The organism is Vibrio sp. OPT41 (assembly GCF_015163595.1).
GTDB classification, from domain to species: domain Bacteria; phylum Pseudomonadota; class Gammaproteobacteria; order Enterobacterales; family Vibrionaceae; genus Vibrio; species Vibrio alginolyticus.
The window spans coordinates 75,264-132,934 of record NZ_JADDYH010000009.1; the positions used below are offsets into that span (position 1 = coordinate 75,264).

General features: G+C 43.7%; 48 protein-coding genes and 1 pseudogene (1 of these 49 only partly in view). 26 read left to right on the top strand and 23 right to left on the bottom strand.

The annotated features are described in order from the left end of the window. Nucleotides 1-115 precede the first annotated feature (115 nt). Nucleotides 116-493, bottom strand: coding sequence for a carboxymuconolactone decarboxylase family protein (locus IQP38_RS01015; RefSeq protein WP_005375385.1), 378 nt, complete (start codon nt 491-493; stop codon nt 116-118). 58 nt (nt 494-551) lie between these two features. Then, nucleotides 552-908 carry a MerR family transcriptional regulator gene (locus IQP38_RS01020; protein ID WP_005375386.1) on the bottom strand — a complete coding sequence of 119 codons (357 nt, stop codon included), beginning with the start codon at nt 906-908 and terminating at the stop codon, nt 552-554. 520 nt (nt 909-1,428) lie between these two features. Here IQP38_RS01020 and IQP38_RS01025 point away from each other — a divergent pair. Continuing rightward, nucleotides 1,429-2,778 (top strand): alpha-amylase family protein, encoded by a 1,350-nt coding sequence (locus IQP38_RS01025; protein ID WP_193837199.1) that lies wholly within the window; start codon nt 1,429-1,431, stop codon nt 2,776-2,778. Between the two features lie 108 nt (nt 2,779-2,886). Here the strand turns inward: IQP38_RS01025 and IQP38_RS01030 are convergent, their stop codons facing one another. Further along, nucleotides 2,887-3,180 (bottom strand): ArsR/SmtB family transcription factor, encoded by a 294-nt coding sequence (locus tag IQP38_RS01030; protein WP_005375388.1) that lies wholly within the window; start codon nt 3,178-3,180, stop codon nt 2,887-2,889. A gap of 245 nt (nt 3,181-3,425) precedes the next feature. Here IQP38_RS01030 and IQP38_RS01035 point away from each other — a divergent pair, with 245 nt between their 5' ends. Continuing rightward, nucleotides 3,426-3,719 (top strand): hypothetical protein, encoded by a 294-nt coding sequence (locus IQP38_RS01035; RefSeq protein WP_005375389.1) that lies wholly within the window; start codon nt 3,426-3,428, stop codon nt 3,717-3,719. 92 nt (nt 3,720-3,811) lie between these two features. Here the strand turns inward: IQP38_RS01035 and IQP38_RS01040 are convergent, their stop codons facing one another. The 3 genes from IQP38_RS01040 to IQP38_RS01050 all read right to left on the bottom strand — a co-directional run bounded on the left by IQP38_RS01040 (nt 3,812) and on the right by IQP38_RS01050 (nt 6,982). After that, complete coding sequence (locus IQP38_RS01040; RefSeq protein ID WP_193837200.1) at nt 3,812-5,776, bottom strand: monovalent cation:proton antiporter-2 (CPA2) family protein; 1,965 nt, start codon at nt 5,774-5,776, stop codon at nt 3,812-3,814. Continuing rightward, complete coding sequence (locus IQP38_RS01045; protein ID WP_005375391.1) at nt 5,773-6,390, bottom strand: NAD(P)H-dependent oxidoreductase; 618 nt, start codon at nt 6,388-6,390, stop codon at nt 5,773-5,775. Before IQP38_RS01045 ends, IQP38_RS01040 begins: the two co-directional genes overlap by 4 nt. A gap of 166 nt (nt 6,391-6,556) precedes the next feature. Beyond that, on the bottom strand, nt 6,557-6,982 hold the full coding sequence (locus IQP38_RS01050; protein ID WP_104976479.1) for a universal stress protein: 426 nt from the start codon (nt 6,980-6,982) through the stop codon (nt 6,557-6,559). Between the two features lie 445 nt (nt 6,983-7,427). Here IQP38_RS01050 and IQP38_RS01055 point away from each other — a divergent pair, with 445 nt between their 5' ends. From IQP38_RS01055 to IQP38_RS01085, 7 genes are all read left to right on the top strand, one after another. After that, nucleotides 7,428-8,999: an ABC-F family ATP-binding cassette domain-containing protein gene (locus IQP38_RS01055; protein WP_193837201.1), complete on the top strand. Its 1,572-nt coding sequence runs from the start codon at nt 7,428-7,430 to the stop codon at nt 8,997-8,999. A gap of 206 nt (nt 9,000-9,205) precedes the next feature. Beyond that, nucleotides 9,206-11,356: a prolyl oligopeptidase family serine peptidase gene (locus IQP38_RS01060; protein ID WP_193837202.1), complete on the top strand. Its 2,151-nt coding sequence runs from the start codon at nt 9,206-9,208 to the stop codon at nt 11,354-11,356. 528 nt (nt 11,357-11,884) lie between these two features. After that, nucleotides 11,885-12,676, top strand: a complete 792-nt coding sequence (locus IQP38_RS01065; protein WP_193837203.1) for a hypothetical protein — start codon at nt 11,885-11,887, stop codon at nt 12,674-12,676. A 90-nt stretch (nt 12,677-12,766) separates the two neighbouring features. Next, complete coding sequence (gene vmeP / locus IQP38_RS01070) at nt 12,767-13,909, top strand: efflux RND transporter periplasmic adaptor subunit VmeP (RefSeq protein ID WP_053303798.1); 1,143 nt, start codon at nt 12,767-12,769, stop codon at nt 13,907-13,909. A gap of 10 nt (nt 13,910-13,919) precedes the next feature. Further along, nucleotides 13,920-17,060, top strand: coding sequence for an efflux RND transporter permease subunit VmeQ (gene vmeQ, locus IQP38_RS01075; protein WP_138939638.1), 3,141 nt, complete (start codon nt 13,920-13,922; stop codon nt 17,058-17,060). A 120-nt stretch (nt 17,061-17,180) separates the two neighbouring features. Then, a complete protein-coding gene (locus IQP38_RS01080; RefSeq protein WP_193837204.1) occupies nt 17,181-18,266 on the top strand; it encodes an OmpP1/FadL family transporter in 1,086 nt (361 codons plus the stop codon). Nucleotides 18,267-18,442: 176 nt separating this feature from the next. Further along, nucleotides 18,443-19,240, top strand: a complete 798-nt coding sequence (locus IQP38_RS01085) for a hypothetical protein (protein ID WP_138939636.1) — start codon at nt 18,443-18,445, stop codon at nt 19,238-19,240. A gap of 47 nt (nt 19,241-19,287) precedes the next feature. Here the strand turns inward: IQP38_RS01085 and speG are convergent, their stop codons facing one another. After that, nucleotides 19,288-19,827, bottom strand: a complete 540-nt coding sequence (gene speG, locus IQP38_RS01090; RefSeq protein WP_005375417.1) for a spermidine N1-acetyltransferase — start codon at nt 19,825-19,827, stop codon at nt 19,288-19,290. A 246-nt stretch (nt 19,828-20,073) separates the two neighbouring features. On the opposite strand from speG, the gene IQP38_RS01095 reads away from it, so the two are divergent. Next, a complete protein-coding gene (locus tag IQP38_RS01095) occupies nt 20,074-20,226 on the top strand; it encodes a hypothetical protein (RefSeq protein WP_005375418.1) in 153 nt (50 codons plus the stop codon). Between the two features lie 112 nt (nt 20,227-20,338). Here IQP38_RS01095 and IQP38_RS01100 read toward each other — a convergent pair whose 3' ends face one another. From IQP38_RS01100 to IQP38_RS01130, 7 genes are all read right to left on the bottom strand, one after another. Then, complete coding sequence (locus tag IQP38_RS01100; protein ID WP_053303796.1) at nt 20,339-21,388, bottom strand: sensor domain-containing diguanylate cyclase; 1,050 nt, start codon at nt 21,386-21,388, stop codon at nt 20,339-20,341. Nucleotides 21,389-21,670: 282 nt separating this feature from the next. After that, entirely contained in the window at nt 21,671-22,522 is an 852-nt protein-coding gene (locus tag IQP38_RS01105; RefSeq protein ID WP_005375420.1) for a carbenicillin-hydrolyzing class A beta-lactamase CARB-42, read from the bottom strand. Nucleotides 22,523-22,846: 324 nt separating this feature from the next. Then, nucleotides 22,847-23,398, bottom strand: a complete 552-nt coding sequence (gene copI, locus IQP38_RS01110; RefSeq protein ID WP_193837205.1) for a copper-resistant cuproprotein CopI — start codon at nt 23,396-23,398, stop codon at nt 22,847-22,849. A gap of 76 nt (nt 23,399-23,474) precedes the next feature. Then, nucleotides 23,475-26,654: an efflux RND transporter permease subunit gene (locus IQP38_RS01115; RefSeq protein ID WP_193837206.1), complete on the bottom strand. Its 3,180-nt coding sequence runs from the start codon at nt 26,652-26,654 to the stop codon at nt 23,475-23,477. A gap of 2 nt (nt 26,655-26,656) precedes the next feature. Next, a complete protein-coding gene (locus IQP38_RS01120; protein ID WP_193837207.1) occupies nt 26,657-28,375 on the bottom strand; it encodes an efflux RND transporter periplasmic adaptor subunit in 1,719 nt (572 codons plus the stop codon). 164 nt (nt 28,376-28,539) lie between these two features. Continuing rightward, nucleotides 28,540-29,931, bottom strand: coding sequence for a TolC family protein (locus tag IQP38_RS01125; protein ID WP_193837208.1), 1,392 nt, complete (start codon nt 29,929-29,931; stop codon nt 28,540-28,542). 135 nt (nt 29,932-30,066) lie between these two features. Beyond that, nucleotides 30,067-30,489 carry a hypothetical protein gene (locus IQP38_RS01130; RefSeq protein WP_033906805.1) on the bottom strand — a complete coding sequence of 141 codons (423 nt, stop codon included), beginning with the start codon at nt 30,487-30,489 and terminating at the stop codon, nt 30,067-30,069. Nucleotides 30,490-30,809: 320 nt separating this feature from the next. On the opposite strand from IQP38_RS01130, the gene fdhF reads away from it, so the two are divergent. Both fdhF and IQP38_RS01140 read left to right on the top strand, forming a co-directional pair. After that, nucleotides 30,810-35,048, top strand: coding sequence for a formate dehydrogenase subunit alpha (fdhF, locus tag IQP38_RS01135; RefSeq protein ID WP_193837209.1), 4,239 nt, complete (start codon nt 30,810-30,812; stop codon nt 35,046-35,048). Between the two features lie 426 nt (nt 35,049-35,474). Further along, nucleotides 35,475-35,846 (top strand): hypothetical protein, encoded by a 372-nt coding sequence (locus tag IQP38_RS01140; RefSeq protein WP_005375433.1) that lies wholly within the window; start codon nt 35,475-35,477, stop codon nt 35,844-35,846. Between the two features lie 109 nt (nt 35,847-35,955). Here the strand turns inward: IQP38_RS01140 and IQP38_RS01145 are convergent, their stop codons facing one another. From IQP38_RS01145 to IQP38_RS01160, 4 genes are all read right to left on the bottom strand, one after another. Continuing rightward, nucleotides 35,956-37,053 (bottom strand): ABC transporter permease, encoded by a 1,098-nt coding sequence (locus IQP38_RS01145; protein WP_031778897.1) that lies wholly within the window; start codon nt 37,051-37,053, stop codon nt 35,956-35,958. Further along, entirely contained in the window at nt 37,053-37,979 is a 927-nt protein-coding gene (locus IQP38_RS01150) for an ABC transporter ATP-binding protein (RefSeq protein WP_054822160.1), read from the bottom strand. Before IQP38_RS01150 ends, IQP38_RS01145 begins: the two co-directional genes overlap by 1 nt. 4 nt (nt 37,980-37,983) lie before the next feature. Beyond that, on the bottom strand, nt 37,984-38,934 hold the full coding sequence (locus IQP38_RS01155; protein WP_372430176.1) for an HlyD family secretion protein: 951 nt from the start codon (nt 38,932-38,934) through the stop codon (nt 37,984-37,986). A 207-nt stretch (nt 38,935-39,141) separates the two neighbouring features. Continuing rightward, nucleotides 39,142-39,933, bottom strand: coding sequence for a PhzF family phenazine biosynthesis protein (locus IQP38_RS01160; protein ID WP_193837210.1), 792 nt, complete (start codon nt 39,931-39,933; stop codon nt 39,142-39,144). A gap of 187 nt (nt 39,934-40,120) precedes the next feature. On the opposite strand from IQP38_RS01160, the gene IQP38_RS01165 reads away from it, so the two are divergent. Both IQP38_RS01165 and IQP38_RS01170 read left to right on the top strand, forming a co-directional pair. Further along, on the top strand, nt 40,121-40,654 hold the full coding sequence (locus IQP38_RS01165; RefSeq protein WP_193837211.1) for a YbhB/YbcL family Raf kinase inhibitor-like protein: 534 nt from the start codon (nt 40,121-40,123) through the stop codon (nt 40,652-40,654). Nucleotides 40,655-40,673: 19 nt separating this feature from the next. Beyond that, nucleotides 40,674-41,453, top strand: a complete 780-nt coding sequence (locus IQP38_RS01170; protein ID WP_017635229.1) for an AraC family transcriptional regulator — start codon at nt 40,674-40,676, stop codon at nt 41,451-41,453. A gap of 36 nt (nt 41,454-41,489) precedes the next feature. Here the strand turns inward: IQP38_RS01170 and arsB are convergent, their stop codons facing one another. Together arsB and IQP38_RS01180 are read right to left on the bottom strand one after the other, a co-directional pair. Further along, nucleotides 41,490-42,545: an ACR3 family arsenite efflux transporter gene (arsB, locus tag IQP38_RS01175; RefSeq protein ID WP_005385145.1), complete on the bottom strand. Its 1,056-nt coding sequence runs from the start codon at nt 42,543-42,545 to the stop codon at nt 41,490-41,492. An 85-nt stretch (nt 42,546-42,630) separates the two neighbouring features. Beyond that, nucleotides 42,631-42,972 carry an ArsR/SmtB family transcription factor gene (locus tag IQP38_RS01180; RefSeq protein WP_005375451.1) on the bottom strand — a complete coding sequence of 114 codons (342 nt, stop codon included), beginning with the start codon at nt 42,970-42,972 and terminating at the stop codon, nt 42,631-42,633. A gap of 270 nt (nt 42,973-43,242) precedes the next feature. On the opposite strand from IQP38_RS01180, the gene IQP38_RS01185 reads away from it, so the two are divergent. Together IQP38_RS01185 and IQP38_RS01190 are read left to right on the top strand one after the other, a co-directional pair. Beyond that, entirely contained in the window at nt 43,243-43,827 is a 585-nt protein-coding gene (locus IQP38_RS01185; RefSeq protein ID WP_005375454.1) for an NAD(P)H-dependent oxidoreductase, read from the top strand. Nucleotides 43,828-43,994: 167 nt separating this feature from the next. Continuing rightward, complete coding sequence (locus IQP38_RS01190; protein WP_017821620.1) at nt 43,995-44,360, top strand: winged helix-turn-helix transcriptional regulator; 366 nt, start codon at nt 43,995-43,997, stop codon at nt 44,358-44,360. 190 nt (nt 44,361-44,550) lie between these two features. Here the strand turns inward: IQP38_RS01190 and IQP38_RS01195 are convergent, their stop codons facing one another. Both IQP38_RS01195 and IQP38_RS01200 read right to left on the bottom strand, forming a co-directional pair. Beyond that, complete coding sequence (locus IQP38_RS01195; protein WP_228009948.1) at nt 44,551-45,207, bottom strand: hypothetical protein; 657 nt, start codon at nt 45,205-45,207, stop codon at nt 44,551-44,553. 544 nt (nt 45,208-45,751) lie between these two features. Next, on the bottom strand, nt 45,752-46,291 hold the full coding sequence (locus IQP38_RS01200) for a redoxin domain-containing protein (RefSeq protein WP_005385152.1): 540 nt from the start codon (nt 46,289-46,291) through the stop codon (nt 45,752-45,754). Nucleotides 46,292-46,929: 638 nt separating this feature from the next. Between IQP38_RS01200 and IQP38_RS01205 the strand changes: the two genes are divergently transcribed. The 10 genes and pseudogenes from IQP38_RS01205 to IQP38_RS01250 all read left to right on the top strand — a co-directional run bounded on the left by IQP38_RS01205 (nt 46,930) and on the right by IQP38_RS01250 (nt 57,616). Beyond that, a complete protein-coding gene (locus IQP38_RS01205) occupies nt 46,930-48,009 on the top strand; it encodes a phosphoribosyltransferase domain-containing protein (protein ID WP_017635225.1) in 1,080 nt (359 codons plus the stop codon). Between the two features lie 5 nt (nt 48,010-48,014). Next, entirely contained in the window at nt 48,015-48,758 is a 744-nt protein-coding gene (locus IQP38_RS01210) for an HAD family hydrolase (RefSeq protein WP_053303784.1), read from the top strand. A 7-nt stretch (nt 48,759-48,765) separates the two neighbouring features. Then, entirely contained in the window at nt 48,766-49,884 is a 1,119-nt protein-coding gene (locus tag IQP38_RS01215; RefSeq protein WP_053303783.1) for a cysteine protease StiP family protein, read from the top strand. After that, nucleotides 49,881-50,756 carry an HpcH/HpaI aldolase/citrate lyase family protein gene (locus IQP38_RS01220; RefSeq protein ID WP_053303782.1) on the top strand — a complete coding sequence of 292 codons (876 nt, stop codon included), beginning with the start codon at nt 49,881-49,883 and terminating at the stop codon, nt 50,754-50,756. Before IQP38_RS01215 ends, IQP38_RS01220 begins: the two co-directional genes overlap by 4 nt. Before the next feature lie 70 nt (nt 50,757-50,826). Then, the gene (locus tag IQP38_RS01225; protein WP_053303781.1) at nt 50,827-51,939 is read left to right on the top strand and encodes a hypothetical protein; all 1,113 of its coding nucleotides are present in this window, start codon (nt 50,827-50,829) and stop codon (nt 51,937-51,939) included. Continuing rightward, nucleotides 51,940-53,187, top strand: a complete 1,248-nt coding sequence (locus IQP38_RS01230; protein WP_017635836.1) for a toxic anion resistance protein — start codon at nt 51,940-51,942, stop codon at nt 53,185-53,187. Nucleotides 53,188-53,190: 3 nt separating this feature from the next. After that, nucleotides 53,191-53,757 carry a TerD family protein gene (locus IQP38_RS01235; RefSeq protein ID WP_053303780.1) on the top strand — a complete coding sequence of 189 codons (567 nt, stop codon included), beginning with the start codon at nt 53,191-53,193 and terminating at the stop codon, nt 53,755-53,757. 9 nt (nt 53,758-53,766) lie between these two features. Continuing rightward, a complete protein-coding gene (locus IQP38_RS01240) occupies nt 53,767-54,345 on the top strand; it encodes a TerD family protein (protein WP_017635838.1) in 579 nt (192 codons plus the stop codon). A 229-nt stretch (nt 54,346-54,574) separates the two neighbouring features. Beyond that, nucleotides 54,575-55,349: pseudogene (locus IQP38_RS01245) on the top strand (IS5/IS1182 family transposase). A 509-nt stretch (nt 55,350-55,858) separates the two neighbouring features. Further along, nucleotides 55,859-57,616 (top strand): SgrR family transcriptional regulator, encoded by a 1,758-nt coding sequence (locus tag IQP38_RS01250; RefSeq protein ID WP_193837212.1) that lies wholly within the window; start codon nt 55,859-55,861, stop codon nt 57,614-57,616. Between the two features lie 9 nt (nt 57,617-57,625). On the opposite strand, the gene IQP38_RS01255 is transcribed toward IQP38_RS01250, so the two are convergent. Further along, on the bottom strand, nt 57,626-57,671 hold the end of the coding sequence (locus IQP38_RS01255; protein WP_193837213.1) for a LysR family transcriptional regulator. Its footprint extends 830 nt past the window's final position; 46 of the gene's 876 nt are visible here — the last part of the coding sequence; the start codon falls outside the window, past its right edge — the gene reads right to left on this strand; it ends in the stop codon at nt 57,626-57,628.

Consider the following 57,671-nt stretch of genomic DNA (forward strand, 5'->3'; position numbering starts at 1 on the left):
ATTGCGCGGTTAAACTGCTTGAAACTCCTGAGCGCTAATTCACTCGTTGTTTTAATCACGGCCCGAACCCCAAGGGTCGTTTTTAATTGCGGTTAAATTGATTTCAACGTCGTTATTACTCTGCTCTTTCCGCTAGCACTTCTTTGAATGCAAACATGCCGTTTAATGCCGCGGGAAAACCTGCGTAGACGGACATCTGCAAAATGATCTCTTTAATCTCATCCTCGCTACAGCCTACATTCAGCGCTGCATTTAAGTGCACTTTTAGTTGCGGCGCGCAATTCCCCATTGCCGTTAGCGCGGCGACGGTTGCGATTTCTCTCGATTTTAGGTCTAAGCCCGGGCGAGCATAAATATCGCCAAACGGATACTCAATGGTGTACTGAGCTAAATCTGGACAAATATCTTGTAAGGTTTCGATGACATTATGACCAGCGTCGCCATCAATTTGAGAGAGTAGTTCTAATCCTTTGTTAAAGCGTGATTGTTCCATCGGTATGTTCCTAGTGAATAAACGTAAACACACCTTAATCGTTAGAGTTAACTCTAAGTCAACGAACTTTTCCGCTTTTATACAAGGCAATTTTTTCTTCTAGAGCCGATAAGTGCTTTTTCTGTTGCTCAATGTGGCGTTTGAGGTTTTCTTGGTGTTGTTCTAACAGGGCTTGACGTTGTGGTACAGATTGAGAGCCGACTTCCCTTAATTTGGCATACTCTAGAATCTCTTCAAGTGGCATTGCAGTTTCTTTTAAACGCTTAACAAAGCTTATCCAGTTTAGATCTTTCGAACTATACATTCGATGTCCACTCGCGTTTCTATGGACATGTTTAAGTAAACCGATTTTTTCATAGTATCGAAGTGTATGAGCAGATAGCCCGACGAGGTCAGAAAATTCTTTGATATTCATTATTATCCTCCAAGGTAGAGCATACCCCATAGAGATAAGCTAAGTTTCGCATTTTGAAGTCATTTCGGGACAGATACAAACAGAAATCTTTAGTCTTTTAACGCTAGGTATGGTGATTTACTGGATTTTTGAAACGCGCCAAACGTGATCCATCTGCCAGTTTCGTTTTATTAACAATTGATTACTCAACGGGTTGGCTTGGCTATTTTTATCCTTTGGGCCTATTTTAGGGCGTACATAGGTCTTATGTTCTATCTTTTTAAATTTAAGTTTTTGTTAATCAAAACAATGCCTTAGTTTTGTGTTGGTCTGTTCGGGTTGTATGTCGTGTGCCCGTTATTCACTCAGAACGATTTATCGCTGTGCAATGGATGAGTCGCTACGCCTTCGATTTCAGCCTTGAGTTAGTGCTAAAAGGGTGAGTGCCTCTGATGAATAGCTTTTATAATTTCGATTATTGAATTCACTCACAAAAAAATGCAAACAAGTAATCGTGAGTGGAAACGAGCAGGAGAACAACATGAGTGGCTCACAGGAAACACAATCATTCGGTGCAAACGTTATCTTACATGCGTTTGATTGGAAGTATGCTGACATTGCCCAACGAGCAAAAGAAATCCGCGAGCTTGGTTATGGCTCTGTGTTGGTTTCGCCACCAATGAAAAGCGCACACGATGAGCGCTGGTGGCAGCGTTATCAACCACAAGATTATCGTGTTATCGATAATGCTTTGGGTGATACCAAAGATTTTATTCATATGGTTCGTGAACTGGAGCAAGTTGGTGTGTGGGTTTATGCCGACGTAGTGTTTAACCATATGGCAAATGAGGCCCACCTTCGCAGAGACCTTCAGTACCCAAGACAAGAGGTCTTGGAGGAATACCAGAACAACAAACAGAAATATCAGTCGCTAGCGTTGTTTGGCGATCTATCTCAACCACTTTTTGATGAAGAGGACTTTGTTGAAGCATTCGGCATCAAAGACTGGAAAGATAAGTGGCAGGTTCAAAACGGACGTATCACAGGTGGACCAACCGATCCTGGCTTGCCAACTCTTCGTGTTTGTGACCATGTCGTTGAGCAGCAGCGAGCGTACCTAAAGGCGCTGAAAGCTATTGGTGTGAAAGGTTTTCGTATTGACGCTGCGAAACACATGACGTTAGAGCATCTTAAGCGTGTTTGGACAGACGACATCACGCGGGATGTGCATATATTTGGTGAAATTATTACCGATGGCGGTGCGACGGAAGAAGAGTATCAGCTGTTTCTTGAGCCGTATCTACAGGAAACTCGCCTAGGTGCGTACGATTTCCCTTTGTTCTCAACCATGTTTAAGGCGTTTGCTAAAAAGGGTAGCTTCAAGTCTCTGATTGATCCCTATTGTTTTGGTCAGGCTCTGTCCCCCGGCCGTGCGATTACATTTGCTATCACACATGATATTCCTAACAATGATGTCTTTCTTGATCTCATCATGGACGAGGAAAACGAATGGTTAGCTTATGCCTATATTCTAGGCCGAGATGGTGGTGTGCCGTTGATTTATACCGACTTAAACACCAGCGGTATTAAAGGTAAAAATGGTCAGCCAAGATGGCAGGGTGCATGGAGCGATCCGAGAATGGCAAAAATGATCCAGTTCCATAATATGACGCATGGCGAGCCGATGAGTGTTCTTGAAGGTAACGATGACATGCTCGTACTTAAGCGAGGTGACAAAGGCATTGTGGTGCTTAATAAATCACAGCGTCAACAGTCTTTGACATTAAAAATCGATGGTAATTGGGTTGATTTGATGACAGAACAAATCATTCCAAGTGACGGTAAGTTAATCGTACCATCTAAGTCGTCGATGTTACTCGTCGCGAACTAGAAGATGTACACACCGAGGTTAGCAACTTCGGTGTGTATGTTTATCATCGTCATTCACGTTCTGCTGAAATTCAATATAAACTCAAACTCTCTCGTTTTTGCTAGAAATTTATGAGCACTCGTTAACGCAACATTCTGCTTTTAAAAAACCAATTACGTCATCTAAGCACTGATATTCTGCGACACAAAAAAGGGTTCTACCCTCGCGGCGCTGGGTGAGAAGACCAGCTGAAGCAAGGCTCGAGATATGATGAGAGAGAGTGGATGCTGGAATGCCAAGCTTTTCTTGTACGCCGCCTACCGCGATACCTTTGTATCCCGCTTTGACGACTTCTTTGTAAATACTTAAACGAGTCGGATGCCCTAACTCTTTTAGTGCTTTAGCAACGGCTTCAAGCTCCATACTGACCTCTAAAGAATGACCACAGTAATTTTATTTCGATAATAGGGAAAGTCTCGGTAAATGCCAACTATTACGATCTCAGAACAATTTAAATCAGATGAGATTCATGCTGGCTCATGCCTTCATGACAACAATTGTCTGTTCTAATGAGACAGATCAATCTTCATTATTATTTCACGCCACGTTCAAAATCCCTCGTCTACACTCAATGTTGAGTTGTCAGTTGGCAGACCAAGGAGGCGGCCATGATTGCGGTTCATAGAGATTATTGTTTGTCTAACAGTTCGGAGTTACATGCCCACGTTAAAGTCAATCCTGTCGGTAAATTAGAAGTTGAGATTGTTGAACTTCAAGAGCGCCACACCACAGAGTTTGATGATTTGTCTTTTGAGAGTCGTGGGTGTGAAACTCGAATCTGTGGTAAAGAAGACACAACTCCGTGGCAGTTCAATCTTGCAGTTACTGATGCGTTAGAGCTTTCTCATTTAGTGGAAGAAGCAAACGAAGAGTATGAGATTTTAATGAATGATCTTATGTAATATCGAGAAGATCATTTTATCCTGCACGGCGTGTGGCTCTGTACTGAAAAAATAAAAACCTCCCAAGCGGGAGGTTTTTAATATGGAGTGCGTTATCGTTGGATAGGCTCTTCTCGTGGTGGTGTTAGCTCTTGGACGTTATCTTCATTAAAGTCATCGGCGTAACCTTTAGGTGGCGGTGTCCAACCTCGTTCTGACCGCGATAGTTTGTCATGACGATCTTTTTGCATCTCTTCCGCCATTTTCTCCTCTAACTGAATAAACAGTTGTCGGAAATTGTTGTCATAGCGTTCACCTTCAGAATCATCCTCCCAAGCTTTGTAGAGTATTTCTGACTTACGTGCTTCAACACGCTTATATGTCGCCTTCTGTTGTTCAACAAAGAAGGGGTGAATGCCAAGGGCTTTCATTGTGTGACCGCCCATCTCCAATGCAGAATGGTAGGTCTCTGATTCAATAATATCAGCTCCCGCTTGACGCAAAAGATAGCCATGTCCACGGTCAAAGGCACGTGCAATCACTGTTACTTTTGGGTACGTGTGCTTAACGTACTTCACCAGTTCTACACTCGATTCTTGGTTATCAATCGCCACAACCAACGCAGCGGCGTGCTCAATGCCGGCTGTATGTAGCATATCTGGTCGAGTCGCGTCGCCAAAATAGGCGCGAGTGCCAATCTGGCGCATGTTATCGACTTGGTCAGATTGATGGTCAAGTACCACGGTAGTCACGCCGTTTGATACCAATAGGCGATTCACTATTTGTCCAAAGCGGCCGATGCCGGCGATGATCACCGTGCCTGTTTCCTCAATCGTATCGCTTTCGCGTTCATTTGACTGGCTTTCAAAGCGCGGCAGAATCACTCTATCAAACAGAATAAACAAACCTGGTGTCAGGAACATCGAAATCGCAACCACTAACGCAAGAGTTTGTGAGAGTTCAAATGGGATGACGTGGTTTTGCACTGAAAAGCTTAGAAGCACAAAGCCGAATTCACCTGCTTGAGCCAAGCTTAGGGTAAACAGCCAGCGGTTGCTGCCTTTCACCCTAAATATCAGTGCAAGAATAAACAGCACCAAGGCTTTCAAAACCATCACGCCAATGGTCAATGCCATGACCAACCAGAAATCACCAAAAAGGACCGAGAAGTTGATCCCTGCGCCAACGGTAATAAAGAACAGACCTAACAATAGGCCTTTAAATGGTTCGATATTGGATTCTAACTCGTGGCGGAATTCACTGTTCGCCAATACAACGCCAGCCAAGAAGGTTCCTAAGGCAGGAGATAAGCCCACTAAGCTCATCAGCGCAGCGATACCAATGACCAGCATGAGTGCAGTTGCGGTAAAGATTTCTCGCAAACCAGAGCTAGCCACATAATTGAGCAGAGGTCGACTTAAAAAGTGTCCACCAACGACGACGATTGCAATCGATGCTGTGATTACGATGCCGTATGCCCAGCCAGGCAACCCCGCAACGAGGCTTAATTCTTCATGGTGCGCTGCGGCTGCTTGAGCCGCGGACTGTGCCTGTTCAATTAATTCAGGTAAGGCCAATAGAGGAATGAACGCCAACATTGGTATCACTGCAATATCTTGAAAAAGCAACACGGAGAAAGCGTTTTGTCCACCTTCCGTCTTCGTTAATCCTTTTTCGCTAAAAGTTTGCAAAACAATCGCAGTAGAAGAGAGGGCGAAGATCAAACCTATGGCTAAGGCTATGGTCCAAGGCTGGTCAAAGTACAAGGCAATACCCATAATCGCTGCGACGGTACCGCCGACTTGCAGACCTCCTAAGCCCATTAAGCGATTGCGCATCGCCCACAACATTTTGGGTTCGAGCTCTAAGCCAACGAGAAACAGCATCATCACCACGCCAAACTCGGCAAAGTGCTGGATTGTTGTTGTTTCTTCACCGACTAAACCGATAATTGGGCCAATGACCACACCTGCGATGAGATAGCCTAAAACGGACCCAAGTCCCAAACGCTTAGCAAGTGGGACTGCAATTACAGCAGCAATCAAATATACGAAGGCTTGTAAGAATATTCCTGTCATGAAGCCTCCTTAATGAGCTCTGGCAATGCGCTGTTAAGCTTGATTAATGACGCCGCAGCTTCAACATCCAACCTATCTTCGACTAAAGCTGTTAGCAGGCTCTTGTACCGCTCAACATGACGAGGGATTCGCCCTTCTTCATCTGCTGTACGTGCACCAAACATCGCGAGAGGGGCAATGTAGTTCATGCCTGTCAGCGCGGACATTTGTTCAATAGGCGCAAGCAGTTGACGAATCGTAAAGTGGTTGTAGCCCTCTGCCTTATAAGCTTCTTCTTTACCCCCTGCAGACAGCACACAAAGCATGGTCTTGCCTTGCAGTGCTGTGCCATCTGTACCGTAAGCAAAGCCATATTCCAAAACCAGATCTTGCCACTCTTTTAAAATCGCAGGCGTTGAATACCAATATAGTGGGAATTGGAAAATCACCACGTCATGTTCACGTAAGCGTTGCTGCTCACGGTCGATATTAATATCGAAACGAGGGTATTCGCCATAGAGATCAACACATGTCACGCCTTCAATTTTTTGAGCTTCTTTGAAAAGTGGAGTATTCACTTCTGAACGATGCTGGGAAGGATGAGCAAAGAGAATGAGTACTTTTTTATTTGCCATAGGGATCCTTGCTATCTAAGTAACCATGCCCAGTAGGAGCGCGGGTTGGTTAGAAAATGTAACTCATAAATGATCGCCAAGCTAGTTTGGAAAACTGTTTAAGCTGTTTCAATATCAATAAAAAACCACCAAATAAATTGGTGGTTTTGGGAAGCGTTACGTTTTACTAATCATGAATAGGGACGACTAGAATATCCACCGGTGACTTGTTAATTAAGTGTCTGGAGTAAGAAATAATCTTGCTCCAGAAATCTTGGTGGTGGCCACAAATCAGAAGATCCACTTCTTGCTCTTTAATGGTGACCTCTAATTTATCAGCCAAGTCGCCAGTACCTACGAAGAAATGTTTAAGTGGGTAATCCATGTAATCACTAAATGTCTTTAAACATCCCATTGAATGCTCATTCAACGGCCTTTGATCCGGGTTTTCTTTAATGTCTACAAGCTCACGATAGATTTCTCCGTGCGTACCATCAATATGAATAAAGGAGATATCGGAGTCGAGATAGTTTGCCATTGATACCGCTCTGTCGATAAGCACGGTGCTTTCATCTGACAGTTCGAGTGCAACAAGGATATGTTTGTATTTCATAACCACGCCCTTATGTGGATTATCTTTACCCTAAGCATAGTATGGCTTGGATAAAAATTGTGTTGCTAAGATCTCGAAATTGTTCAAAGACTTGTTAAAAAGTTAATGTGATATAACAACTTACTGTGAAACTTTCTTTTTGTTCACATTTGGTTAGAAAGCTTGCTTTTTGAACAAAAAAGCGGCTACACTCTGCGCATCATTTCTCTAGGAGATTACGCCAACATGAAGAACTAAACCTGTCATCCATATTTTTACTTATTTTTTGGATCTGCAGGGTTAGTAGGCGTAGCTCACTTTCCGATATTTCTTTGCAACAAGACGACTTTTTGATTTGACGTATATCGTCGAGCTTTTCATAGAGCTTAATGCGTTTGTGCACGCGTTTTGTTGCAATTTCAAATCATAGCTACGGCTGTTGTCCCTGTCATACAGGAGGCAAATTATGCCAGTTTTACAAGCTTTTAATGTTAGCCATCAGTTTGATAATGGCGATACGCTATTCCAGTCTATTTCTTGTTCCATGACTAAACGACGTGTTGGTTTGGTTGGGCGCAATGGCATCGGCAAGTCGCTTTTGGCTTCCATTTTAGCGGGAGAAATTCAGCCTGCCAGCGGTGTTGTGACTGCTCCCTCTTCTTTCATGATGTATCGCCAGCAGCCGTCTGATCTGCTTTCAGGTCAGCAATCGATCGCCCAATTTCTAGGAACAGACTCGGCCTTACATGCTTTGAAGCAGATTGAACAAGGTGATGTTTCTGAGCATTGGTTCGAACTGGTTGGCGAACAGTGGGATATTGAACTGAAACTCAAACAGCAGCTTGCTGCGATGGGCTTGCCGCAAGACCCTGACTTCTCTTGTGCTCGGCTCAGTGGTGGTCAGTTGGCACGTTTGCAGTTATGGCAGTTGTTTGAAAACGAAACGGAGCTTTTGATTCTCGATGAACCATCCAATCACCTCGATACCGAGGCGAAACAATGGTTGATAGAGTCTATGACGCATTTCAGCGGTGCGATTTTACTCATCAGTCACGATCGTGAGCTGCTGCGAGAGATGGAGGAAATTTGGGAGCTATCGGGCCTAGGTTTACAGGCTTTTGGTGGAAATTACGATGTGTACGCCGAGAAAAAACGCACTGAACTGCAAGCGATCGAGAGGCAGTTAGCGCAAGTCGATAAACAGAAAAAACGGTTAGCCGAGCAAGCCCAGAAAAATCGCGAAAAAGCAGACCAACGCGCCGCGCAAGGGAACAAACTGCGCAAAGACGGCAGTCAGCCCAAAATTTTGCTTGATGGAAAAAAGGATAGTGCGACCGCCAGCGCCTCAAATCGCAATAAGAATGAGCAACTCAGACAAGCGCATTTACAAGCCAAAGAACAGGCGTTGCAATTGCGACATGAGCAACTCAAGGCGCAAAAGCTTTATCTTACAGATAATCCGAACCGTTCGCGAAAAGTATTGTCGATACAAGAAGGTATATTACCTTTTGGGAATTCTACACCTATCACGTTGCAGATTTTTGCGAACGACAAAGTCCATCTCAAAGGGAAAAATGGCTGCGGAAAATCAACCTTGTTAAAGACGTTGCTTGGCGAGTTATCGTTGCAGAGTGGTGAGCTGAAAGTGAATACGCCTTTGTATTATCTCGACCAACATTTTGGTGCAGTGAATCCAAATCTTTCGTTACTTGAGAACGTAATGGAGAGCTGCCAAGAGATGACGGAAAGTGAAGCGAGGACCTTATTGGCCGGGATCGGTTTTCGTCGAGATGCAGTGTTTCGATTGGGGCGCCTACTGAGCGGTGGCGAGAAGATGAAGCTCGCGATGCTGATAGTCAGCCACCAAAATTCTCAGCCTTTGCTGCTGCTTGATGAACCAGATAACCATCTCGACCTCGAGTCAAAAATAATGCTTAGTCAGGCGTTAAATACATACAAAGGTGGATTTGTTCTGATCAGTCACGACCAAGATTTCGCTTCTGAGTCTGGGGTTTTGCGCCAAATCGAGCTGACTTAGACGAAAGAGAGTAAACGCCATCGTAGCTCTTCAGTGTTGTTCCCAAGTTCTACACTTCCACTTACTGGTTTGTAGAACTGGCAGGAAATGAGGGAGTTAGGATGGCTTTCACAACTCGTTTAATGAAATTAGATTCATTTTGTCGATATATAGTAGAGTTCTGATGTATTGCACAAAAAGACAACAGAAAAATAAAAAAGAATTTCATGAAAAAGAACACCCTAGCACTCGCAACGGCTCTCGCACTCGGAAGTGTGTTGTCTGTGGCGCATGCAAATGAAGCGGCGCAGTCGTCGGTTGAACAGGTAACCCTGAAAGCCATCACGTACCCAACCACACAAAAAGTGAATGTTGTCGATGACTACTTTGGTACAAAAGTGAGTGATCCGTATCGTTGGTTGGAAGACGATCTCAGCCCAGAAACCGCAGAATGGGTGAAGGCACAAAATGCAGTGACGTTTGATTATCTGTCGAAAATCCCTTACCGCGAGCAGATTGAAGAACGCATCACTAAGCTCATGGACTACGAAAAGCAAAGCCAACCGTTCAAAGAGGGTAAGTTCACTTATTTCTATAAAAATGACGGGTTACAAAACCAAGATGTGCTTTATCGGCAGTTAGGTGATGGTGAAGCAGAAATTTTCCTCGATCCAAATACTTTTAGTGAGGATGGCACCACATCGTTAGCGGGAGTGAGCTTTTCACGAGACGGTTCTTTGGTCGCATACAGCATTTCGGAAGGCGGTAGCGATTGGCGCAAAGTCATTGTGTTAGACACAGAAACCAAAAAGCCCGTCGGTGAAACGCTGGTGGATATTAAGTTCAGCGGCATCAGTTGGCTCGGCAATCAAGGTTTCTATTACTCAAGTTATGACAAGCCACAGGGGAGCGCGAAGACAGATCAACACAAGCTCTACTTTCATAAACTTGGAACGAAGCAAAGTGAAGACCAGCTGATTTTCGGCGGCTTTGAGGAAGAGAAATACCGTTATGTTGGCGGCTATACGTCGGATGATGAACGCTACTTGTTTATCTCAGCCAGCGTATCGACATCGGGTAACAAACTGTTCTTTAAAGATCTGAGTAAGCCAAACAGCCCGCTTAAAACCATTTTCGATAACACCAGTTCTGATACTTGGGTGATAGATAACCAAGGCACGAAGCTGTACTTGGTTACGAACCTTAACGCGCCGAACAAACGCGTCGTGACGGTGGATGCGAGTCAGCCGCAGCCCAAAAACTGGAAAGATTTGATCCCTGAAACAAAGAATGTGTTACGCGTTTCTACCGCGGGTGGCAATTTGTTTGCGAGTTATATTGTTGATGCGATCTCGATGGTGAAGCAATACGACATGAACGGCAAACTCATCCGAGAAATCAAATTGCCTGATATTGGCAGCGCATACGGTTTCTCGGGTAAAAAAGATGAAACCGAAGTCTACTATTCTTTCACCAATTACAAGATGCCCAGCACTACGTATCGTCTGAACATCAAAGATGGTGATAGCGAGGTGTACTACAAATCTAAAGCGCCATTTGATCCAGCTTTGTATGACTCTCGCCAGGTGTTTTACACCTCAAAAGACGGAACAAAAGTGCCGATGATCATCACCTATAAAAAAGGGACACCGATGGACGGCAGTGCACCAACCATCCTATATGGTTATGGTGGTTTCAACATCAGCCTCACACCATCTTTTAACCCGACACGTGCGGCTTGGTTGGAGCTTGGTGGTGTCTACGCGGTAGCGAACATTCGTGGCGGTGGGGAGTATGGTAAAGAGTGGCACAACGCTGGCATTCAAATGCAAAAGCAAAATGTGTTTGATGACTTTATTGCTGCGGCTGAATTCCTAATTGATGAAGAGGTAACGTCATCAAACAAGTTAGCCATTAACGGTGGTTCGAATGGTGGCTTGTTAGTAGGGGCCGTTATGACGCAACGTCCAGAGCTGTTTAAAGTGGCGCTGCCAGCAGTCGGCGTATTGGATATGCTGCGTTACCATACTTTTACCGCAGGTGCTGGTTGGGCGTATGACTACGGCACGGCAGAGCAAAGTAAAGAGATGTTCCAATATCTGAAAAGTTATTCGCCGGTGCACAATGTAAAAGCAGGGGTGGAATACCCAGCAACATTGATTACAACCGGTGATCATGATGACCGTGTTGTTCCTGCTCACTCATACAAATTTGCAGCTGAGTTGCAATCGAAGCAAGCGGGTTCAAATCCGATCTTAATTCGCATCGAAACCAATGCAGGACATGGTGCAGGCACACCAACGCGTAAAATAATTGAGACAAATGCAGATATTTATAGTTTTGCACTGTTCAATATGGGAATAGAGAAACTGCAATAGTGCGAATTGTTTGCGTTTTAGTTATCGAAACGCATCGGCGCTTTATCGCTCGATAATAAAAGGGAATCACAGAGAGTGACTCCCTTTTTATTTATTATAGGCCTACTATTCTAATCTGATGCTAGGCTAATCAAACTAAGGTTTTTTAAATTATTATAATGTTCTAATTAATCTGAAGAGTGTTGTACGATCGAAATGAAACATTGATCGCGATCACCTAAATCCATTGCACTCTCTATTTATATGGTAAAATTAATTAATCATTTGTTCTAATGATAATTGAATTTTCATAAGTTTTAATATTTCCTTCTTCATTGGTATTACCAAATTTCAAGTTATATAAGATATAAGTAGCGGTGATTGAACTTTTACGATGCTTTATTTTATTTTAATTAAAACGTCGAATGTTTCGTCATTATTGAATTTGCTTTGATAATTTATGTTATCCAAAGCGAGTTGTGTTGCTTGCTATTTATGATGACCTCATGACGTGAATAATTTTATAATCATTAAAATGGATACAGTTTTATGAATTTAGTGAAACCGTCTGTTGCCATTATGGTTGCAGCCCTACAACTCGCGTCTTCTGCCTATGCGCAGACAAACAATAACGAAGAACTACAAGATATGTCTGACCCACTTGCGGTATACACCCAAGCGGGCTTTGGTATTACTGATAAAGGCGCGAACATCAAAATCGGTCAAACTTATCAATCTAGCCAGCCTGGTACCATGGCGATGAACATCATTGAAATGAAAGGCATTGGTGGTGAGCTATTTGGCATTCGCGACAATGACGATCCAATATATGCCAACGTTGATGACAGCATTGACTCTTTCAGACTACGTAATTTCCAAGTAGAAGTCGCAAAAGGTCTAGGCCGTCAATTAGATGTAAACTACGACGTTGATAACGATAAATTAGATGCATCTTATAGCTTTATTCAAGGTCTACCTAAGTTTGGTATGTTGCAGCTATTTCCTTTAGCTGGTGCGGGTGTCACTATTGCTAATGATTTTGGTGGTGATGACAAAGGTTATGAAATTCCAGGTACTTTCACTGTTGTGGGTATGTACTCAAAAATTGAATTAACCGATAAAATCTGGATTAACTACAACCCAATGTATATGCATACGTTGTCAGGGTCTAGTCAATATAAAGATACTTATTACGCGGGTGAAGATAATATCTTGACTCATGAGTTTGCGTTGTCTTATCAAATTAATCCTCGCGCAAATATTCGTTACTTTGCAAACTGGAATGAGCACGTTAATTTCGGTGATGGTGATCACCGTATCGAATTTAACTACCAATTCTAACTCCCTCGTTTATTTCCAGAATAGAAAGTGTGTTTATCCATATATTTAAATATTTAGGCTAGGGCACTTTCTAAATAAAGTAGGTTTATCATGAAAGCCAAATATAAATTTGCGTTGGTATCTATTGCTATATCTTCTGCATTACTATCAGGATGCAAAACTGGCGATATCGCAACGAAAACAGCCCAAGCACCCTCTGTTGAAACCGTTACCCTAACCGAAACAAAAATCACTCCTTATCATACTTTTATCGGTCGAACTGAAGCGGTAAATGACGTTGATATTATGCCGCGAGTCGGTGGCGAATTAACCGCGATTCATTTTAAAGATGGCGATATGGTCGAAAAAGGCCAATTGTTGTTTGAAATCGACGACCGTCCTTACAAAGCGGCACTGGCGTATGCAAAAGCGTCGTTGCAAAAAGCAAAAGCACAACTCGTTCAAACTACGCGTGATGCAGAACGTGTGAAGAAACTCATCAAAGATAAAAGCATCAGTGAGCAGCAATACGATGACGCCATTGCTGCGCACGCCGCAGCGATTGCTTCGGTAGAAGAGGCGAAAGCGACGCTGGTTTCAGCAAGGCTCGATCTTGAATTTAGCTCTGTGCGCGCTCCTTTCTCTGGCCGCGTGGGTTTCAGCAACTTCCGAGTGGGTGACCGTATTTCGAAAATTCAAATCGTTCCTCTTGTTTCGATCACTCAAGTAGACCCAATTCGCTTTGGCTTTGATGTGGATGAGAAGCTCTACCGCCGAGTAAGAAGTGCCATTGATGTGGCTCATCGTAACGATGACAAACTGGATGTTGATTTAACACTGACGCTTTCAGACGGTTCATTGTATCCGCTTGATGGCAAGATCTACGCCGTTGGCAATAAGATCGATTTAGAAACAGGCTCAATTCGAGCAGAAGCACAATTCGATAATCCAACTTACGCGCTTATGCCGGGTGAATATGGCAACTTGACCATCAAGCTGCGCAACAAAACCATTGATGGTTTGCTTATCCCATCGGCGGCTGTTCAACAAGACCAAGCGGGTGACTACGTCATGGTGGTTGGTGATGATCACGTGGTGTCTCGTCGTAACGTTGAACTCGGTCAGACCTACGGTGTGAAACGTGCTGTGCTGACTGGTTTGGCGGCTAACGAAAAAGTCATCGTCCATGGTCTACAAAAAGTGCGTCCGGGTGCAACGGTGAAAGACGTTGAGCTACAGAGTGAACAAGGCTGAGTGAGTACTGATGTTAAGTAAATTTTTCATTCACCGGCCGAAATTTGCTTTGGTGATCTCACTGGCGATGACATTGATGGGTATGATCGCCCTGAAAGTCTTGCCAATTTCTGAGTATCCTCAAATCTCTCCAACGGTAATTACGGTGAGCACCATGTATCCGGGTGCAAATGCGGACGTGGTTAAAAAGACCGTAGCACAACCGATAGAAGCCAAAGTCAACGGCGTTGAAGACATGATTTACATGTCTTCTGTGATTGGTAACGATGGCTCATACACATTGCGTATTTACTTCCGAGTGGGCGCAGATGGCGATATGGCGCAGGTTCGTGTGAACAACTTGGTGGCACAGGCGACGTCGTCTCTACCACAAGAAGTAAACCAAATCGGTGTGACGGTTAAGAAGAAATCTTCCGACATGCTGGGCGTTATCACACTGCGTTCTCCGAAACAGTCTTACGACAGTATCTACCTTTCTAACTACGCGGATCTCAATATCGTTGAGCGTCTAAAACGTATCGAAGGTATGAGTGACATTACGCTGCTGGGTAAGAAAGACTACTCAATGCGTATTTGGTTGAACCCAAATAAACTGGCTACCTTGAAGCTTTCTGCTAGCGATGTTATTGGCGCAATTAAAACGCAAAACATCCAAGTGGCGGCGGGTAAGATCGGTGGTATGCCAGCTCCGGGTGACCAGCAATATCAATATGTTTTGCAAACCAAAGGCCGCCTCACTTCTGCGGAAGAGTTCGAGAACATCATCATTCGTGCGAGCAAGAAAGGTTCTTTGATTCGCTTGAAAGATGTGGCTCGTGTCGAAGTTGGCGCACAAGGTTACGAAGCTGATGGTCGTATGAATAACGAACCAGCAGCCGTTCTGGCCTTGTACCAGTTGCCGACCGCGAACGCGCTAGACGTGATGGAACGCGTGAAAGAGGCCATGAAAGAGTACGAGAAATCGTTCCCAGATGATTTGGTCTATGACATCGCGTATGACTCTACCGAATACGTAGAGACATCGATTGATGAAGTGTATGAGACGCTGGTGATTGCGGTACTTCTTGTCACCTTCGTTGTGTACGTTTTCTTGCAGAACTGGCGAGCGACCATTATTCCAACCTTAGCGATTCCGGTTTCCATCATTGCGACTTTCGCAATCATGGGCGTGATGGGCATGACCATTAACACGATCTCGTTGTTTGGCTTGATCCTCGCCATCGGTATCGTGGTGGACGATGCGATCATCGTGGTAGAGAACGTGGAGCGGGTTATTCATGAAGAGCATTTAGACCCGATTCCGGCCACTATCCAAGCTATGAAAGAAGTGACGGGGCCAGTATTGGCAACAACGCTTATTTTGTTGGCGGTATTCGTACCGGTTGCGCTATTGCCGGGTATTTCTGGTCGAATGTTCAACCAGTTCGCGGTCACCATCTGTGTATCGGTGCTGATCTCTGCGATCAACGCATTGACGTTAACGCCAGCGCTTTGTGCGTTGATGTTGAAATCTACTCACTCGCAACCTATTGCGCCTTTGCGTGCGTTTAACCGAGGTTTTGAAGCAATAACGCGCAAATACCAAGGTTTAGTTGGCTTCTTGAGCCGTCGTATTGTGCTGAGTATCGGTGTTTATGGCGCGCTTATTGCGGTGCTGGCATTTGCGTTCATGACCGTACCTTCTTCTTTCGTACCGAACGAAGATAAAGGCGTGTTCATGGTCGAAATGCGTTTGCCAGACGCAGCAGCATTGCAGCGTACTGCACCATTAATGAAGAAGTACGTTGACGAGCTAAAACAGATGGAAGGTGTGGAGAACGTGGTTTCGGTTGCGGGCTTCTCGGTAATTAACATGGCGTCGATTCCAAACTCGGGCATGTTGATCATCAAACTGGATAACTGGAGCAAACGTAAAGACCCTGAGCTACACCAACGTGCGTTGATGAACAAAGTTAACCAAATGCTGAACTCAACGCCAGATGCCGCTTCGTTCGTTTTCGCGACGCCGGCAATCAAAGGCATGGGTGCGGTGGATGGTTTCAACCTTGTGCTGCAAGACAACTTGGGCCGTTCTCCACAAGAGTTGGCAAAAACAACCGCTGATTTTGTTGCCCAAATCAATCAACTGCCTGAAGTGGCGCGTGCGTTCTCGATTTTCCGTGCGAACATTCCGCAACGTTACATCGATATTGACCGCGATAAAGCGATTTCGATGGGCGTACCGTTGAATGAAATCTTCAGCACACTGCAAGCGCAGTTGGGCGGTGCCTACATTTCTGACTTCAACTTGTTTGGTCGTTCGTACCAAGTGAAAGTGCAAGCAGAAGAGCAATACCGTGACAATATCGACGACATCAACCATCTGTTTGTTCGCTCAAGCTCTGGAAAAATGGTGTCACTGGCAACGCTAGTGAAAGTGAAGCCGATCTTCGGCCCAGATACCTTGTCGAACTACAACATGTTCAGTTCTGCAACCGTGAACGGTGCGCCAGCGCCAGGTTACAGCTCGGGTGATGTTGTAAAAGCCATTGAAAAACTGGCTGCGGAATCTTTGCCAAGTGGTTACTCATACGAGTGGTCAGGCATGACTTACCAAGAGATGAAAGCAGGCAACATGGCACCAATCGCGTTCGCATTGTCTTTGCTGTTCACCTACTTGTTCTTGGTGGCTCAGTACGAAAGTTGGACCATTCCTGCTGCGGTAATGATGGCGGTTCCAGTCGCGATTCTCGGCGCAATGGGCACGCTATTGCTGGTGGGACAACCGTTCGACTTGTACGTGCAGATTGGTGTGGTCATCTTGATCGGTATGTCCGCCAAAGTGGCGATTCTTATCGTGGAATTTGCCAAAGTTCTGCGAGAAGAAAAGGGCTTATCCATCATTGATGCTGCCAAAGAAGCTGCTCGAGTCCGTTTCCGTGCAGTACAGATGACCGCATTCGCCTTCATCTGGGGGGTATTCCCGTTGGTGATTGCATCGGGTGCCGGTGCGGCATCTCGTCACTCACTGGGCTTTGCGGTATTCGGCGGCATGATTCTCTCTACGTTTGTTGGCACGTTACTGACGCCAGTGTTCTTCGTGATGATGCAATCTCTGCGCGAGAAGTTTAAGCGAAAGAAACCCACTGAACTTGAGGTGAGCGAGCAATAACGCTGATTTCAACTGACTGACTCCACAACACCCCCACGCTGTGTGCGATTGGCCAATGCCTTTCATTGATATACAACCACCGTCGCAGCGTGGGTTCCCCTAACAATAATAGGTTTTAGCATGAAAAATCTTTCAAAAATCGTCGTAGCGAGCTCTCTACTGACGTGTGCTGCTGCGCAAGCGGGTGGGTTATACCTTTACGAAACAACAGCATCGGATATTGGTTTGGCATCCGCTGGTATGGCGGCTCGTGCGCAAGATGCCTCAGTAATGGCAGCAAACCCGGCTGGTCTGGCGAATGTTTCTGGTAAATCTTTCTCTGGTAACCTGATTGGCCTTTACGGTGACGCGCAATTAGACACGATGACTGGCGATGCGGGCAACGTGATTGGTTTTGTTCCTATGGCGTCGGCATTTTACAGCCAACAAGTGAACGACAAATGGACGCTGGGTATTGGTCTGTATGGCAACTACGGTCTTGGCCTCGAGTACGAAGGTCTTTTGGGTGATCATTTAGATATTCCTACAGCAACGACGCAAGCCTTGACCATTCAACCTTCCGCTTCTTACCGCATCAATGATCACTGGTCTGTGGGTGCGGCGCTTGGCATTCAGTACGGTATGTATGAAGTGGAAACGAAGGGAGCCTTGAACTTCAATGACGAAGACCAAGATACTCAGCTCAACGGCCGAGTAGGTGTGCTTTATGAGGCAACACCAGGCACGCGTCTTGGTCTGTCTTACTCTTCTGAAACCGAATTTGAATTCGACAAGAGTAACTCCATTGCTCCACAACAACTGATCTTCAGTGCTTACCATGAAGTGAATGATGACCTAGCGGTGATGTGGAACGTGAACTGGCAAGACTGGAGCGAATACACAACCACGCTGAACGTAGAGACACAAGACACTTACCAAATCGCATTGGGTACTCAGTACAAACTGAATGAAAAAATGATGTGGAATGCAGGTTTTGCATTCGATACCAGCATGTATGAAAGTCAATCAAACGGTGACATTACCGTTCCTACTGGCAAGGCGTACCGCATTGGTACAGGCATTGATTACAAATTGGATTCAGAAAACTCAATTGGTTTCGCGTTTGAAGCGATCTTGATGGAATCGTCAGAAACGCCACGCTTACAAGCTGGCTTTGATGAGCCTGCGCTGTACTTCATGAGCATGAGCTACAACTGGAAAAACTAATCATTCCTAATCGCTAAAACGCCTTCCTTACAGGCCATTCTACCCTAACTACCTGCACTGGATGCTGTCACGCCATCTAAGGTAGTTAGGGCGCTTCTGTCACATCCAGTGAGTGATGATTCAAAAAATATCTGCGCAGCTAAGTGCGGGTATTCAACATCTCAAAGGACTAAAAAATGAAAAACAAACTAGCGTTAGTGTGTACGACTTTGTTGGTCAGTACGTTGGCTCATGGTGCCGAGCATCGAGTAAAAGGCAATAAAAACAAGTTGGCGGATGACCCAACAAAAGTCATCACGAAATTTGGCGCGTCTTACGCAAACAACTACGATTTTGATGATCAAAACATCTCATTCTCGGGCTCACTTGCGCTTGACCAAGCGCGCAAAATTAACCTGCGTATCAATGATGATGCGAGCGAGTGGCGTATTGGTGGCTCGTGGCTGTTTCCGGTCGGTATCGTGAACTTCAACTTCGGTAAAAATGAATACGTAAACGGCGCGGATCAAACCAACTACAGCGTTGGTACCTTTATGCCGCTAAGTTATTTCGGGATTGAGCCAGCAGGCTTCCAAATTTTCCCAATGGCAGGCTATACGTACAACACTGGTGATGTTCCTGTTTGTGACGGTGCAGAAAGTAGTCTCTGTAGCGAGCCTAACTTTACGGGTACGCCAAGTGCAGAGAATGGCTTCAATATGATGAGCTCTTCAGGCAGTAGCGGTTACGTTGGTGCATTTGCGCTGAAATCGTTTACCAAAGAGCTGACGTTAATCAGCTTCGCAGCAGGCACTTACGGCTCAGAAAACAGTGAAGGAGAGAACTACAAAGGCTTCTTTGGTGGTATCGGCCTTGGTTACCTCGTGAGCAAACGCCACTCTTTTAACGTAATGACGTTTGTCATGGACAACAACACCTATTTGGATGAAGCAGACAAGCGCATCGTATTATCATATCAATATCAATTTGAATAAATAAAAACGCAGCCCAAATAGCTGCGTTTTTACTTTGATAGAATGAACTAGTGAATTGAGTTGTTTTCTTCGATCTTTTTCTGGTACTGGTGTTTTAATATATACATGCGCTTAACATCGCTGTAAGCGCCGTTAATAAAGTATTCTTCTACAAGGTGACCTTCTTCGATAAAGCCGCACTTTTTGTATAAGTGAATAGCGACTTCGTTATCCACTGCGACTAATAAGTAGATTTTACGTAGATTAAGAATTGAGAATGAGTAATCTAACGCACGATTAATCATCTCTGTCGCATAACCTCGGCCTTGATGCTCTGGGGCGATGATTATCTGAAATTCCGCGCTGCGGTGAATGTAGTTAATCTCGATCAGCTCAACTAAGCCAATTACGATGCCGTCTTCATCTTCGACGACAAAACGCCTTTCAGCGTCATCATGTATATGTTTTCGATAAAGTTCTTCGAGCTCGTCATAAGACTCGTAAGGTTCTTCGAACCAGTAGGCCATGATATTTCGGTTGTTATTCAGTTCATGAATAAAGCGCAAATCAGAACGCTCTAATGCACGCATTTTTAGGCCTTTCTTCATCATTTTTCTCCAATGAGGGCGGAGAATACCTCCGCACTTGATGCTAGAAAATATTACCGTATTTCACAAGAATCGCGCATCTTTTTTTGGAAAATATCCTGTGATTTTCAATGTGGAAACTTAGAGTTCACGACAAACATAAATTAATCTTTACGATAAAAAACTCGATTAGGTGCTTTGCCTAATATCGTATTAAATACCGCGCAACGACTTAGTGTCTTAATCTAAACAAACAAGGTATTCAATATGTTTTCAATCGGTGACGTAGTAGTAGCGACTAAAGGTATCGATCTTGGCGAAATGGTTGTTACAGGTTTAAGCAGTGGCGGTTTTTACACACATGTAAAAGCAGGCGAAAAAACACTAACTTACCCAGCTAAAGATCTTAAGAAAGCATAATTAAATTTGCTCATTCTTATTTTTAACTGGCTTAAAGTTCGTATTAGTTATTTTAAGCGGGTTAGAATCGATAAAAGGTAGCGCAATGAGTCACTACCTTTTTTTATTTTTTCTACCTTTCTTCACCAATATGAAACTCAACGCGATTTCTTCCGGTTTCTTTTGCCTTGTAAAGTGCTAAGTCGGCGCGTTTAACGAGTGGTTCAAATGAGTCGTCGAGACGACAGACTTGAGTTACCCCAATACTCGCGGTGAAGCTCATATCACAACCTGAATGTTGAACGGTCGTCGTTTCTAGTGCATTACGAATCGTTTCTAATGTGTCTAGAGCTTGCTGTGATGAGCGACTTCTTAATACGATGGCAAACTCTTCACCGCCAACTCTGGCAAGTAAGTCACAATCAAGTAGATGACTTTTAATAGTATTAACTGCATGGATCAGTGATTTATCGCCTGCGTCATGACCAAATCGGTCATTGAGGCTTTTAAAATTGTCGAGATCTAAAATAGCAACATGGAAGTCAATGCCCTGGGTTCGGTATTCATTTAGGCGGCTTTCGATTTGTCGCATGAACTCTCTGCGATTTGGAATACCTGTTAGATCATCCGTCGTGGCGAGGTGTTCCATTTTCATAATCTGTATATGAAGGGCAATGTTTAAAGCAATCCAATTAGCGATGCACTGAAGCTGTGCCGCTTGTTCGTTTGTGTAAATGTGCGTTTGATGATGCGCAACGTTAAGCGTTCCTAGGCAGACTTTACCGTGCATTAAAGGCGCGTCCATACACGTACCCATACCATTGGATGCGAGCATCACACAATCGATCTCATCAGATTGCGTAACATCGTCGCAGATCATCAGTTGTTGCTTTTTGAACACTCGGCCAACAAACGCTTGATGAATGGGCACTAAAAATTCAGCGGGAATCGCTTTACTACCAGAGAAAGAGTAGACCTTTAAATGATCATTGTTTTCATAAAGTGTGATACTCGCACGGTCAGAATTAAATATACGATTTATCCATTCTGCCACCGTATCAAGTACTTGCTGTAGTGTTTCCGATTGAGCTAAAAAGTGAACAAACCCTATCGGCATACATATCGGACTTTCCATGTTTTGCATCGATAAGTCATCAGGGTTAAAAGTTCTTTCAAGTCTCAATAGACATCTCCTTGGCAATGTTGCAAATACCAACAATAAATTACGTGAAGCTATTTTGTAGAAAATGTGCTTCTTGGTAAGAGTATGGTTCAATTATCGCCGTTTTTGTGCATTTGGTTGCTTAATGTGGGCGTTAACTCACCCTAAATAAGTAAATCTTATACCTATTTATAAGTAAGTCATTACTCAATAAGTGGTGTTTTTAAGATGGAAGTGCAGAATGAGCCCTTCTGGAAGAGAAGGGCTAGAAAAGGATACAAATAGGGTCAGGTGAGTGGTGAGTTAATTGTCTTTGTACTTTTGTAAAATCAACTGACTTATCTGCGCAACGAGTTGGTCCCTAGCTTGAAGTGAGAGCTCGGTTTCTGTGACATAAATACTAATGTAAACAGGTCGATGATTTTCCTTCCATATAATCGCGTTAATGCCACGCGAACCATGACCTCCCGCACCAGAACGGTCTGCAATAGACCAACCTGTTGGTAATACAGAACGCATTAACGAGTCTGAAACTTTGTTGTCCTGCATCCAGATTTTTAATTGCACACGAGACTCATAAGACAACGTTTCGCCTTCGACCAAAGTTCGTAGAGTGTTTAGTATGGCGTTAGGTGTGGTTGTGTCGCGGCTGTCGCCTGGTGTGGCTTCGTTCAAGCGAGGTTCTATTCTGTCTAGGCGCGTTGCTTTATCTCCAATTGTTCGCAGAAACATTGTTACGGCCTTAGGGCCGCCAATTTCATTTAATACCAAGTTGGCTGCAGTATTATCACTCATTAACATAGCGGCTTCACACGCGTGCTCTATGCGTGTGTTTTGGCCTGCGAGCTTATCCATCACTGGAGACCATACAACGATACTGCGCTCATCGACTTTTGCGGTCGCATTTTTACTTAGCTTACCGCTGTCCATATCACTTAGCATTTTGGCACAAGCTAGGGTTTTGAATGTGCTCATGAGTGGGAAGCGTTCATCGCCACGGTAATCCCAACGCTCGTCTGCTTGGGTATCCCAAACTGACACCCCAATTCTGCTTGAGGTTTGTTGCTCGAGGAGAGAAATGTCCTCATTCAGTTGGGACGCGTAACTTAGGGTTGAGCAAACCATTAGCCCAGCCAACAAAAATAACTTTTTCATGGATCGTGTTCTTCAATTTTAGTTTTAGTTCGCACGGTAGCGATGTCACGTAAACTATAACGAGCCAATACTCTAAACACTGTTAAATCTATGTCTATTTTATGTAGGATTCTTTGCAATACGCTTAAACGGTCTCAATATGGGGAGAAGAGTGTTGCTATCAAGGCCTGTAGTTTGGCTTATATATTACGTCGGTGATTCGGTCACAAAAATATCTTAGCGAGAGACACTGGCTCAGAATTTCTTATCATGAGCTAACGAATAGTTTGATCCAGAAATAAAAGGAGCTGAATCATCAGCTCCTTTGTCTATTTGGATAATTACTTACAGTTCAATCTTTTTAACCATGCCCGATTCTGCATGGCCCGGAATGTTGCACGCGAACTCAACCTTGTTGTCACCGTGGAAGTGCCACAACAACTGCTTCGCTTTGCCTGGTTCGACCGTCACAGAGTTGCCCGAGTCGTGCATATGATCACCGCTCATTGTCTTCATCATTTCACGATGTTCTAGCTGCTCTTTAGCCGAACCAATCGTAAACTCGTGGTTGATCTTACCGGTGTTCATGACTACAAACTGCACCACATCGTTTGGCTCAATCTTGACGTCTTTCTTGAACTTGATGGTCATGTCATCACCCAAGATTACGTGTACCACCTTGTCTGGCTGTGCCCCTTTCGCTGGCATACCTACTGCCGACATGCCCGGCATATCCATCATGTTTGAATGGTCCATTTTACTGTGGTCCATCTTCATGCTGCCGTGGTCCATGTTTTCATGCTTCATGTTGCCATGGTCCATGTTTGAATGATCCATTTGGGCAAACGCAGTCGTTGTTGTTAGGGCTAGAGCAAGAGTGATTAGTGTCTTTTTCATTTTTATATCCTTGTTTTAATTCATTAATAACTTGGTTGCTTCCCCTCAAACGGCATGTTTGAGAGGAAGGTAGGGATTAAGCGTTGTTGTTTACATCACTAGCTTGTGTGCCAGCTTGGTGATTAGTCGCATTGCTTGGGCGCAACTCACGTTGTTTCCACAGCTTGAAGATGGCTGGAAGCACTAACAGCGTCAGCAGCAGTGCCGATGCCATACCGCCAATCATTGGTGCAGCGATACGTTGCATCACTTCTGAGCCTGTCCCTTCGCCGTACATGATCGGAATCAGACCAATAATGACCGTCAGTACCGTCATCATTACTGGGCGAACACGTAGGCCCGCACCTTCACGAATGGCATCGGTTAGGTCTTTCGCCTCAAGCTTCTGTTGGCTCTCTTCCGCATCGAGTTTTTTGTAGTGCCATGCTTGGTTGAGGTAGACGAGCATGATGACCCCAATCTCAACCGCGACGCCTGCTAGGGCAATAAAGCCGACCCCAACGGCAATCGAGAAGTTGTAGTTGAGGATATGCATGAGCCATAAGCCACCGACCATAGCGAGCGGTAGCGTAAGCATGATGATCATTACTTCGCCGACACGACGGAAGCTGAAGTAAAGCAGCAGCATAATGATGGCGATGGTGATTGGTACCACGACACTCAAGCGGTCTTTCGCACGCTCCATGTATTCGTATTGACCAGACCAAGCCAGGGAGTAACCCGCAGGAAGTTCCAATTGATCAGCAACAACCTGTTGCGCTTCCACGACGTAAGAGCCAAGGTCACGACCATCGATGTCGACAAATACCCAGCCGTTTGGACGCGCGTTTTCCGTTTTGATCATTGGAGGGCCGTCTTCGTAACGAATATCCGCTACGTCAGCCAGCGCAATACGGGCGCCATTTGGTGTAACTAACGGCAGGTTTTGCAGTTTAACCACTGAATCACGGTAGTCTTGTGGGTAACGAACGTTGATTGGGTAACGCTCCAAGCCTTCAATGGTTTCACCCACATTCATGCCACCCACCGCAGTGGAGATCACTTGCTGAACGTCTTTGATGCTTAAGCCATAACGCGCTGCGGCACGACGTTTAATGTCGACCGTGACATAACGACCACCTGCTACACGTTCCGCATAAACAGATGCTGTACCTTGTACGCCATTAAGAATTGGCTCTAGCTGAGAGCCGATCTTCTCTATTACTTTCAGATCGGGACCGGCGATCTTAATGCCAATAGGGGTTTTGATGCCCGTTGCTAGCATGTCGATACGCGTTTTGATAGGCATTACCCAAGCGTTAGTAAGACCAGGGAACTGAACCAACTTGTCGAACTCTTTGCGCAATGACTCGGTTGTTACCCCTTCGCGCCATTGATCGCGTGGCTTCAACTGAATCACGGTTTCAATCATGGTGAGTGGCGCTGGATCGGTTGCGGTCTCAGCTCGGCCAATCTTGCCCCATACGGTTTTCACTTCTGGAACGGTTTTGATCAGCTTGTTGGTTTGTTGTAGAAGCTCACGTGCTTTACCAATTGAGATACCTGGGTAGGTCGTTGGCATGTACATCAAGTCGCCCTCATCCAGCGGCGGAATGAACTCGCTACCCAGTTTACTGGTTGGGTAGTAAGCCGATGCCATCAGACCTAATGCGATAACAATCATGGTCTTAGGGTATTTTAAGCTGGTGTTCAACAACGGACGGTACAACGCGACCAAGCCACGGTTAACTGGGTTTTTGTGTTCTGGTAACACCTTACCGCGAATGAAGTAGCCCATAAGTACAGGGACGAGTGTGATTGCCAAACCTGCTGCCGCTGCCATGGCGTACGTCTTAGTGAGCGCAAGCGGCGAGAACATCTTGCCTTCTTGGCCTTCTAAGGCGAACACCGGTACGAAGCTAAGTGTAATGATCAGCAATGAGAAGAACAGCGGTGCGCCGACTTCTTCTGCGGCTTTGCCTATTACTTGCCAGCGGTTTTTATCGGTCAGTGGCGTTCGTTCAATGTGCTTGTGAACGTTTTCAATCATCACGATCGCACCATCTACCATGGCACCAATGGCTATCGCAATACCACCCAAGGACATGATGTTGGCGTTGATGCCTTGCCAATGCATTACGATAAACGCACTAAGAATACCAACCGGTAGGCTCAGAGCGATAACCAACGAAGAACGAATGTGGAATAGGAACAACGCACACACAATCGCGACGACGATGAACTCTTCTGCAAGCTTCTTCCAGAGGTTTTCTACCGCTGAATCGATAAGGGTAGAGCGGTCGTAGGTTGTAACAATTTCCACGCCTTCTGGTAGGCTGCGTTGCAGGTCTGCTAGCTTGTCTTTGACTTTCGAAATCACCTCACTGGCATTTTCACCAAAGCGTATCACGATAACACCACCTACCGCTTCACCTTCGCCATTCAGCTCTGAGATACCACGGCGCATTTGCGGACCAAGGTTAATGTCTGCGATGTCTCCTAAGAGCAACGGCGTGCCTTTCTCAGTGACTTTGAGAGGCAGTGACTTGATGTCTTCAATGCTGGTTAGGTAACCCGTGGTACGAACCATGTGCTCGGCTTCAGCCACTTCGATAACGGACGCGCCGGTTTCTTGGTTGCCGTTTTGGATTGCCATGTTCACTTGTTGCAAAGTGAGGTTGTACGCACGCAGCTTGGCAGGATCAATCTGCACTTGATACTGCTTCACCATACCGCCCACGGTAGCGACTTCAGAAACGCCATCAACGGTTTGCAATTCGTACTTCAGGAACCAGTCTTGCAGGCTGCGGAGATCCGCCAAATCATGCTTGCCGGTTTTGTCCTGTAATACGTAGCTGTAAACCCAGCCCACGCCAGTCGCATCAGGACCTAAGGTTGGTTTTGCGTTCGGTGGCAGCTTTGGTGCTACTTGGCTTAAGTACTCCAACACGCGTGAACGTGCCCAGTACATGTCGGTATCATCGTTGAAAATGATATAAACGTAAGAGTCACCAAAGAAGGAGTAGCCACGAACCGTCTCAGCACCAGGCACGGCAAGTATGGCGGTGGTGAGTGGGTAAGTCACTTGATCCTCAACGACTTGAGGAGCTTGACCCGGATAGCTTGTCTTGATGATCACTTGCACATCAGAAAGATCCGGAATCGCATCAACAGGCGTATTCTTTACACTGTAAAGTCCGCCTAATACAAGGGCTAAGGTCGCGACCAACACTAGGAATCGGTTGCTCAGTGACCAACGAATAATAGCATTGATCATAATTAACCCTCGACGGCTGTTGTTGCAGGAACTAGCTGTTTAAGAACGTAGTCAGATCCTTGTTTTTCAACTAGAAACCGAACTCTCTGTCCTTCTTCAAAACCCGATAGATCAACGTCTTCACCCACAGAGAAGTTCATCTCGCCAGCATCCCAGTTCCATTCTGCAACTAGTAGGTGGTTTAAGGTGATCATGCCAAAATCAGCCATCAGCATGCTAATGTCACCAGTTAGCCAAACTTCTGCGGCAATGACGCTGTTGTCTGCCTTATACTCGATGATTTGGTACTGACCGGACTCCGTCTTTTGCATTTCAAATTCGATAGCCTGACCTTTTTTCAAGTCACCCATTTCAACGCCATCTGCGAAAGTGAAGTTCATTACCATGCCCGGCCAATCCCATTCTGGTACAGGTTGGTGGTTGATGGTCAGCATGCGGTGATCTTTCATTACGTCTGTGATTTCACCTTTGGCCCATGCTGTTTCTGCCGCTGCTTCTACACCATTGATGCGAGACAGATCCGCCGACTGGCTTGATTCAGAGTCGAGCATGAAGTGAGATGAAGTAACGATCTTGTCACCCTGTTTAAGTCCTTGTAATACTTCGATTTGTTCGCCAGCTTCGCGGCCAACTTCAATTCGAGCTGAGCGGTATTTGCCTTCGCCCTCAGCCAGAACAACGCGAGTCATACCGCCAGAGCGAATAACAGATGACTTAGGAATCGTTAATACTGCGTCGTCAGTAACAGGCTGCAAGGCAATATTGGCGAACATGTTTGGCTTCAATGCGCCATCTGGGTTAGGGAATTTAAGGCGCACACGCAACGTACGTGTTTTCGGATCAAGGATTGGGTACACGTAATCTACGACACCTTGCCATTCATTGCCCGGAATCGCGTCAAGGGTCATCGTGGCTTGAGAACCTGCTTTCATCCAGTGTGCTTGACGCTCAAAGACTTCCGCATCAACCCAAACATTGTCCAAGGGACCTGCACTGATCACCGCTTGAGCAGGGGACAAATAGCCACCTTCACGCACGTTTAAGCTCGCGATAACGCCATCGGCAGGCGCTTTGATTTCAATGGTTTGCGATGCTTTACCACTACGAGTAATGGATTTGATTTGAGCACGGTCAACCCCAAGCGTTACCAAGCGTTCGGTCGCGCCTTTTACAAGACCTTTGCGCCCAGTGCGGTACGCATTCAGCAATTCTTCTTGTGCTTTAACCAGTTCTGGAGAGTAGAGCGTGAAAAGCACATCGCCTTTCTTCACTTTCTCACCCACAGCATTGATGTAGAGTTTTTCTACCCAACCCGCCACACGAACGTTGGTTTGCCATAACAGACTTTCATCAAAGGCAATATAGCCAACCGTTTCGATGCGTGGTGATAGCTGTTGTAGTGTCGCGTTTGCGGTTTTAACCCCGAGGTTGTTCTCTACTGAAGGGTCAATAGTCATTGTACCCGGTGCGTCTTGTTCACCGGATAGGTCTTCTGCGTAAACCGGAATCAAATCCATGCCCATTGGGGACTTACCCGGCTTGTCGCGTTTGTAGTTCGGATCCATTGGGGCAACCCAGTAAAGCGGAGCATTAGAGCTTGCAGCAGACTCGCCACCCATCGCACTCATGTCGTGAGTCGAGCCCGTAAGAAAATGATTAGCACCAAACCCTAAAGCACCACCAACAGTCAGCGCGATGGTTGCAATTTTAAATGTTTTCATTGTTTTACCTTATTTTCCCCTTCACATTTGACGCTACAGCGTTGTTGCCTGCTCTCGTTCACCCAAATCACATAGAGGATCCCTTAGTTTGTTAGGGAAAGTGCTCATGGGATTCTCTCGTTTGCCGCCTAGCTGTAGCCCCAACTATCTTGGGGAATCACAAATTAATATGTCGAAATAGAGCGAGCTTCCGGTGAAGCCACTTGATAGTCGAAACCACCCAGTAGGGTGGCTAAATTGCTGTTTGCGATGTTGAGATCGGTCAGCAGACGTTGTTGCTCTAATTGCAGAGCCAACTCGTCTGTGGTGGCAGAAATCACATCGTTAAACTGCGCTGTGTTGTTTTGATAACCCCGCTCAACGGCTTGAATGCGCGCTTTCGCTTGAGGCAATAAGGTGGATTGATAACGTTCTAAGCGTTGGGTTAAGTTGCCGCGATCAACCAGCAAAGTGTTCACCTTGGCATTCATCTGCGTTAGTAAGGTGTCTTTTTGCGATTGTGCCGCGCCAACTTGGTATTGAGCGGCCGCGAGATTGCGATCTTGGCGGTCACCGGTGAACAGTGGAATGTCCATGGTGAGGTAAGCGCTAACCAAATCAGAGGCGGGCTCACCCATCATGTTGTCGGCTTGGCGGTAGGCGTACATTACTTCGACGCCAAATTGCGGGTTGTAGGCTTGCTCAGTAATTTCCACCTGAGTTTTATTGGTAGAGATGCTGACGTCGGCCATCTTAACCATCGGGTGTTGGCTGAGTTGCTGATAATGCTTGGTGGAACGCTGACTGGCAGCAAGTTTGCTGTTCAGTGTGTCCCAGTTCAATTGATTGCTCGCGTGCAGAGCCTGTTCGTTTGCCAACCAATCTGACCCCAACCATTCGGAGAGTTGAGATATAAGACGACGTTGCATTTGTGCATTGGCTTGCAGTTTCTCATCCAACTTGCTGACTTGAAGTTGGGCGTTGAGCAGATCTTGCGCTTCACTCTTACCAATCGAATAGTTGGTTTGAATAAAGCTTTCCATTTCCTTCATCAACTTGCGGTTCTCAAGCATGATTTGTTCAGCGCGTTGCTGGTAACCAAGTTCTAACCAAAGTTGAGTCATGCTGTTGGCTACCTCAAGCTCACGAGCATGAACTTGAAGCCCAAGGCCGTCGGCTTGTTGATTGGCTTTCTTCTGCTGTAAATCAAGCGTAGAGCCACGCTCAAACTGTTGCATTAAACCAACGGAGATGTTGGTCATTGGATCTTCATCGAATTTGAAGCTGTCGACAGGCAAGCCACCAAAACCCACTTTCAGTTTTGGGTCCATCAAGGTTGCACTTGCGACGCCCGTTTCACGCATGGCAGCAGATTGCGCTGAGTATTGCTTACGATTGCCATCGTTACTCAAAGCGACGTTGATCAGTTGGGCAAGCTTGGTCGTTGAAGCTCGCTCGCTTGATGCGGAATTTTGCGCTGCGTGCGTCTCTTTACCTGCGGCGTTAACCAAGGTTGGCGCAGCGACCAGAGCCACCATAAAAATAGGTGCAGCTAAGCGGTATGGTTTGATATCCATAATCTAAATCCAGTGTTCGCCGGATCGATGGAGGTGCGGATTTTATTGCGGGAACAGTAAAGCCTTGTTACCTCATCTTTCAGGCGCATTAAAACAACCTGCGATACACGCGCAGGGTCGAATGCTAGGACGGATTTAGGCTATAGGAGGTCGGTATAGGTCGCGGCTGACGTGTACGACTGGGGAAGCAACTTCAGGAGTAATGGTTGCGCGATAGACGACGGGCATTGGGCTATTGACAGGATTCGGTAGGGGGACGAAAACTATCGTACACGCGGCAGTACAGCAGGTGTGAACCATGCCGGAGCCTCCACCACAGTTCATGCTGGTTTCTCTTACATCGCCATCTTCGGACATAGAAGCGTCAGTCATGGATACGTCCATCATGCCAGGCATACCGCAGTGTTCGCTGTCACTCATTATAGAAGGATGGTGAGCCATGCCAGTAGACATCATTTGAATATTCATCAACGGCTCACTGTTCGCCACACTAGATACCAATAGCACTAGCGTCGTGAAGAGAGTTAACCAGATTGTATGCAGCGATTTTAAGTGCATACCCTTTCCCATGTGTTTGATGAAAATGATGAAAACCCTTCGATTCTAAAGGTTAACCTAAGGGTAAGGTCAATCATTTATTATATTACTTTTATTATCAAAATAGTCCAACCCTTCAGTTTTCGCACTTTCGAGGGAGTAAAACGTTTGTTAAACACCGAGTGTTGAAAGTTAGCGAAAGAAGCCCTTGCTTTTTATGACACGTGAAAAATGTGGTTTATAAGTTTTACATCACACTAACTTGTCTTACAAATGATTATCCTTATAGAATGCATGGTTTTACTTGTGCAGATTTGGATTTGCTTTGCTGCGGGGGTTGCATGATAGAAATTGTCATCGATGGAAAATATAGAATTGTAGAAGAGGGTCTAACCCTTTTAGAAGCAGCAAAAGTGTGTGGGGTCGAGATCCCATCGCTGTGCGGAATGAACAAAAGTAATGAAAAAGTACCGTGTGACTTGTGTGTAGTTGAAGTCGAAAGTGGCGGTACTAAGCGTGCGTGTGAGCTCGAAGTTTACCGCGGCCTTAATGTGGTCACGCAATCAGAACAATTAAGCGAGCACCGCAGAAAAGCACTCAACCGCATCATGACGGACCATTACGCCGATTGTGAAGCGCCATGTAAAACCGCGTGTCCTGCGGGAGTGGATATCCAATCGTACCTTTATCACATCGCACAGAACGATCATCAAAAAGCGATTGAAGTGATTAAGCGTACGCTTCCTATGCCGTTATCGATTGGCCGCGTATGCCCAGCATTTTGTGAGAGCGAATGTCGCCGTTCGTTAGTCGATGAACCTATCGCAATTCGTCAGCTTAAACGTCATGCCGCGGATGCGGATTTGTCTGCGCATGAAGCCTACGTACCAGAAAAGAAACCAAGCAAAGGTTTGAACATTGCCGTCGTCGGCAGTGGTCCTGGTGGTCTAACGGCTGGCTATTACCTATCGAACGAAGGCTACGAAGTTACGGTCTTTGAATCCATGCCAAAAGTGGGCGGTTGGTTGCGTTATGGCATCCCAGAATACCGTTTGCCAAAAGACATTCTCGATAAAGAAATCGAACTGATGTGCCGTAATGGCATGCAAGTTCACACTAATCAAAAGCTGGGTGTGGATTTCACGCTTTCTCAATTGAGCGAAGAATACGATGCGGTGTGTTTAGCTGTCGGCGCGTCTCAAGCGGTTGAAATGCATTACACAGGCAGTGACCTTGAAGGTTGCTACTTAGGCGTTGATTACCTTAAAGATTACGTCACTGAGCAAAACTATGTAACGGGTCAGAAAGTCGCGGTGATCGGTGGTGGTAACACGGCAATTGACTGTGCTCGTACTGCGCGTCGTGCTGGTGCAGACACCACGTTGATTTACCGTCGTACCCGTGACGAAATGCCGGCAGAAGACTACGAGATTGTCGAAGCGGAACACGAAGGGGTGAAATTCCACTTCTTGACCAACCCTGCAGAAAACCTTGCCGATGAAACCGGACGCGTGAATGCGATTCGTCTAGAGCGCATGGCGTTGGGTGAGCCGGATGCATCTGGTCGTCGCAGCCCTAAACCAACCGGCGAGTTCTTCACCGAAGAGTTCGACACCGTGATTGCGGCAGTATCGCAAAAGCCAGATCTGAGCTTCCTCGAAGGCGAAGATTTGTCGATTCCGCTTACGCGTTGGAACACCTCTGATGCCGATGAAAAGACCATGCACACCGGCACGGGCAATATCTTCAGTATTGGTGATTTCCGCCGTGGTCCAGCAACGGCAGTTGAAGCGGTGGGTGATGGCCGCGTTGCGGCAAAAGCGATTGACCTGTTTTTGAATGGTGATATGGCCGATATGCCAAAGGCAGCGTTCAACTCGCGTAAAGAGAAGAAGCTCTCTCAAGTCGATCCGCTTCACTTCGAGAACATCCAGAAAGTCGCTCGATCTATCATGCCTGAGCTGACTCCAGCACAACGCGAGCAAAGCTTCGCTGAAGTGGAGTTGGGTTTTGATAACGAAGAAGCAATGAAGGAAGCCGCGCGCTGTCTAGAATGTGGCTGTCAGGCAAATACCGATTGTGCGCTGCGTGATTACTCCACCGAATATGAAGCTGAGCAAAGCTTTGATTTCTCTTTGCAGATTAAATCGCATCAAGATTGGTTAGATCTTCGTGCGAAAGACTTGCGTCATAAGTACGAAGTTGACCGCAGCTCTGAGTTTATTGAGTTTGATGCTAACCGCTGTATTAGCTGTGGGCAGTGTATCCAAGCGTGCCGCGACAAAGCCGTGCACGGTGTACTGAACTTTGTGTGCGATAAACAAGGTCGTCCAGCATTACGTCCTGATGATCGCCCACACTTTGGAAGTAACAAGAATGGTTTAACCCTAATGGGCGATTCGAACTGCGTGCAATGTGGCGCGTGTGTTCAAGTGTGTCCAACGGGCGCAATGGTCGATAGTCGTGACCGTTCGCAAGGCCGTACTGAAGATCTGAAAGCGGTCGACACCATTTGTACATACTGTGGTGTGGGTTGTAAGTTGACTATGTTCGTGGACGAAGCAACCAATACGATTCGTTACGTGAAAGGCGGTGACTCGCCGGTGAACCAAGGCATGCTGTGTGTGAAAGGGCGCTTTGGTTTTGATTTCATTGGCAGTGAAGAGCGTCTTACCACGCCATTGATCCGTAAAGACGGTTGGCTGCAACCTGCAAGCTGGGAAGAGGCGATTCAACTGATTGCGAGCAAGTTCTCTGGCATCAAGCAAGATTTTGGCAGCAACGCATTAGCGGGCTTCTCTTCAGCGAAAACCACCAACGAAGACAACTACGCGTTCCAAAAATTTGTCCGTCGTGAACTGGGCACTAACAACGTCGACCACTGTGCGCGTTTGTGTCACGCATCGAGTGTAACCGGTCTTGAGGCGTCACTGGGTAGTGGTGCAATGACCAACGACATTCCAAGCATTAAGCACTCGGATGTGATCTTTATTATTGGTTCGGATACCACATCGGCACACCCGATCATCGCTTCACACATCAAACAAGCAATTCGTCATCACGGCGCTCGTTTGATTGTAGCTGACCCGAAACGTGTCGATATGGCAGAGCATGCTGAGCTGTATATGGCGCACCGTCCGGGTACGGATGTGATGCTTTTAAATGGCGTCATGCAGCAGATCATCAAGAACGGTTGGTACGATCAAGAGTACATCGAAGAACGTGTCGACGGCTTTGATACCTTACTGCAAGAAGTAATGTCGCCAGCTTACAACCTCGATAAAGTGGAGTTGGTTACGGGCGTTAAAGCCGAAGACATTCAAGCAATGGCGCGCATGATCGGTACGGCAGATCGTACGGCTGTTTACTACTCGATGGGTATTACTCAGCACACGACAGGTCATGACAACGTGCGTTCTATCGCTAATCTGCAATTGCTGTGTGGCAACATCGGTATTGAAGGTGGTGGTATCAACCCGCTGCGTGGTCAATCAAACGTGCAAGGCGCGTGTGATATGGGCGCTTTGCCAAACAGCTTCCCAGGCTACCAAAAGGTATACAACCCAATTGTGCGTCAGAAGTTTGCGATTGAATGGAATGCGCCAAATCTGCCTTCTGAGCAAGGTCTAACCCTGACAGAAATCATTGATGCGGCTTGCCATCGTGACGTTCGTGGTATGTACATCATGGGTGAGAACCCAGTGTTGAGTGACCCAAACCAAGCGCATGTGATTGAAGGTTTAGAAGCGCTCGATTTCTTGGTGGTTCAAGACATCTTCCTAACGGAAACTGCGCAATACGCGGATGTGGTTCTGCCTTCTTGCTCGTTTGCAGAGAAAGCGGGTCACTTCACCAATACGGAGCGTCGTGTTCAGCGTGTGAACCCAGTCGTAACGGCACCGGGTGAAGCGAAAGAAGATTGGTGGATTATCCAAGAGATCGCCAATGCAATGGGTAGTGATTGGGATTACCACTGCGTGTCTGATATCACCAATGAAATCGCACGAGTGACACCTCAATACGCGGGTCTTCGTTGGGATGCCATTACGCCAAACGGTGTGCAATGGCCGAGCAACAAGAACAACCCTGCGGGTACTCGCATCATGCACCAAACCCAGTTTACTCGTGGTAAAGGGCAAATGGTGGGTGTACCGTTCCGTTATGCGGCTGAGCTACCAGATGAAGAGTACCCACTTGTGTTGACGACGGGTCGTGTACTTGAGCAGTTCCACACCGGCACCATGACGCGCAAAACTAAAGGGTTGGATAACCTTGCTGGCCCTCGCGCGATGGTGAGCGTGGAAGACGCAGAAACGCTTGGCATCAGTAATGGTCAGCGTCTGACGGTGTCTACACGTCGCGGCAGCATTGAGATTGATGCTTTTGTGACTAAGCGTATTCAAAAAGGAGTGGTGTTCATTCCATTCCACTTTGTTGAATCGCCAGTCAACCGTTTAACGACAACGGCGACGGATCCGCATGCGAAGATCCCTGAGTTCAAGGTCGCTGCGGTTAAAGTGGAAGTGAGCGAAAAAACAACGCAGACAGAGTCTCTCGAAGATAGTTACCAACACGTTTAAATTCGGTGAGTCACATTGTTGTGGTCACTGACAATTTGAGCCTAGTTGATGGGCGGATAATCTAATCTTGATTTCCGCTCTCACTACATTCACTCGGATTGTCTTTTTCTTCCAACTCCTTTTACTTTTCTGTTATCACCGCGCTCCGGTTAGTTTTCCTTTCTTACTTCTTACTTCTTACTTCTTACTTCTTACTTCTTACTTCTTACTTCTTACTTCTTACTTCTTACTTCTTACTGTCTCTGTGGCGTATTTTTGTTCAAGCCCATGATGAGAGTGCAATAAAGTTTGTTGTTGAGCTTGTCATAGAATTGACTGTCTCTGACTGTCCCCTGTTATTTGGGCAAGTTCTATAACCTAAACTTTGCTCGCTTCCTATACTGAATTAACGAAGCAAGATTTTTATAACAACAAGAGGAAGCTTGTATGACAAGAACAACCTCATTTGCACTCGTTTTATTACTTATGTGCGCATACTTTGGTTACAACCGTTATTATGTATACCCCCAGCAGTTGGAAACACAGGCGAAGTCCATGCTAATACAAATGGCAAATCGCGAAGAGTGGGTCGATGTGTTTGAGATGATGAATCGCGTAGACGCGCACAAGGGCCATTTGGAACTTGTTGCTGACGTGACATCCTCTGATGGTCAGCGTGCGTACAGTGAAGGTATTATCACGTACACGGATCGCGAAGGCGTTGTCTGTAAACAGGTAGTGTTCAACTTTAAAATAAACTCTTTGAAAAACTACAATATTTCCGATTTACGAGATTGTTCCTACGGTGAGTACTATTAATATTGTCTGAGAGTTGAGCTCGATAGCGCAGTGTATGAATACAGAAACAAAAAATAGCCCTTCGTTGGGGCTATTTTTGTTTTTAAGGAATAAACGCAATATCGTGGAATTAGTCGAGTGATTTTTTGAAGCGAAATGAAGCGACAATAAGGCCGATAACGGTGAATCCAAGTAACCAAACTGTATCTCGCCATAGCTCCATTAGGTCTGCACCACGCAGCACCACACCACGAATAATTCGCATAAAGTGGGTGGCAGGCAGCGCTTCGGATATCCATTGTGCCGCGATGGGCATTCCTTCATAAGGGAACATAAATCCGGACAGAAGAATCGATGGCAAAAGAATAAACACCGTCATCTGCATTGCTTGAAGCTGCGTCGTCGCAATGGTGGATATCACCAAACCTAAGGTTAAACTCGCGGCGATAAACAACAGCGTGCCAAACAGTATCTGACTAATGGCGCCGTTTATCGGTACACCAAATATCCAATGACCCAAGCCTAAAATGATAAACACCTGTATCAGACCAACAAAGATGTAGGGAATGATCTTCGCTACCATGAGTTCGATGGAGTGGATTGGCGTAGTAATCAGTAACTCTAAATTGCCACGCTCCCGTTCTCGAACAATGGCTGCGCTGGTGAACAAGATCATCGTCATGGTTAGAATCACGCCCAATAAACCGGGGACAATGTTCACCGCCGAGCGCCGACTCGGGTTGTAATACAGCGCAACTTCAAAGGTTTTGGTTGGGGCAGGGCGTATCTCAAAATCAAAATCCGTTAACGGCATGGTTTGCAGTGAGAGAATCGCTGAGCTGATCATGGTGTCTGAACCATCCACAATCCACTGGCCAAGCTCTCTACCTTGCACCATGCGTTGGGTTAGGTCGCTAGGTAGAATTAAAGCCGCTCGCACCAAACCGTCTTGAATGGCTTGCTCGGCTTCAGAAGCGGTAGCGAAGGTTTCGACCACATCGACCACTTGTGTGACTTTGACGGACTCAGTGATCACGCGCCCGGCAGTGCTGCCACTTTGATCGACGACGCCAACGGGAATGTTGCGAATATCCGTATTAATGGCAAAGCCAAATAGCAGAAGTTGAATCAGGGGGATCATTACGACCATGCCAAAGGTAATGCGGTCACGTGAAAGCTGACGGATCTCTTTGATCATCACCGCTTTCATGCGGGCAATAGATTTCATCATTGGCGACCTTCTCCCGTAACGCTGACAAACACATCTTCCAAGCTAGGACGAGCAATGTTCATCTCGCAGCCATCAAGCTCAGGAAAGGTTTGGGTTAACCATTCGATCGGTTGTTCGATGTGCTGGTGGATCAAAATGCGTAAGCGAATGCCGAGCTGTGCGGCAGAACGGACTTCTTCGCGTCGAATGACTTTCTCTTTTAGCTCGCGTAAGTTATCCGCTTTGACTTCAACGATGTTAACGCCCATTTGGGCCATGAGTTCTTCTGGCTCACCATCGGCGCGGATTTCCCCAGCTTCCATAATCGCCAGACGATGACAGCGCTCTGCTTCGTCCATGTAGTGCGTTGTGACCAAAATCGTCGTGCCTTGGTCAGAGAGATCAAACAACTGCTCCCAGAAATCGCGTCGGTTCTCTGGGTCAACCGCAGATGTGGGCTCATCGAGAAACAACAGTTCTGGTTTGTGCATAGTGGCTGCGGCGAGAGACAAGCGTTGTTTCTGGCCGCCACTCATTCCGCCGACGCGCTGTTTACGCAGCTGGTCGAGACCGTAGGTGGATAGTTGTTCTTCGATGCGAGCTTTCAGAGCCTTGGTTTCCATACCAAAGATTTGTCCAATAAACTCAAGATTCTCTTGAACTGTCAGGTCATCATAGAGGGAGAACTTTTGTGTCATGTAGCCAATCTTGAGGCGCAGAAGCTCAGATTGTTTTGGGATCTCTAGCCCAAGCACATCCACGTTGCCCTCACTTGGGCTAAGCAAGCCAGTCAGCACACGAATGGTTGTTGATTTACCGCAGCCGTTGGGACCAAGAAAACCATAAATACTGCCTTTGGGTACATTGAGCGTGATGTTGTTGATGGCGGTGAAGTCACCAAACTTCTTCACTACATTTTCAGCTTGAATCGCGTATTCGGTCATTGGCTTACTCCACCAAATCCACTTGCGCTGGAATGCCCGAAGGCAAGGATTGTGCTGAGTCTTGTAGGTCGACTTCTGCAAGGTACATCAAACGCGAGCGTTCTTCCTCGGTAAGCGCGAAATAAGGCGTAAATGAAGGCTCAGTCGCAACCCAACGAACGGTGCCGCTATATGGTTGCTCAACGCCATCTACATGCACGTTAACCGTTTTACCTGGCACAAAATCGACTCGGTAGTTGGCAGGAACGTAAACGCGAGCGTATGGGACGCGGCTGGCTTGTATTACAGCAACTACACCATTCACAGGAACGCGTTCGCCAAGGTTAAACGGTAGGTTATCTAACAAGCCATCTCGCGTGGCGGTGATGGTGAGTTCTGCCAGTTTCTGTTCTTGTAGTGCCACATCGGCTTTTGCTGCCATGAGTGCGGCTTTTGCTTGTTCAATATCTTCAGGACGAGAGCCAGCGGTCAGTTTGCTGAACTCTTCTTGTGAGGAGTCTAGCTCTGCACGGGCAGAATCTCTGGCTGCTAAAGCGGTGTCTTTTTCTGATTGGCTGATGAGTTTTTTACGAACTAACTCCGCCTTACGTTGGTAGTTCTTTTGCGCTTCAACCAATTGAGCTTCCGCTCTGGCAACGCGTGCTTGCGCTGCGGCAATGTCTTCTGGTCGCTCACCATTGGTCAATTTCAAAAGATAGGCGTCAGCCTTGGCTTGTTCGGCTACGGCGTGAGCTAAAACGGCTTCTTGGTTCTTTGTATCGAGCTGAACCAGCACTTCTCCTTCGGTGACTTGGCTGCCTTCCTTGATGGGTAGGGCACGAATTATCTCGCTAGAGGTTGCAGTAAAGGTTACGCGGTCACGTTCCAGTGTGCCAAGGGCTTGCTGTCCGTCATCTTTGGAACAGGCAGCTAAAAGAGTCAGGGCTAGGGTGCCAAGAATGATTCGCTTCATCATGCGACGCTTCCTCTAAGAAGGTGAGCTCGAATTCGTATCAAGCTATAGAAGAGTGTGGGACTGCATTCAGTGTAACGTGAGTCAGTTTTGTCCGGCTAGGAAGTTAATTCCTTCAATATTCATCAATTGATTAATTATTGAAACTGGCTTTATCCTGCTGAAGCCGTGCTTTACTTGGCTCTTTTAAGTTGATTACATGAATATCATTTAAACAAAAATCTGGCCTTTCATGTAGAGCACGCCGTCGCCAGATACTCTTACTTGTTCGCCAGTAACTTCACAGTGCAAAATACCTCCGCGCTGAGAAGCTTGGTAAGCGACCAGTGATGCTTTGCTTAACGCTTCTGCCCAGAACGGTGCTAACCCAGCGTGAATCGAGCCAGTTACGGGGTCTTCGTCACCACCATTTGCAGGCCAAAAGTAACGCGATACAAAGTCTTGTTGATCACCTTTCGCGGTAACGACCACATCGTAAGGAGCGAGTGTCTTGAGGTGCTCTGAACGGTATTGAACCTCAAGTACCTCCTGCTGGTTGCCGACCACCACGAAATACGCTTGAGGGCTAAGCAGTACGCGTTCCACATCGCAACTTAGGCCATCAATCAATGCCGAGGGAATATCAGAAACGGCTTTTGGAGGACGAGCAGGGAACGTCATCTCGATCTTACCTTGCGCATTCTTCTCTACGGTGAGGGTTCCTACTTCCAGAGTATGAAATTCAATCGTGCCATTAATGCCAAACTCATCAAACAGCACTAACGAAGAGGCCAGTGTTGCGTGTCCACAGAAATCGATTTCAGTAATCGGAGAGAACCAACGAATCTCATATCGGTTTGCGCCAATGGATTTTAGAAAAGCCGTTTCCGACAAGTTGTTTTCTGTCGCGATATTTTGCATCAATTCTGGGGCTAGCCATTCCTCTAACGGTACGACCGCTGCTGAGTTGCCTTTGAATTGCGTATCGGTGAAGGCGTCCACCACGTAGATATCCAATTCCATTTTCCTTCCTTGTTCCGTGAGCGATTAATTAGCATAAACCAAGTGCAATTAAGAGAGTAAGAAATTTGTGTTAGAATCTTAAAGTGTCAAAATTATAGATTATTTTGTGTTTTTTGATACTTACTGACAAGGATTCGGACTGCTGGGTACTTACACTAGTGTTGAATTCATTGAAAGGAAGAAAAACATGAAAGCGATCTACAAATCAGTTTTGGCATTGAGTGTTTTTGCGGTCGGTTCTGCCCATGCATTTGAACTCGTGAGTAGAGATATTCAAGAAGGCCACCCGATGGCGAAGACATTTGAATACTCTGGTTGGGGATGTGATGGCGGGAATCAATCACCACAATTGATGTGGAAAGAAGCTCCAAAGGGCACAAAAAGTTTTGCGATCACCGTGTATGACCCCGATGCACCAACAGGCAGTGGTTTTTGGCATTGGATAGCGTTTAATATTCCATCCACCGTTAGCGAGCTGCCTCGAGGCATTGATATGAACAAGTTAGGCGGCAAAGAATCTCGTATTGACTACGGTACAACGGGGTTCGGCGGCGCGTGTCCTCCAAAGAATGATGGGATGTATCGTTACCAGTTTACGGTGTGGTCATTGCCAACTGAAGAACTGAATTTGGATGAAAACACGCCACCAGCCATTGTAGGGTTTACTTTGAATAGTGTTGCTTTGGGTAAAGCGACATTAACCACGACTTACACGCGATAATTGAATATAAGGGGAGAGAATGGGTCACCAATATCAGGTTACGCTGTTTCGTGCGGAGCAGCAGCAGAAGCTTCGTAATGTCAGGATTCACTCCCCAAGCCTTATTCAGATTGTTAAGGGGAGTAAACATCTTTTCTGGAAAGATGAAGTACTCGACATCCATGATCCAAATATCATGCTTTGTGAAGCAAATGCATCCCTAAATTTTGAAAACCTTCCTCTACAAGGGCGATTTCTTTCTCGAATGTTCAGTTTTCACTGTGTGCCTAGCGATGAAATGTTGGAGCTAAGCATGAGCAACGCATTAGGAAACTATGTACCCGTTGTTGAGACAGATAAAGCATTGAAAGCGACGTTAAATGCTTTGTTTTCGTTTGAGCGGGAAAGCTTAAGTGAAGCGACACAACGCTATTGGATTATGGGCCTATATCAGCAGCTAGCTGAGAGAGGGTTATTGCATCGGTTGTTCTCGAGTTCACATATCTCTTTTAGTCAGAAACTTAGTCGTTACTTATCGCGCTCTCCAGGGGAGGAGCATCCATTAGACATGGTCGCGGGGCACTTTGCTATGAGCCGAGCAACATTGATACGCAAACTGAAACAAGAAGGTACCCAGTATCGTGAAGTATTGGCAGAAGTGCGCTTAAATCACGCACTTTACTTGATGCAAAATGGCTCGTATAACGTTGCTATGCTCGCACAGTTGTGTGGTTATCAGTCAGAGGGGCGTTTTAGCCAACGCTTTAAAAGTAAGTTCGGCCTAACGCCCAGCGAGTATATTAAAACGGTAGTGAGTTAATGTTTTACCGCTTTTGTATTTTTTGTGCTTTTTAGGTTAGCCATAATATTTGGCTTTCATTCGCAATGCTACATTCACCAAAGCAATCAACACAGGCACTTCGATCAGCGGGCCAATGACACCAGCAAAAGCTTGGTCTGAGTTTAGTCCAAACACCGCGATAGAAACCGCAATAGCCAATTCAAAGTTGTTGCCTGTTGCTGTGAAGGCAATCGACGCATTTTTGTCGTAGTCGATGCCCATTTTCTTACCAACGAAGAAGCTGACAAAGAACATCAACACAAAGTAGATAGCCAGTGGAATTGCTACACGGAATACATCCATTGGCAGTTCAAGAATCATCTCACCTTTTAAGCTGAACATCAGTACGATGGTCGCAAGTAGGGCGATAAGGGTAATTGGTGAAATGCGTGGGATGAACACGTCGTTGTACCATTGCTCACCTTTCGCAGCGACCAGCCATTTACGGCTTAGGAAGCCCGCTAGGAATGGGATACCAAGGTAAATCAGAACGCTTTCCGCGATGTCCATCATCGAGATATCAACCACGAAACCTTCGTAACCAAAGACTGGTGGCAACACAGTGATGAATAACCATGCCATCACACTGTAAGTCACGATTTGGAAAGCGCTGTTTAGTGCAACTAGGGCTGCACCGTATTCTTTGTTACCGCCACCGATATCGTTCCATACCAATACCATGGCAATACAACGAGCAAGACCAATCAGAATGATACCAACCATGTAACCCGGATGATCACCTAGGAAAGTCAATGCAAGGATGAACATCAAAATAGGGCCGACAATCCAGTTCATGACCAAAGACAGCGTGATCGCTTTTTTATCTTTCGTCACTGTGCCTAGCAAGTTGTAGTTCACCTTTGCGAGTGGCGGGTACATCATCAAAATCAAACCAATCGCTAGCGGTACGTTTGTGCTACCAACTGACATTGACTCGTTCCACTCAGCAACTTGAGGGAATGCTGCGCCAATACCTACACCGATTGCCATTGCCACAAAAATCCACACCGTTAGGTAACGGTCCAAGAAGCTCATTTTGTCGCTGGCACTATTTAAAACTTGAGTAGTCATAGTGTTCTCTTATTCGTTTATCGTCGAAAGGCGATAGTTAAAGGTATAGTTTATCTCTGCACGCCTGAACAGCGTGCAAAGGGCATTAATCAAATAACTTGGAAAATCCTAGATTGAACTGATCAAACGCGTCGCGTTGAATGCGGTAACACACCTTAGGTGGGTTTGGCTCGGCGCTGATAAAGCCTGCTTGCTTTAGAATACGCAAGTGCTCGGAAACAGTAGATTGCGCAAGACCCAGTTCAGAAACCAAATCACTGTTCAAACAACCGCCCATGGTATCGAGCGTGTGCAGGATATGCAGAATGCGCAAACGTGCTGGATGCGACAAAGCTTTTGCTTGCGCTGCTAGAGTTTGTTCTTTCTCGAGCTGTTGTTGCGTTGTCTGAAAAACGACTTCGCACGTGTCCTTGCACTTATCACTCATTCGCTGGCCTTAATAGTTAATCGTCGAATTGCGATAAAGTGTACGCCTGCTCTGTGGAAGATGCAACAAGTCGATGAAAAAATTAATCGTGAAATAACGATGGATAAAAAGTTGAAAAAATATATCTTTTAAAAACAGTGATATAATTAAAAATTAAGTAGGTTACTAAAAGTTAACTAATTGCACTATATTTCTAGGTTACCATAATAAACCACATCCGACGCACAATGGTTACTGCGTCATCTTATGAACTTATTTAAAGGTAATCCCATGAGCAACGTACTGATCATCAATGCACACGAACCATCACCATATTCAGAAGGTCGTCTAAATGCTTCTCTTGTCGACAAAGCACAGACGCTTCTGCAAGCAAAAGGCCATGAAGTTCGCGTTGTGACAATGCAAGATGAGATCAACGTAGATGAGCAACTCGCACACTTTGAATGGGCTGATCGCGTGATCATCCAAAGCCCAATCAACTGGATGTCTGTGCCTTGGTCATTCAAAAAATACATGGACGACGTGTTTACTGCGGGTATGGGCGGCGCACTGTGTGCATTTGATGGCCGTAGCGCAGAAGAACCAAAGAAAAACTATGGTACAGGCGGTACTCAAACCAACAGTAAATACATGCTGTCACTGACATTCAACGCGCCAGAAGAATCGTTTGATGATGAGAACGAATACCTATTCCAAGGTAAAGGCGTGGACGATTTGATGTTCCACATGCATGCTAACTTCCGCTTCTTTGGTATGTCAGCACTGCCTACATTCGCTTGTTACGACGTGATGAAGAACGCAGATATCGAAAACGATTTTGTTCGTTTCGAAGCGCACATTAACGAAAACTTCTAATCCTTTTAGAAACATAGTGCGAACTGAATGATGGATTGAGATGGACTGCTGCATGCGGTCCATTTTTATTTGTTTGCGACGAGGTGACGTTTTTATTACTCTAAAGCACTAAATGTATCTAGCTTACTTTTCGTTACCTAGATTGGGTGCGTATCTTGAGGTGTATTGTGGAAAGCAGAATCAGTGTAGATAGCAAAGGTCGTAAGTCAGTGGCGAACGTATGTGCGGAGCCATGTGCTATCGAGAAAGGGATGCGTCTAATTGGTGGTAAATGGAAAGGCTCTTTGATTTTTCATTTGAAAGATGGCCCAGTTCGTTTCAATGACCTAGCACGCATGCTAGGCGGCGCAAGCAAAAAGATGATCGACCAACGCCTTAAAGAGCTAGAAGCGGAAGGCATGGTGGTGCGCAAAGTGATCAGCGATCGCCCAATCGCAGTCAGCTATGAGCTAACAGAGTTCGGCCGTACCGCACTTAAGATTCTTGATGATTTGCGAATTTGGTCTGAAAAGCATCAAATTGAGCTTCGTTAAGACCAAAGTAGTTAATCGCAAACGTTACTCTCTTTTGAAAGCTGATTAACAATACATCGCCGTTTATACCCAAGTAACTTAGATGTGCTTCATTTAAATCGTAATTTGTTTCGTAAAACAACGTACTCTTTCGAGTCAGGCATATCGAGGCTACTTGAGCATAATCGTACTTTTTAAGTTTTTGATTTTTTTAGTTGTTATTTGTCATACTTAGTAAGCTGTAGAATAAATCACTCACTTCAGTTGAATTTAAAAAAGCACTATTTAATTCCAGTTTCTTTTCAAAATCGGAATATTTATCGAATTCCTCTTTCTCAACTAAACCTATTGGTGAGTTGTCGTTAACGTGGTTTTCATATTTTTTGATGGTATATAATTTAGACTTTTCGTCAAAATATTGAATTATCTTAATGTTAACGTCAGGTCTCTCCGTATTATACGTGATCGTAATTTTTTCATAATCTTTATTAATCGGAGTCGTAAGCCCTGTAGGGTAGATGATTTTAAACCCATTAATGTCATTCTTCTTCGTGCTTTTATAATGTTTTGAGTATGAAAAGTTTTCAATTGCACTTTTAGTGACGATAATTGACTCACCTTTCTTTAAACCGTATTCGGTACATTCATAATCGTCAACAACCGTAGAATTTCTTTTCTTTTCAATTAGGTAGGACATGTTTGCAGATGTCCCTCCGTGTTCCAGTTTTTGTTGGTTTACAGAACAATAGAAATGACCTTTGTCCACCGTCATTGCGTTGACTTGTTCCGGATTTGAAATGGTGGGGTGTATATCTTTTGCTGGATCGTTGTCGCTTCCTCCTGAACCGCATCCACTAATCCGATACAAACGGCCATATAAAGCAAAGAGATTTTATTCATACTGTATTTCTCAATTAAGATGTGTGATTGCAAATAACGATTAATTACATTTTTATAAAGTGAAATGTTTTTTATTTTAATTGAACGGTGTTTTATTGTTAATTTAATCGTTTGCTTTTATTTTGTCTCTTACGGTATCTATGTTTTCATTTATGGTATGAATTATTAGAAGTGCACAATTGTGAGTTGCAGTAGGATAATAATCGCTAGCTAACTACTTGTGTAGGTATCGTTATGATTTATACATCCGTTAAGTCTAAGTTTTTAGTCTTAATTTCATGTATTTATCGTGAAAGTGACTTAGAAGTAAATACTTAACGTTGTTTGAGGGGAGTCTGGACTTCACTGATCTTGTTTTTCATCAAGACGTTGTATAATGAACAAGGACTCTATTTCCAACTTGTTGATACATATCAGATCTCACGGATCTGATATGCATTCCAAGTTATTCTCACTAAGGCAAGAATCCTAGCTTATTTAAGGATAGAAAGTTTACTTGGGTGTAGAAGATATTAGTAATCCAATGTGCCACGGATAGGGTAGTTATTGTTTGGATCGCGAATCCATGCCAATCCGCGTGATAGTGCGCCAAGCTCAGGGCGAACAAACGGGTTGTTTGAAATATCCACCACGTGTAAGTCGCCGTGTTCATTCACCACAAACAGACCTGGTTCTGCGAAATTATGATCGGTTTCCTGTTCAGATCGAGGAATAGATACATACAAGCCTAGCGTTTTCATTTGTTCTTCGGTCAGGCCGTAAGCGATAGGGAAGCTGATTTCGAGTTTCTCTAGATGCCCCTCTAGCTGTGCTTTTGAATCGCCAGAAACGGCAAGAATATCGACGCCAGCATCAGCGAAAGCCTGTTTGTAACTCTCAAGCTCGTTGAGGTACTTAGTACAAAGAGGGCAGTGTTTACCACGATAAACGAATACTGCTTGCCAAGTCGCATCACCTTGCGGCTGACCCAACGTTACGCTTGAACCATCTAGCAAAGTGGCTTGAAGATGAGGGAAGCTGTCGCCCGCTTTAAGTTTCACTGAAGTTGCCATATTGACTCCCGAATTGGTGGTGTATATCCATGAATGCCCCCTTTCTCAACAAAGCGATTGGGGGATGAGACTTCAATGTAGACTCTGTTTTGCGGTGTTTCAACTAGTTAACTTTTAGTAACCACAAAAACTGCAATGGAGCTTTAAGGTGTAATTTGACTTAGCTTAGGGTGATAAACTACTAGCTTACCTGTTACCTTCAAAACGAGTTAGGTTTAAAGGTAAACCTTCTCATAAAACAATGAGTTTAGAGCCTTAAGGAATGACGATAAGTTAGCGGTTATCATTGAATTAAATGTTGAAGTTGGAGAGGTGCGGAGGAATAGGCATTTAAATCTATTGATTTAGGTAAAGTGTTACACCTTATCTACGTGGAAGTTATACGATTGAAATTACCTTTAATTTTCGATGGAAAGGACAAAAACTAAGACTTTTAGTGATTTTGATGTTCAAAGCACATGCTTGACATGCATAATCACTAAATTATTAGAGTTTTAGTTCTTTCTGCAAGTTCCTAATATACATTTTTTATGTTTATTATTATATTAACTCTATTTTTTAAGTGATCTCTTCATTCTTTTTTATATTTGTGAAAGTAAATAATCACGATGAATGAAATTAATTAGCAACCGATAATAATGAATAAATTTAAAATAGAAATTAAAAATGGAACATTAAATATTGATTTATTTAAGCAGATGATGCCATTTGAGGATCTATTAGACTTCGCTTCAAGAGAGAACCCTAAAAGAGGTTTTTTATTTGTTTCTAAAGTTTTAGGTAAACATATTTCAGTAAAACCAAGTACGATGAGAGATACTTATGATTTACTTGTTTCGCAGATTAATAATGATCTAGGCAGTTTTGTGATTGGTATGGCTGAGACCGCGACGGGCTTTGGTGCTGGTGTTGCGGATAGTCTAGCTAGGGCACAAAGCAGAGAAGTTTACTATCAGCATACCACTCGTTACAAGTGCGACCTGCCAATCTGGTTTACGTTAGATGAAAATCATAGTCACGCTATTGATCATATTTTGTATCAACCAAAGATAGAACTATTAGAACCTATTTCTAATTGTCAGCGTCTTATACTCGTTGATGATGAGATTTCAACTGGTCGTACGCTAAAGTTACTCGGTGATAAGATTTTACCAAAGATGCGATTTGTGAAAGAGGTTGTAATAGTCTCATTAGTCAACTGGTTAAGCGAAGAAAATCGCGCTCAGTATGAAGAGTGGGATGTTACAGTTACTCATGTTTCATTAATTGATGGTCAGTTTGACTTTCAGGCAAAGCCTAACTTAAATCTTTCTCTCCCAGAAAAAGTTGATGGAGACCTTGTCAAAAAGCCTTGTAGGGATGATTTAGGGCGATTTGCTATGAAAATGCCATTCTGTGGTCATATACCTGTATTAGATATTACTTTTCCGAGAACTGTTATCGGAGATGGAGAGCACCTATATTTGCCTTTCCTAGCTGCGGAGCTAGCAGAGAGTCGAGGAGGAGATGTGATCTTTCAATCTACAACTCGTTCCCCGATTTTGGTGGGAAATGCAATTAATACGAAAGAAGCTTTTCAGGTGGATAGCCGGGATGTAGAGCATTACATTTATAACCTTCAAGAGAATGAGAGGCTACCAGTGCTCTTTTTAGAAGACGAATCACTTAGATCTGAGCACCAATTAGCCCAGCGTTTTTCTCCACTTGAGAGAGAGTAGTTATCATGCGTACTGTGCTTTTTACAGATATTGATGATTGTTTTATGGCAACTAAAAGGAAGTTTTCAGAAAGCGATAGTCTTTCTATAGCGTCATTAGATATTGACGGCCAAGCTCGTTCATTTATGTCAGAGAAACAGCGGACTCTTTTGGAGTTATTTATTGACACTAGATCTACAATTATTCCGGTAACTGGACGGAGTTATAACACGCTCAAAAGGGTTCAAGTAAGTTCATTATTTAAGTCGTGGATGGTCGTTTCTCATGGTGCTTTAATTATTGAACCTAACGGAAAGAAGTGCAACGCCTGGGTTGAGCATATTAAAAATAAATTTCCACTTGGATTATGGTCTGATAAATTGAATTTAATAAATGAAGAATTAAAAGAATTTATACTTTCTAAAGGGTTTAATGCACAAAGTTATATTGTTTCCGAGGATGATATTGATTGTTATGTTTGTGTAAAATGCACTGAAGGTATAGATTATGATTTTATATTCGATTCAATACTTTCACAAATCAGTATAGATTTAAATGATATAAAAATACATATTAATGGCCGAAATATGGCACTTTTGCCACCTTATACCCAGAAAAAATTAGCTGTTGATTATATAATACGTCAGCTAGATGAAAAGTCATTAATTTTAACCATGGGCGATAGCCTATCTGATATCCCATTTATGAAACTTTCTGATTTTGCTTTGATGCCCACTAAAAGCCAGATCGCAGATTCATTATCTTGGTAATAATATTATGAGCTTATCTATATCTCCAATAATCGGTAGTTATAATGAGAACGACTGTCAGTTCCTCTTAGAGGTTGTCAAGTGTCAGTTCTTTTCAATTAATGAAAAAGAAAATCTAATCCAGTCTGAAGGGGTTCATTACTCTGAATTATTGAACAAAGAATCAAAACCATCAATTAAATATCAAAGACTGTTCTTTGAATTTACCGATAAGTATAAAAACAAACTAGCAAAACACATTTTTTCTCTCGCTGAAAAGATTAATAATAATCAATTGGGAGATATCACTCTGGTTTCTTTAGCTAGAGCAGGAACACCAATTGGCGTTTTAATAAAGAGAGCGTTAGAGTATTATTTTAATAGAAAAGTTTGTCATTATAGTATTAGCATTATTCGGGATAGAGGTATTGATTCGGTTGCTCTTGATTACTTGTTGAAAATTAAAAGATATGATTCCTCTTCCTTAGTATTCATTGACGGCTGGACTGCAAAAGGAGTAATCACTAAGGAATTAAAGCGATCTATTTTCTCTTATAACAAAAGAAATAATACTGATATAAAACCGTACCTTTATGTTGTCAGTGATACAGGTGGGGTTGCCGATTATTGTGCCACGAAAGAAGACTATCCAATACCTTCGTCTATGTTGAATTCTACAGTATCAGGTTTGATTTCGCGAAGTTTATGGCAAGATCCTAAAAAACAAAAATTCCATGGCTGCGTAATCAATAATCACCTAAAAGAATTTGACTATTCCCACTGGTTTGTGGAAAAGATAGCAGAATGTTTTTTGAAAGAAAACTTTAAAGATGAACCTTTTGAGCAACATGAGACAATTGTCGATTTAGATAACACTAAAGATCAAATAAAAAGATTTATATCCTCATTGACCATTAAATATTCTATTAAAGATGTAAACTATATTAAGCCTGGGATAGCCGAAGCAACTAGAGTCATGCTAAGACGTGTTCCTTCTTTACTTATTGTTCGCTCAATAGACAGCAATAAAGTCAAACATTTATTAATGTTAGCAGATGAAAAAGGAGTCAAAGTAGAAGAAGAACCAACCTTGCTATTTGAAGCATGTGCACTTATTAAGCCACTTAATATAGAGGCAATAAAATGAACATCTCTAGCTACTTCTCTTTGGGAGCAACATTGTATACTCCGTGTAATCACCCGAATCTAAAAATGTTAATGAAAGAAGGATTGGGATCAAAGAGTATGGTTTTTTGTACTGAAGATGCCATTTCTGAAGGTGAATTGAATCAATCACTTAAGAATTTGAGTGTTGCGATCGATGGATTAGATAGTTCAAATACACAGTTCAAAAGGTTTATTCGTCCCAGAAGCCCAGAAGTTCTTGAAAATATATTGTATTTTAGAGGGATTGAAAAAATAGATGGTTTTGTTCTCCCTAAATATGATCTAAAAACAAATGATGATTATCATAGAGTATTAAAATGTCACTCTATTAAGTTTAAACTAATGCCTACCTTAGAATCTCTTGATGTAATTGATGCGTTTAAATTACCAGAGATTAGAAGAAGTTTACAAAATATCTATGGAGATATAACTTGCCTTCGTATAGGAGGTAACGATTTATTCAATCTTCTGGGTATAAAACGTATGACAGGCCAAACAATTTATGAAACCCCCTTACGTTCGGTGATAGAGAATTTAATTATCGCTTTTAGGCCATACGGTTATGAGCTTTCTGCGCCTGTGTTTGATATGATCGATGACCATAAAACGTTGATAAGGGAACTTGCTATGGATGTTAACTATGGCCTTTTTGGAAAAACTGCCATTCATCCTCAACAAGTTAAAATAATTGAAGGTTTTTTTAAAAGTTATTCAAATACACATATTGTTCAAGCTGAGTCAGTTTTGGCAGATTCTTCCCCGGCAGTTTATAAAATGAATGGACAAATGATGGAAGTAGCATGCCACAGTAATTGGGCTAAACGAACTAAATTTTTGGCTAATTCATTTTAGACAACTTATGACCTCAAATTGATAATTATTATTGAGGAAGTTTTGATTTAATATCATAGTGCGAAAAGTAATGATAAAAACATTTCATCATAAAGATTTAGATCCAACTCATGTTAATGAACTTCCTGAAAATGAAGAAAAACATGAATTAGCTGTCAAGAAATTTAGCCATATAAAGTCTAATAGAAGTCTTGTATCCGAAGAGAGTTTTGAACACCTTCAGAGTGAAAAATATTGGAAAAACATAAAATATAATAATAAGAAAAAACCTTCTGTTTTATTTAGCAATAAAATAAAGTCAATTCAAAGTGACTTAGTTAATGTTGAAGAAGATTTTAAAATTGAAGTTGACAAACTGTGTAGAAGAGAGTTTAAAAATGTCAATTTAAATAATGGAGACTATTTGGTTATAATTAACATTTACAATTCTATTATTTTCAATGATCCTATGTATCAAATAGAATTTGGAAATGTAGAGTCAAAAAAATTCCAACAATTACAAGGGTTTTTGTCCGATTATGCTAAGTTAAGTAAGGTAGATAAAATTTTAGGATTAGGACAGATCATTATTAAATTGGCAAAAAGTATAGATATTGATATTTTCAATCCACATAAATTTGGTACGAAGCTATCTAAACTTTTTGGTAACCATAATCAAAAAATAAGAAAGATTAAGTATGACTTTGATTATGTAAGTGATAATATTGACGAAAGAATAAATCGAGTATTTGATAACCTAGCTGAAATGCGAACGCATCTCGAAAAGTTTCAGTATTGGTCTATAGAGTTACAAAGCTTGAATAAAAACCTTATATTCAAAATTTTAGCATTGATACTAAGGATGGATAAAGAAAAAAAATCAATTCAACAAGAAAGTATTAATCTTTCTGACTCTTTTAAAAAAAACGGATTTGATTCAATTAAAAGATGGGAAAGGAAAGTACAAACTTTGCTTTCTCTAAAACATTCGATAGATTTGACTTTCCCCCAAATAGAATTATATAGCTCTAATTTGTTAGGTAGCTTTGAACAGTTAGAAAAAATTAAAGTAGATATTATTCAAGTCTGGAAACAGCAATTTTTAACAGTTATTGCTATCGACGAATCAAACGATTCAATACTTTACTATGAGCTGAACGACATTCAGGAACAATTGATTCGAAATATAGAGGAGCTGAGATAAATGGTATTCCAACCGAAGACTTTTACATCCAAAAATTTTAATTCTAGCAATATAGAAAATTTATCTAATACTAATGTTGTAAAAACAATAGAAAACTCACTAATAGTTGAAGGCACTACAGATATCTCTAAACTTCCGACGATTAAAGGACAAAATGTTAAAAGTATATACAGTTGTGTTGAAAAATCCATTGAAGTTTATCAAGCTGATCTGAACGAAGCGAACTTAAACCCGAGAGAAGCATTTCAACGTATAGTTACTCAACTTAATCAGATTGATATCTATTCGTCACGAGGTATTAGTACTCTCGGTCATGAGTCAGCTGAGAAAATAGCTGAATATTCTGACTCTATGTTGAATCAAGTTCGGACTAAAGATCTGGAAGAAATGGGAGAGAACCTAAATCAAGTTGTGGGCTTGGCTAAAGGAGTTGATTTAAGTGGGCTAATGGGGAAAGACAGCTTTTTTGGAAAGTTGATATCTAGATTCAAATATTCTAAAGAGGCTATTTTAGCTCAGTTTAACTCGGTAAGCACTCAGCTCGACAGGGTAGTAAAAGAGATTAATTCGCAGCAAGTGCGTCTCCAGGAGCGTTCTGTTCAGCTCGAAACTGTTTTTTCTCAAAACATAGCGCAGTATAAGGCGTTAACAGAAGCCATAATATACGGAGAATCAAGGCGTTTGCTCATAAAAGGTAAAGCAGAAGTCTTAGCAAAAGAGCTTGAAGATGAAAACTCTCCTTTAAAAGCGCAAGAATTAAGCGACTTACAGTCCTTTCACAATCGTATTGAAAAACGTGTTCACGACTTAAGGTCATTGCAAATGCTTGCGTTACAAACGGCTCCAATGATTCGGATGGTACAGACTAACAATATCACTTTGATTGAGAAGTTCGACAATATTAAGACATTAACGATCCCATCGTGGAAGAAGCAATTTACGCTTGCTATTTCTATGTTAGAGCAGAGAAAGTCGCTAGAACTTGCGGGCAAAATTGACAATGCTACAAATGACTTAATTAAGAGAAATGCAGATTTATTAAGACAAAATACGTTGCAAACAGCAAGAGCGAATCAACGTTCAGTTATAGATCTGGAAACACTGGAGCACGTGCAAAATACTCTGATTACCACATTGCAAGATGTTGTTTCCATTGAACAGGAGGGAGCTAGAAATCGCGAGATCGCTGATGAGAGAATGGTTAATATGAAAAAAGAATTATCTAAACTATTAAAAAATAAGGAATAATTAATGTCGATTAATTTAGAAAAAGGTAATGCAATAAACTTAACGAAAGCTGAGCCTGCGTTGCGTAAGTTGAGGCTTGGGCTTGGTTGGGATCTAATACCCACAGAACCACCAATTGACATTGATTGCTGTATATTTATTTGCTCTTACGATGCACAAGATCAGCCTAAACTTTTGTCTGATCAGCACTTTGTTTTTTACAATAATCTGGAGTGCCCCCAGGGAGCAGTGGTACACCATGGTGATAACCGCACCGGTGCTGGCGATGGTGATGATGAGGTCATCAACATAGATCTGCAATCAATTGACCTAAGAGCAGCTGAGTTATCTATTTTTGTTACGATTCATAACGATACACGTGGTTTTTCACATGTAAATACCAGCTACATTAGGCTTTACAATGACGTAACTGGGAGCTTGATTGCTGAGTACAAACTAGGTCAAGAGTTTGCAAACGAATCTGCTGTGCAAGTAGGTTCGTTAGTTAAAAGTGGTAACGAGTGGGAGTTCCATGCAGTTGGAGCTGGCTACCAACTAGGTCTCGGCGACATTGTGGCTGGTTATCAATAAGGTAAGATTATGTCTATTAATTTATCAAAGAACTCAACGATATCGCTTACTAAAGAAGTTGAAAAATTATCTAGTATTACTGTTGGTTTAGGTTGGGACGTAGCTAAATCGAAAGGTTTCCTTGCTTCTATTTTCGGTACCGCTTCAATTGACTTAGATGCATCCTGCCTATTGATTGATGAAAATTTAAATGTACTAGATTCTGTTTGGTACGCTCAGTTGAAATCAAAGTGTAAGTCTGTTATCCACCAAGGAGATAATTTGACAGGCAAAGGTGATGGTGACGATGAGAAAATTACGATTAACCTGACAAAGTTGCCTAATTCTGTTAAATACATTGCTGTTACAGTTAACAGTTTTAGAGGACAAACTTTCGATAAAGTCGAAAACGCTTTTTGCCGTATTTTGGATCAATCTTCAAATGAGATTTGTCGCTTCACTTTAAATGAACAAGGGAGTCATACAGGAATTTATATTGGCCTTTTGACTTATAAAAATAAAGAGTGGAACTTTACTTCTAAAGGGGTTAACGCTAATGGAAGTAATGTGAATCAGATTGCAAGCACGGTTTTGCAACATATATATTAATTAGTTTATATGATATTTTAAACTTAAAATAAACAAAGCCTAACTGTTAATTTTTGTTAGGCTTTTTTAATGGTGAATTATATTTGCTAATGTTGTTTATAATGAAATGTAAAATTTAAACGATATTAAAAATTTAATATTACTTAACTTTTCTTACCAAATTCGTCTGTGCTGAGTAATTTGATGTAACTAAATAAATAAGTTGCGATTTGATAGGCTGCACTAGTTAATAAACATAACCTTATGCGTAAACCTCGTTAGAAAACCACTAAATAATGCCTTCATTAACCGGGGCTTACCCACTTTTTGGGTTGATGAATAAACCATAAGCGAATAGAAGCAAAGCAAATCGAACAAGCGTACTATGTCTCGTCGGATCTGAGACCTAGCTATTACTACCGCACTGGTGGTAAAGGGCGTTTTCTCTATACCGTTGGGCTTAGGACATTAAGCTTTCATTTAAAGCAACACTAGGAGCGCAATAGAGTATCTGGCGCAAGTTATATTTAGCCGTAGATACCAGCGCGTGCGAAATAGTCGCAGTAGCTCTGAGTTTATCTAAATAACTGGTGCCGAAGTATTGCCCCATTTACTTAGGCAGACACATTAAACGGTCCTAGAAGTATCAGATGATGACACTTATGGCACAAGAAAATGCCATGAATGTCATACGAATAAAGAGAGCAGTTCCTATCATTTAGCCAAGGGAAGGATCGGCCTTTTAGGAGCGTGGATACCTTCGTAATCTGGCTTTAGGATGTAAGACATTCTACGGTATATAAAGGAGGTCAAGAAAGAGCTCAGATGTGCACTCTCCGAAAAAGCTATGTATCGAGTGAAGCAGTTGCTGGGTTAGAAACTATAACTAAGAAACTACCACGCTCAAGTTGGTGAAACTTACACCATGATTAAAAGTGCTCAACAAGCTTAGAGGGTTTGGCATGCCTGAAGCTCAGTGTTTTATATCAAAATCATTTCTCTTTAGGCTGTTTAGCCTCTTGTAAGAATTTTGCAACAACGCTAATAGTGCATGAAATAATACTATTTCAAATAGTCAACTTTTAGTAACCTGCAATAAGGTATTGGAGTGCAAAAGATGAAAAAGCAGAACTTAAGATACAACGAAGTGGGGGTGTAGTATCAGGAGCTAAGTTCTGCTTGAGGTTAGGCTATGACCACTGGAACATATCGTTAAGATAGACCAGAGTCATCACTTCTATTTTATTACTCGATTGAGCTAGGCGTTGCTGAAAAAAGTACGCCATCATTGGCTTCTTCATTTCTTCCTCCTTTACGCTGACGAGTAAATTATGCGTATAAAAGGGGAGGTAAAAAAGAGAGTGCTTTTGTTGACTTTATTCCTAATAACGTAAATATCTGGGGCTTTAAAGCCGAATTTGGAGGTTAATTGTGGAAAAGGGGAACAGATAATTAGGAAGTTTTCTTATTTTATTACCGCCAACTTAAGTAAACTATTCCTATCCACAAACTTCACAGATCTAAGGTTGATTCAGTGTCTGATCTCAATTTGTTTCGCTATTACCAACGATTACTCTCGTTTAGTGTTGGTGATGAAACAAAAACCACGTTACAGGACATTGCCGACATCATGTTCACTTCTTCTCGGCATGCTCGTAGCCTGCTAACGCAGATGCAGCAGAAGGCGTGGTTGAGCTGGCACCCGAAAGCTGGGCGGAACCAACGATCGACTCTTATTCTGAATATGGAGTTAGACGTTTTAAAAGAGAGCTTGGCTCTTGAACGTATCAAGCTAGGCAAGTATGAAAAAGCACTGGCGATATTAGATGAAGACGAAATGGCATTTGGCCGTTTGTTAAAAACAACGTCTGGTGCTTCTGTTCAAGAAGGACAGCTCAATATTCAATTAACCTATAAGCGAATGTTTGAGCGCGTCGTTCCACATCAACTTCAGCGTAGCAGCGAACGTTTCTTATTAAGGCAAATCTATTGTTGCTTAGTTTCGAGTGATAACAATGGGAAAGTACAACCAGAACTCGCACATCACTGGCGTTATGACGAAGACACCTACGAATGGACTTTCTACCTTCGTCCAGGTCTGACTTTTCATAATGGTAATTCCATTGATGCAGAAACAGTGGTTAGCTTGTTTGCAAAGTTGAGTTCACTACAGTACTACGAAAAAGAGTTGGCACATGTTGCTAACATTACTGCGCCAACGCCATTGAAAGTTGTTTTTAAGCTTAATCGAGCTGACTTGGGCTTTGCTGGACTTATTTCTGGAGTGAAATACGGCATTCAACCAGTAAGCCAAGTTAACGTAGCGAATAACAAGCTGGTGGTTGGAAGTGGCCCATTCTCTGTTGTCGAGCACAATGAAAGTCGTTTAAAACTGCAAGCATTTAATGGTTATTATGCATGTAGAGTTCTAACGGATTTGGTGACTATCTGGATTGTTAATGACGAGCAAATGGAGAACCCGTCATTGGCAGCAAATACGTTGCAAAGGGATGCTTCGCCCGAGGAGGATTTGTGTGGACACTATATGTCGACGCAAAACCGAGAAAACTCATCGGCGAGCAAGCGTAGCCGAATAGAAGATGGTTGCTTATTCGCCTTATTTAATCAGCACGCTAAGCACAAACTTTCTTTAGCGCAGCGCCGTTATATTAGTGAGCTAATTCAACCTGAGCACTTGGCCGAAGTGATGCGCCGCGAGAATATTGTATTTGGGAGTATACCCGCTTATAACCTGCTACCAGGTTGGAAGCCAGTGCTCCGTCCGTTTAGTGAGCCGCTTAAGTTACCTAAACATATTACGATAGCGGGATATAACTATACCGCGTTGCGTCGCTGTGCGCGGGCTATTTCTAATCGTTTGGCGAGTGTTGGCAGTAAAGTAGAAATTGTTATGTATTCCTACCGTGAGCTGAACGAGAAGGCTAAGAACGGTGAGCTAAATGAGACAATGGTCGTAACGAACATAAACTTAGATGATAATCGTCATGCCTCAGCGTTCACGAACTTCTTCAGCAACGCTGTGCTATTCCACACTTTGGGAGAAAAGAACGCACAATGGTTAGATGAACAACTACAGAGAGTCAGATCTTTCGTTCCACTTGAGGACTACCTTAATGCATTGGAGCCAATTTCATCGACGTTGATCAGCGAGTATTGGATTGCACCTATGTTCCACCATACACAAACTTTGCGCTTCCAAGGTGTATTAGAAGACGTTGCTTTAACCAATTGGGGTTGGCCAGATATCCGCTCGGTGTGGTCGGCAGATTAACTACCTTAGTTATTTAGCAAAGTGCTGCTTCACGAATTCAATGAAGGCTCTGGTT

What these genes read in the sequence shown, in the direction of transcription:
- IQP38_RS01185 (WP_005375454.1), top strand. Translation starts at nt 43,243, where the DNA reads ATGAGCAACGTACTGATCATCAATGCACACGAACCATCACCATATTCA.
- arsB (WP_005385145.1), bottom strand. Translation starts at nt 42,545, where the DNA reads ATGACTACTCAAGTTTTAAATAGTGCCAGCGACAAAATGAGCTTCTTG.
- IQP38_RS01120 (WP_193837207.1), bottom strand. Translation starts at nt 28,375, where the DNA reads ATGAAAACATTTAAAATTGCAACCATCGCGCTGACTGTTGGTGGTGCT.
- IQP38_RS01210 (WP_053303784.1), top strand. Translation starts at nt 48,015, where the DNA reads ATGCGTACTGTGCTTTTTACAGATATTGATGATTGTTTTATGGCAACT.
- IQP38_RS01045 (WP_005375391.1), bottom strand. Translation starts at nt 6,390, where the DNA reads ATGGCAAATAAAAAAGTACTCATTCTCTTTGCTCATCCTTCCCAGCAT.
- vmeQ (WP_138939638.1), top strand. Translation starts at nt 13,920, where the DNA reads ATGTTAAGTAAATTTTTCATTCACCGGCCGAAATTTGCTTTGGTGATC.
- IQP38_RS01215 (WP_053303783.1), top strand. Translation starts at nt 48,766, where the DNA reads ATGAGCTTATCTATATCTCCAATAATCGGTAGTTATAATGAGAACGAC.
- copI (WP_193837205.1), bottom strand. Translation starts at nt 23,398, where the DNA reads ATGAAAAAGACACTAATCACTCTTGCTCTAGCCCTAACAACAACGACT.
- IQP38_RS01130 (WP_033906805.1), bottom strand. Translation starts at nt 30,489, where the DNA reads ATGCACTTAAAATCGCTGCATACAATCTGGTTAACTCTCTTCACGACG.
- IQP38_RS01030 (WP_005375388.1), bottom strand. Translation starts at nt 3,180, where the DNA reads ATGGAGCTTGAAGCCGTTGCTAAAGCACTAAAAGAGTTAGGGCATCCG.
- IQP38_RS01230 (WP_017635836.1), top strand. Translation starts at nt 51,940, where the DNA reads ATGGTATTCCAACCGAAGACTTTTACATCCAAAAATTTTAATTCTAGC.
- IQP38_RS01205 (WP_017635225.1), top strand. Translation starts at nt 46,930, where the DNA reads ATGAATAAATTTAAAATAGAAATTAAAAATGGAACATTAAATATTGAT.
- IQP38_RS01020 (WP_005375386.1), bottom strand. Translation starts at nt 908, where the DNA reads ATGAATATCAAAGAATTTTCTGACCTCGTCGGGCTATCTGCTCATACA.
- IQP38_RS01015 (WP_005375385.1), bottom strand. Translation starts at nt 493, where the DNA reads ATGGAACAATCACGCTTTAACAAAGGATTAGAACTACTCTCTCAAATT.
- IQP38_RS01115 (WP_193837206.1), bottom strand. Translation starts at nt 26,654, where the DNA reads ATGATCAATGCTATTATTCGTTGGTCACTGAGCAACCGATTCCTAGTG.
- IQP38_RS01050 (WP_104976479.1), bottom strand. Translation starts at nt 6,982, where the DNA reads ATGAAATACAAACATATCCTTGTTGCACTCGAACTGTCAGATGAAAGC.
- IQP38_RS01095 (WP_005375418.1), top strand. Translation starts at nt 20,074, where the DNA reads ATGTTTTCAATCGGTGACGTAGTAGTAGCGACTAAAGGTATCGATCTT.
- IQP38_RS01225 (WP_053303781.1), top strand. Translation starts at nt 50,827, where the DNA reads ATGATAAAAACATTTCATCATAAAGATTTAGATCCAACTCATGTTAAT.
- IQP38_RS01025 (WP_193837199.1), top strand. Translation starts at nt 1,429, where the DNA reads ATGAGTGGCTCACAGGAAACACAATCATTCGGTGCAAACGTTATCTTA.
- IQP38_RS01140 (WP_005375433.1), top strand. Translation starts at nt 35,475, where the DNA reads ATGACAAGAACAACCTCATTTGCACTCGTTTTATTACTTATGTGCGCA.
- speG (WP_005375417.1), bottom strand. Translation starts at nt 19,827, where the DNA reads ATGAAGAAAGGCCTAAAAATGCGTGCATTAGAGCGTTCTGATTTGCGC.
- IQP38_RS01155 (WP_372430176.1), bottom strand. Translation starts at nt 38,934, where the DNA reads ATGATGAAGCGAATCATTCTTGGCACCCTAGCCCTGACTCTTTTAGCT.
- IQP38_RS01235 (WP_053303780.1), top strand. Translation starts at nt 53,191, where the DNA reads ATGTCGATTAATTTAGAAAAAGGTAATGCAATAAACTTAACGAAAGCT.
- IQP38_RS01145 (WP_031778897.1), bottom strand. Translation starts at nt 37,053, where the DNA reads ATGAAATCTATTGCCCGCATGAAAGCGGTGATGATCAAAGAGATCCGT.
- IQP38_RS01220 (WP_053303782.1), top strand. Translation starts at nt 49,881, where the DNA reads ATGAACATCTCTAGCTACTTCTCTTTGGGAGCAACATTGTATACTCCG.
- IQP38_RS01240 (WP_017635838.1), top strand. Translation starts at nt 53,767, where the DNA reads ATGTCTATTAATTTATCAAAGAACTCAACGATATCGCTTACTAAAGAA.
- IQP38_RS01180 (WP_005375451.1), bottom strand. Translation starts at nt 42,972, where the DNA reads ATGAGTGATAAGTGCAAGGACACGTGCGAAGTCGTTTTTCAGACAACG.
- vmeP (WP_053303798.1), top strand. Translation starts at nt 12,767, where the DNA reads ATGAAAGCCAAATATAAATTTGCGTTGGTATCTATTGCTATATCTTCT.
- IQP38_RS01085 (WP_138939636.1), top strand. Translation starts at nt 18,443, where the DNA reads ATGAAAAACAAACTAGCGTTAGTGTGTACGACTTTGTTGGTCAGTACG.
- IQP38_RS01055 (WP_193837201.1), top strand. Translation starts at nt 7,428, where the DNA reads ATGCCAGTTTTACAAGCTTTTAATGTTAGCCATCAGTTTGATAATGGC.
- IQP38_RS01035 (WP_005375389.1), top strand. Translation starts at nt 3,426, where the DNA reads ATGATTGCGGTTCATAGAGATTATTGTTTGTCTAACAGTTCGGAGTTA.
- IQP38_RS01060 (WP_193837202.1), top strand. Translation starts at nt 9,206, where the DNA reads ATGAAAAAGAACACCCTAGCACTCGCAACGGCTCTCGCACTCGGAAGT.
- IQP38_RS01170 (WP_017635229.1), top strand. Translation starts at nt 40,674, where the DNA reads ATGGGTCACCAATATCAGGTTACGCTGTTTCGTGCGGAGCAGCAGCAG.
- IQP38_RS01080 (WP_193837204.1), top strand. Translation starts at nt 17,181, where the DNA reads ATGAAAAATCTTTCAAAAATCGTCGTAGCGAGCTCTCTACTGACGTGT.
- IQP38_RS01125 (WP_193837208.1), bottom strand. Translation starts at nt 29,931, where the DNA reads ATGGATATCAAACCATACCGCTTAGCTGCACCTATTTTTATGGTGGCT.
- IQP38_RS01065 (WP_193837203.1), top strand. Translation starts at nt 11,885, where the DNA reads ATGAATTTAGTGAAACCGTCTGTTGCCATTATGGTTGCAGCCCTACAA.
- IQP38_RS01200 (WP_005385152.1), bottom strand. Translation starts at nt 46,291, where the DNA reads ATGGCAACTTCAGTGAAACTTAAAGCGGGCGACAGCTTCCCTCATCTT.
- IQP38_RS01105 (WP_005375420.1), bottom strand. Translation starts at nt 22,522, where the DNA reads ATGAAAAAGTTATTTTTGTTGGCTGGGCTAATGGTTTGCTCAACCCTA.
- fdhF (WP_193837209.1), top strand. Translation starts at nt 30,810, where the DNA reads ATGATAGAAATTGTCATCGATGGAAAATATAGAATTGTAGAAGAGGGT.
- IQP38_RS01160 (WP_193837210.1), bottom strand. Translation starts at nt 39,933, where the DNA reads ATGGAATTGGATATCTACGTGGTGGACGCCTTCACCGATACGCAATTC.
- IQP38_RS01150 (WP_054822160.1), bottom strand. Translation starts at nt 37,979, where the DNA reads ATGACCGAATACGCGATTCAAGCTGAAAATGTAGTGAAGAAGTTTGGT.
- IQP38_RS01165 (WP_193837211.1), top strand. Translation starts at nt 40,121, where the DNA reads ATGAAAGCGATCTACAAATCAGTTTTGGCATTGAGTGTTTTTGCGGTC.
- IQP38_RS01040 (WP_193837200.1), bottom strand. Translation starts at nt 5,776, where the DNA reads ATGACAGGAATATTCTTACAAGCCTTCGTATATTTGATTGCTGCTGTA.